This is a genomic window from Stenotrophomonas lactitubi (assembly GCF_002803515.1).
GTDB classification, from domain to species: Bacteria; Pseudomonadota; Gammaproteobacteria; order Xanthomonadales; family Xanthomonadaceae; genus Stenotrophomonas; species Stenotrophomonas lactitubi.
Genome location: NZ_PHQX01000001.1, coordinates 3,918,514 through 3,976,184 on the forward strand (window position 1 = coordinate 3,918,514; position 57,671 = coordinate 3,976,184).

The following is a 57,671-nucleotide window of genomic DNA, read 5'->3' on the forward strand; positions in this document are numbered from 1 at the left end:
TGTTGGGCGCTTGCGCTCTACCGCGGTACGCCGGGAAGGGGCAGCCTCCATTTCAGGATCGTATCTTCGCCAATGATCGGCAGCATGGCTCGCATGGGACTCGGGCGGTGAAGCTGCAACGCTCGGTGCATAGGGTGTTCATGCCCTGCACGGTACTTCGATCGTGGCATGGGCCAGCTCTTCACAAATGCTCAGGACATCCATGAAGTACTCGACAGGAACCGGAGACTCCGTAACCAGCAAGAGAAAGCGGACTTACTGATTACGGTCCAAGCTCCCCAAAAGAAGGCCGAAAGAGTCCTAAGTTGCTTGGTTTGCACCGACAGGAATGTAGAAAATTTGTCGGATTCTACATTCGTCAGTGCCCACAAGCTCCGCAGTGGTGAACCAATTCATCAACTGACGGCGGATCAATGGTCATGCTCTGCATGAGTTGCGGTTTTTTGTCTGTGAATGGTGGACAATGGGAGCCTCCGGATTCATCCCTTTCCCCCCCTCGTTCGATCCTATCGAGCTTTCTTGCCGTCATGTTCCGAGCACGTGTCCCAGCCGTAACGTTCATTGTTGCATTGCTCTTGGCAGTGTTTCTGATCGTGCCTTCGGTAGAAGCTGCGATTTGTGGCGATGACATGGGGGAGCATTCGATGCAGGGAGGCAAGGTGCTTTCTGGAGAGGGCGAGCCGAAGTTCTCCACTCACGGGCATTGTCATCACGGCAGCAGTTGCGTGCTGCCGGTACTGATGAGTCCAAACTTGGTTGACGCCTCATCGGCATCCCTGGCGCGAGCACCAGTTGTAGGTGTTCTGTGCCAGCATCCTGAAGGCCTGATTCGTCCCCCACGGGCCTGACCAGGACGAGTCCGTTCGCGTCGCGAGCGCTAGAACTCGGCCACTACTACTTCTGATTTGTCGCGTCCCCTCGACGCAGGCGCGGCGTGCGCGCGGTTCAGAAAATCTGGCCGTCCACTCTTCTCTTCAGAAGCCACACATCCTGTGCCGTAGTGGCAATGAGCTCCAACGTCCAGATCTACTACCAACATGACCCCGAACTCTGGCTGGGACGCTCGATGCGTCCTGAGGCTGGGTGTGTTCGCTTGGAACTGCACGGCAGGAATCTTGTCGAGTCGCCTGCGTTCCAGGCGTCACCCTTCACCATGGTTCGTCGTTCCTCCGTAAATGCTACTGAGTGACCTCATGAACAAAATTTCAAGTCGATTTAACTGGCGCCTCTGGCGGCCAGGTGCACTCCTGGTGAGACGCCCTGAAATCGGTGTCACCTGGATCATCATTGCGGCAGCGATCTACTTTGCCGCGCTTTTCAACACTGCATTTGTGCGGTTTGTTGCCAGTGCCACAGGTAAGCAGGGCGTCGATCTGGCACACCTGCTCGGCGTGGCACTGATCCTTGTGACCGGTCTCCACATCATCCTGCTTGGTCTCGTCGGTTGGAGATGGACAATCAAGCCGGTTTTGCTTGTTTTGCTCCCTGCTTCTGCGGCAGCTGCCTACTACTCCGAAAACTATGGGGTCTTCTTCGACGCGAGCATGATCCGCAACATTCTAAAGACGGATACCGCTGAGGCAGGGGAACTAATGACCCTCGGCTTTATAGGAACAGTGCTGCTGAAGAGCCTTCCGGCCATGCTGCTTCTAGCTTGGATCCGTATTAAACGCGATGGAGGAGTGGCCGCTGTGGCCTTGAAGCGTGTCGCTCTCCTGGTGATGGCTCTGGCGATATCTGCAGGTGCAGCGCTCACGCAGTTCGATGATCTTTCCTCGCTGATGAGGAACAACAAGTCTGCTCGGTATCTGATCACTCCTGGCAACTTCATAATTTCCAGCATTCGAGCGTTTGAGGAAGATCGGCGCGTTCCACGAGGACCTCTGCAGAAGGTGGCCGAGGATGCAATGCTTGCGGACCATCCACCAGGGTCCAAGCCGCACTTTCTGGTTGTGGTCGTCGGCGAGACCGTTCGTGCGCAGAATTGGGGGCTTAATGGTTATGGCCGACAGACCACGCCTCAGCTTGCGAAGCGAAACGTCATCAATTTCGTAGACGTCACTGCATGTGGCTCCAATACCGAGGTCTCGGTTCCCTGTATGTTCTCGCCCTACGGTAGAGGCAACTATGACAGGGATCGTATCAAAGGGTCTGAGTCTCTTCTGCACGTCCTAGAACGCGCGAGTGTGAAGACCCTGTGGCGGGACAATCAGTCTGGATGCAAAGGTGTATGTGCAGATCTAGCATTCGAGTCCTATAGGGCTCCTCCCAAGGATCCACTCTGTTCGGACCAAGCCTGCAAGGATGAGATCATGCTCAATGGGTTGCACGATGCCATTGATGACAATCCTGGTGACGTTGTCGTCGTTCTCCATCAGCTGGGTAATCACGGACCCGCGTACTTCAAGCGCTATGGCGAAGAGTTTCGAACTTTCACTCCAGACTGTCGCAATGCCGATCTAGGAAAGTGCAGCAGGCAGGAGATCGTCAATGCCTATGACAACGCGATCGTCGCGACGGACGACTTCCTGGCAAAAACCATAGACATGCTTGCGGCTGACGACACTCACGATACCGCCATGATCTACGTGTCTGACCATGGGGAGTCACTGGGAGAGGGAAATCTCTATCTTCATGGTCTGCCTTACGCGATTGCACCTGCCACCCAGATAAAGGTGCCAATGGTTGTGTGGCTGTCAGAAGGTCTCCAGCGAGATCGAGGGATCGATCAAGCCTGCGTTGAAAGGGAGGCTGGAAAGCCCATCAGTCACGACAACCTGTTCCACTCGGTGCTTGGCTTGATGCAAGTGGCCACCAAGGACAGGAAGGATGAGCTGAATATTTTCGGGCGTTGCGAAGGCACGTTAGAAAATACCGGTAGTTGATCCATGCGCAGCTTGTCGACCTGGCGCGCCCTTTAATAAAATTTGGAAGAGGTAGAGGAAATGGCTGACAGTTATGGACATCGTCCCCGCGGTCCGCTTGGGGTCTTTAGGGCCTTCCGCTGGTCAATGCTCGGAGTCCGGGCGGCTTGGCTGCACGAGTCGTCGTTCCGTCTAGAGGTGGTGCTTGCAGTCGTTCTAGCTCCACTTTCTCTGTGGGTAGGAGACAATGCACTGGAGAGAGCTCTGCTCGTTGGATCGCTCCTAATTGTGCTGGGGGCCGAACTTCTGAACTCGTCGATCGAAGCCGTGATTGAACGGTATGGCTCCGAACATCACGAACTGGCGGGGAGAGCAAAAGACATGGGGTCTGCCGCAGTGCTCATGACGCTGGCCAACGCCGGGGTACTTTGGAGTGCCTTGGCGTTTACGTGAGACCATTGCAGTACGCGAATTGAGCAGCAGGGTGGGGGCTTCCCTGTGAAGGCTTAGCCCTCATTCATTTAAGCTGTCAATTGTTATTGTATCCAAGCTCAAGCCATTGATAGTCTAGCCAAATGCGACATCTCTCCCGGAAAATTGGGTTCCTCCTCATGCTGCTCTTGGCGGTATTTGTGGTGGTGCCCGTTTCCGATGCGTTGGCATGCTCCATCGAGCCTCATTCTGCTGGCAGCACTCCTCACAGTGCTTCGAGCGATGAGGATCAGGGCGCTCGACCTGACCATGAGATCCCTGCCGCAGGTTGCAGTCATGGTCACTGTCATCACTCCAATGCGAGCTTGCCGTTGCAGGTGCCGGCGCCTTCTACCCTGCTTACTGCTTCCGTGTGGAGTGAGTTCTCTGGAAGTGACGCCTATTCCGTCACGCTAGATGGTTTGAGTCGCCCTCCCCAGCGGTGATCTGAGCTTGACCCGTCGAGTACGGGCTCTCGTTTCTACTCATCTCTGGAAATATCCAATGTCGACCACTCCACGTCGGCCGCTGAAAGCGGCCGGATTGTTCGTGGCTGTCTTGCTGGTGCTATCACCCGCAGGACAGGCACTCGCACAAGTTGCCCCCTCCTATGACGATCTGCTCGGCCGCATCGACCAGATGCCCGGCACGATCCAAGGTGCTGCACTGTCTGAAGCGGCGGATGCCCGTGTTCTTCAGGCACGAGCACTGAAGAACCCGACTGTCTCCTATGATCTTGAGAACGCCCAGGGCACAGGGGCCTATCGTGGCGCCAGTAACGCAGACTCGATCCTCACCCTCTCGCAGCCGTTAGAGATTTTCGGCCAGCGGGGTGCTCGCGTTCGGGCGGCCCAAGGGGAAGCCCAAGCTGCCGGCTTGAGAAGCGAACAGAGTCGCAGCGACGTGGCTGGCCTTCTTGCCGGCACGTACGCTCAAGCCGAGAGTGCTCTGCGCCGGTATGATCTCGCAGCAGAAGCCTTGGTGCTCACCCAAGAAGATGCCAGCGCCGTGGGAGCGATGGTGAGCCAAGGCCGAGAGCCACAGCTGCGTGCTGTCCAAGCACAGAGTGAGGTCTCGAATGCCAAGGCGGCCGTCGACGAGGCACAGGCACTGCGTGACGCAGCCCTCGCCCGTCTGGCAGGTGCCGCGCTCATCGATTCCCCGATTGACTCCGTTGGGGAGAGCCTGCTCGATCGATCCCCTCCCTTGCCTTCCGGTGAAACACACAAGTCATTGGCAGTTCGCATTGCGGAAGCAGAAGCTGTGACGGCAGGTCGGCTGGTTGATGTAGAGCGTAAAAGAGCTCTGCCAGATCTAAGCGCAACCGTCGCACAAACACGTTTCCGACAAGCGGGCGAACGGGCTTATAACGTCGGCATCAGCCTTTCCATTCCCTTGTTCGACCGTAATCGGGGTGGGATTCGTGCCGCTTCCGCCGAACAGAGCGCAGCAGAAGCTCGCCTTGAACAGCAGAAGCGCGAAAGTGAAGCCAACCGGCTATCTGCCGTCGCGTCGCTTCGGGCTTCCAACAGCCGAACCAGGGCGGCAGACGAAAGTGTTACTGCAAGTGAAGAGGCGTACCGGCTTGCTCGCATTGGCTTCGAGGCCGGTCGAATTTCCCAGCTTGAGCTCCGCAGCACCCGCTCGGCGCTGATCGCCGCCCGCTCCACCGCTGTAGACGCACGCCTGTCACGAGTCGCAGCCGAGATCGAACTTGCCCGTCTTGAAGGACGCGCTCCCTTTCAGGAGGAAAAATGAACATGTCCCGTAACAGCATTCTCGTAAGCGCTGCACTCCTGAGCTCACTTGTTCTGGGCGTAGGTTTGACTGCCTGCAGCGCTGATAAAGGCGCGACGACAGCCGCTGAGAGCACATCCGGAGAACCGAAGAAGCCCGCTGACGACGGTCATGGTCACGCTGAAGGAGAAGATGAGGGTGAAGCCAAAGCCAAGGGCTCAAATGCCAAGGAAAATGACCACGCTGGTGAAGAGCCTGGAGCTCACGCCGAGGAAGAGGCACCAGAAGGTTTAGTTCGACTGACTTCCGACCAGATCAAGGCATCGGGCATCAGCGTAGTAGCCGTCGGCCGGGGGGGCGGTGCGTCAACTCGCATTGCGGGTCGAGTGGAGCCCGCTATCGGTGCCCGCGCATCTGTCGCTGCAACCGTCACTGGTCGAGTAGAGCGTGTGTTGGTGGCTCCGGGCAGTCAAGTGAAAGCAAACCAGACACTGGCGGTCGTGGTAAGTGGCGAAGCCGCCACATTCCGTGCTGCTGCTGTGTCAGCTGGAGCAGAGGCTGAAGTGGCAAGGTTGGTGTATGGCCGTGACAAGGCCTTGGTCGACCAGGGCGTGGTGGCCCGCCAGGAGATGGAAACCTCCCGTGCACGTTCGATCGCAGCCGAAGCTGCCGCCGCCGCCGCGCGCGCGCAGGCGGCAGCGAACGGGTCGCCGGACAGCGCTGGCAGAGTGAGCATTACCAGCCCTGTCTCGGGGGTCGTTGGAAATGTGCAAGTAACCCCGGGCGGCGTGGTCTCCGCAGGTAGCGTCGTGGCCGACGTCTCTGACCCAGGCATGAACGAGCTGGTGTTCATGGCGCCGCCGGTCCTTGCATCTCAAGTGACCGCCGGGACCAAGCTGGAAGTAAGCACGAGTACGGGCGCCTTCCAAGCCGAGGTGACCGGTGTCGCTGCCGACATTCGTCAGCAAGGTGGTACCGCCATCATTCGAGCAAAGGCCGTCTCTTCTCAGCTGCCCCCCGCTGGCTCAACCATCTCTGCACTGGTGGTTACCGGTGGCAAGGCCGAGTCCCTTAATGTGCCGGCGGATGCTGTTCAGACCGTTGATGGGGCAAGCGTCGTGTTCGTCCAGACGGCCAATGGATTCAAGGCGACACCAGTCATGGCGGGCCGTCGTGCAGGCGACAGCATTGAGATCGTCAGTGGACTGAAGGGTGACGAGCGAATCGTTGGATCCAACGCCTTCCTCCTCAAGGCCGAACTGGCCAAGGGCGAAGCTGAGCACGGCCACTAAGGGATATCGAAATGTTCAATACCATCATTGATTCGGCGGTGCGCTTCCGCTGGTTGGTGGTGTTCCTTGCCGCCATGATCGCAAGCTGGGGCCTATTCCAGCTCAGCAAGCTTCCGATCGACGCCGTGCCGGACATCACCAACAAGCAGGTGCAGATAAACTCGATTGCTCCAGCGCTGACGCCGGAGCAGATCGAGCGACAAGTCACATATCCACTCGAGACAGCGCTGGCCGGCATCCCCGGCCTGAACACGACCCGATCACTGTCGCGGAATGGGTTCTCCCAAGTAACCGCAATCTTCTCCGATCAAACCGACATCTACTTCGCTCGACAGCAAGTGGCTGAGCGTATGAGGGAAGCGTCCGAGAGCTTGCCGGAGGGTGTGGCCCCGGTTCTCTCGCCCGTAACCACGGGGCTTGGCGAGGTCCTGATGTGGACTGTGGACTTCACAGACTACGACCCGAAGAACCTGGCGGCTGCTGGCCAGCCTGGTTGGCAGGAAGGAGAGGTCTATCTGACTCCTGAGGGCAATCGCCTTACGACTGCCGAAGAGCGGGCGACGTACCTACGGACGGTCCAAGACTGGATCATCGCTCCCCAAATGCGCTCGAGCCAGGGCCTCGCTGGTGTAGACACAATTGGTGGCTACGTTAAGGAGTATGGCGTACATCCTGACAGCGCTCGCTTGGCGGCTTATGGGCTGGGCCTTTCTGACCTGGTCCAAGCTCTCGAGCGCTCCAATGTGCAGGCTGGCGCTGGATTCGTGCAGCGTGCTGGCGAGGGCCTTGTCGTCCGGGCGGACGGTCTGGCACTGACAACAGCTGATCTGGCTCAGTCACCGGTAGCGACAAAAGCTGGGGTAGTCATTCGAGTGTCCGACGTCGCTGACGTCGAGCTTAGTCGTTCGCCACGCCTCGGCGCGGCCAGCCGAAACGGGCACGAGGCAGTGCTGGGCACTGCACTGATGATCGCAGGCGGCAATAGCCGTACTGTCGCCCAAGCTGCTGCCGAGAGACTGTTGGCAGTCAACAAGTCGCTGCCTCCCAACATCTTTGCGGTTCCAGTCTTGGATCGCAGCCAGTTGGTCAACTCGACTATCAAGACAGTTGCCAAAAACCTCACTGAAGGCGCGCTTCTTGTTGTGGTAATCCTGTTCCTGCTCCTGGGTAACCTGAGGGCAGCGACCATCACCGCCCTGGTGATCCCGTTGTCCTTCCTGTTCGCCGTGATTGGCATGAACAGGTTCGGGATCAGTGGCAATCTGATGAGCCTTGGTGCCCTGGACTTCGGCATCTTGGTTGACGGAGCTGTAATTGTCATTGAATCCACGCTTCTGATGCTGGGCCATAGGCGCGCAGAGCTTGGCAGGCCTCTCACGGCAATGGAGCGCCTGCAAGTTGCCACAGCGTCTGCCAAGAAGATGGCTCGCCCCGCAGCCTTCGGTCAGCTCATCATTCTGCTCGTCTTTGCGCCGATCATGACCTTGGAAGGTGTCGAGGGCAAAACGTTCCAGCCCATGGCCGCAACCTTCATGCTCGCGTTGATGGGGGCTTTCCTGTTCTCGTTCACTCTGGTGCCTGCGCTGACCGCACTGTGGGTGAAGGAGCCGAAGATCAAGCCGGGCGATGAGCTCCACAATGGTGAGCACGAAACCAAGCTGATCAAGGTCTTGCGCACCCGAATCGAGCCAGTCATCCAGCGAGCAGTGGGCAAGCCTCGCCTCGTGTTTGCAGGAGCGGCTCTGACTCTGGTCGCCGGCATCTCGTCATTCATGATGCTTGGCAGGGAGTTCATGCCAACGCTGGACGAGGGCAACATGGCGATGCAGGCGCTCCGTGTACCGTCGACCTCTCTGGAGCAGTCCCTGGCGATGCAACTCGCGCTAGAGAAGGTCATCGCCACAGAGCCTGAAGTCGAGACCGTCTTCTCTCGTACTGGTACGGCAGAGGCTGCCATCGATCCGATGCCCACTAACATCTCGGACAGCGTGATTGTTCTCAAGCCACGCAGTACTTGGCCGGACCCAAAGCTTCCTAAAGAGGAGCTTGTGTCGCGTTTCGAAGGTCTCGCGTCCAAGCAGCTAGGAAACAGTTTCGAGTTTAGCCAGCCGATCGAGCTGCGCTTTAACGAGCTGATCTCCGGCGTGCGCACTGATCTCGCGGTAATGATCTACGGAGATGACTTTGGTGAGCTTCAGAAAGTCGCCGACCAGGTCGCTCTAAAGCTGAGAGGTGTCCAAGGATCAGCTGACGTTCGCGTCGAGCAAATCTCGGGCTTGCCAACATTGAACGTGAAGATTGATCACGTCGCTGCCGCACAGTACGGGCTTACCGCGGCGGATGTCAGTGATGCACTTTCCACCGGCATCGGTGGCACCTCAGCCGGGAGGATCTTCGAGGGCGACCGTCGGTTCGACGTGGTTGTTCGGCTCAATGACGTAGCAAGAAGCGATCCTGACCAGCTCAGCTCGCTTCCCATTGCAACGCCATCTGGCACTGTGATTCCACTGTCTTCGGTAGCCCGAATCTCGATTAGCGAAGGGCCGAATCAGATCAGTCGCAACAATGGCAGTCGACGAGTGGTGGTTCAGGCCAATGTTCGAGGGCGCGACTTGGGTGGTTTCGTTGGTGAAGCTCAGACGGCGGTCGCAGATGTCAAGTTGCCTGCGGGAGCGTACCTCACTTGGGGCGGGCAGTTTGAGAACCTCCAGCGTGCCGAGAAGCGCCTGGCTGCAGTCGTGCCAGTCGTGTTCCTGCTCATCGGTGCGCTGCTCTTCATGGCCCTACGAAGCGTCAAGGAAGCGATCCTGGTGTTCAGCTGCGTCCCGCTTGCACTCGTTGGCGGAATCTTGGCTCTGCTCCTTCGTGGCATGCCGTTCTCCGTCTCAGCAGCTGTTGGCTTCATCGCGGTCTCCGGCGTTGCTACGCTCAATGGCTTGGTGCTGATGCAAGCGATTAGGGAGCGGCTGGAAATGGGTGATGCTCCTCTGATGGCTGCTATCAACGGCGCGTCCAGTCGTATCCGCGCAGTGCTCACCACAGCACTCGTCGCAATCGTCGGTTTCATCCCAATGGCCATTGCAAGCGGCTCCGGTGCCGAAGTCCAGAAGCCGTTGGCAACGGTGGTAATCGGTGGCCTGTTGACTGCGACCATTCTGACGTTGCTCGTTCTGCCGACGTTCGCGGGACGCATTGCGAAGAAGAATCTGCCCGCGGCGGATGCCGTCCACTGATGTGCTGAGTGTGGATTCCGGCAGAGCAGCTGCTCTGCCGGAACTCAACTTTCAGATCCAGCAGCTCGGAGAAATCACATGAGAATGATGATCGAAATTGACCTGCGCAATGTACTGCCTGGCATTCATGACGACGACATGTGTGTCAAGCGTTTGGTTGACTTGTTGCATAGCAGGGACGGGGTAGCTCTGGTTAGCGTCGAGGGTAGAGCCGGAGCTGGAAGCAGCACCATCTCCGTTGAGTATGACCCTCAGGTCATCTCAATCCAGCAAGTACGGGAGCTTGCATCCTCAATGGGTGTTGCTCTTAACGAAAGATACGGACACCTTCATTTCGAGACTGACGTGCCATCGAACTCACGGGCACATAGGCTGGTCGAGTCCCGTCTTCAGGAGGTAGAGGGAGTCGTCGAGGTGAGGGCGTCCGCGAGTGGCGGAGTCACAATCGAGTACGACAGGAGTGTCGTATCCGAAGATGAAGTGAGCAGTGCCATCATAGCCAGCGGTGTCAAGAGGACGGCACCGGCATTAAAGGAGGAAGGCAAGCATGAGGGTCACAACCACGCTGCCTCGTCCAGCACCAACGACAAGCATAGCGGTTGGCTCGGCAGAAATACGGAGCTCATCTTCGCGCTAGCTTGCGGAACGCTCCTGCTTCTCGGTTTCATTATCGAGAAGGTGGGCGTGGCCAGCCTCTCGTGGGTCCCCGCCACGCTGTATGTAGCCGCTTACGTTTTCGGAGCATGGTTCACACTCGGCGAAGCCATACAGAATATTAAGAGGAAGCGTTTTGAGATCGATACGCTCATGCTCGTGGCAGCCGCTGGCGCGGCGGCTCTTGGCGCGTGGGCCGAAGGTGCGCTCCTCCTCTTCCTCTTCAGTCTCGGCCACGCATTGGAGCACTACGCGATGGGTAGGGCGAGACGCGCTATCGAGGCTCTGGCAGAACTGGCACCAGAAACGGCAAGGGTCGTCAGGTACGGTGAACTCGTCGAGGTCAGGGTAGAAACACTCGTTCCTGGTGACGTGGTCATCGTCAGAGCAAATGACCGGATGCCAGTAGATGGGTTCGTTGTCAAAGGTACTAGCAGCGTCAACCAAGCTCCCGTTACCGGAGAAAGCATTCCAGTTGACAAGCGGCCCGTCGGAAATACTGAAGCTGCGCGATCCCGTCCCGATGCGGTCGAGATGGAGTCGAAGGTCTTCGCAGGAACGATCAATGGATCAGGCGCTCTTGAGGTCGAGGTCACACGTCGTTCGACGGAGTCAGCACTCGCTCGTGTCGTAAAAATGGTTAGCGAGGCGGAGACCAGGAAGTCACCCACACAACGCTTCACCGACAAGTTTGAGCGAATTTTCGTTCCATCCGTTCTAGTACTCGCCGGCCTTCTACTGTTCGCTTGGGTTTTCATTGACGAACCTTTCCGCGACAGCTTCTATCGATCCATGGCTGTGCTTGTTGCGGCAAGCCCGTGTGCCCTCGCTATCGCAACGCCGAGTGCAGTATTGGCCGGAATCGCCAGGGCCGCCCGCGGCGGCGTGCTGATAAAGGGGGGGGCGCCACTGGAGGAACTTGGAATGGTGCGGGCGATCGCCTTTGACAAGACAGGCACCCTCACGGAGGGGCGGCCGCGCGTCACTGATGTCAAAGTCATTGGTGGAGCATCGGAGAGAGAGCTCCTTGATGTAGCCGTAGCCGTAGAGTCACTAAGTGATCATCCTCTTGCCACTGCAATCGTCGCAGACGGCAAGTCGCGGTTGGGTACAACGTCTCTTCCTCTGGTAACCGACTTCGCCAATCTCGCAGGTAAGGGGGTCAGAGCGACTGTTCTGAAACAGAATGCGTGGATTGGCAAGGCTGAGATGTTCGGGGTGGAAGGGGTCCCTTCGCTCGGTGATGCCGCGAAGAAGGAAATTGATGAGCTTCGGCAACTCGGACGAACGACCATGGCAGTTCGGCTTGGCGATCGTGACTTGGGTGTCATCGGATTGATGGACACGCCTCGCCCTGAGGCACGTGAAGCACTGAGCCGTCTACGTAAGCTCGGCATTGAGCGGATGATCATGATTTCAGGTGATCACCAGTTGGTAGCTGAGGCGGTCGCAAGTGATGTTGGGGTTGACGAGGCCCAAGGCGGCCTCATGCCAGAGGATAAGGTAACTTCCATTCGCGAGCTTAGGAGCTCCGAGAGAGTGGCTATGGTCGGAGATGGCGTCAACGACGCTCCGGCGATGGCTAGCGCCAGCGTAGGCATTGCGATGGGAGCTGCATCCTCGGATGTAGCGCTAGAGACCGCTGATGTTGCGCTGATGTCTGAGGATCTACGGCAGGTTGCCTTCTCGGTCGCGCTGAGCCGAAGGACCAGGAGTGTGATTCGGCAGAATGTCTATGTGAGCTTGGGTGTGGTCGCATTGCTTGTACCGGCTACGATCATGGGACTGGGAATCGGGCCTGCAGTTGCAGTCCACGAGGGCTCAACAATTCTAGTCGTAGTTAATGCCTTGAGACTGCTCCGGTACAAGAGCAGTGACTTATGAAAATCCTAATTATCGATTGCGATCAAGCTACGGTGAGTAGTGTCTTCAACTACATGGAGCCGAGAGGGCATCTTCTGGATGTCGCAAGGGAAGGCACCACTGGCCTTCATCTCGCCACCTCCAACTATCATGATGCACTGATCATTGGTTGGGCTGATCCCCAGATCGATGGACCAGGGTTGGTCCGCACCATGCGCCAGAACTACTACATACCATCGCCGGCATTGATGCTGACAGAGCGTGCGGAGGTTTCCGACAAGGTCAGAGCTTTTCGATCAGGCGCAGATGACTATCTTACCAAGCCATTCGAACCGGCCGAGCTGGAGGTTCGACTCGAGGCGTTGGTCGCTCGATCGCGAGGAACGGTAGCTAGAAATCGTCTCGTAGTGGGCGACCTAACTCTGGATCTTTCCACGTTAGAGGTGTCTAGAGCGGGAAGGATGATCCATCTCTATCCTGCCTGCCGAAAGCTGCTTCACTTGTTGATGCTGGAGAGCCCTGCTGCAGTGTCAAGGGAGAGACTTGAGTATGCAGTGTGGGCCAGCGATCCGCCTGATCTGGATCTTCTGAGGTCCCAGATTTCCAGCCTGCGCCAAAGCATTGACAGGCCATTTGAAGAAAAATTGATTCAAACGGTGCCACGGTTTGGCTATCGCTTGGCTGCTGGTGGTAACTACCAGAACCACAGGCACCAGGCGACTGCCCTCAGTGAGGCGGGCGAGTCGGCCCCACGCTGACTAAACTTGGAGGTAGCCACTCGTGAGGAAGCTGAACCTGCTTGCACTTCCCGTATGCACCTTTCTCTCGTTCGCGTTGTGGGGATTCGCTGCACTGGTGCCATTCGCGCCGAAGTTGCATGAGGGAATTCTATGGGTTCCCTTGTGCATCATGTTGGCTAGCTTCTCTACAGCACTCGTCTCAATAGCCATTCAAGACAGAGTCAGCAGGTTGAGCGTTGCGGTCTCATCATTAGCTACGCTCCGTTGCAGCTGGTGCTTGCCAATTCTCATGCTGACAGCGATTTGCATTTCTGTGGTGTTGATCACAGGGGCCAGGCAATTGGACTACATAATCCTTTTTGCGAGCCTCGCCTTGGTTGCAGCATCAGCGGTCCTTGTGCTCTTCGAATACTGGTTCTACCAAGCGCGTGTGCTACCGACAGCTTGGGTGATTGCGCTTCATTGCGGATCAATTGCTCTTTCGGTTTTTCTCCATGGAAGGAGTCTTCTCCACAATTTGTCCATCGCAAGTAGCAGCTGGTTTGTTGCAGCAATTTTGATCCTGTCGCTATCGGTGATTATTGTAGGGAGATACTGGTCAGGTTTGCTCCGTGACCCTGCGGCGCGGTTCTCGCCATATCTCAGTAGATTGCTGAAATTACTGACACTGACTGGTGCTGTGAGGTTCACGCGAGGCCCGCAGCGATTGTTGGGCAAGGATTTTCAAGCGTCTGTCAAGGGCAGACGCAGCCATCCAAAGCGGAGAGCTAAGGGTGGCACGAAGCGGAGATGATAGTTGCAGAAGAGTGCCTCCTCAGCGCAGCACGCGACGTTCACGTCTGAGGTACATCTCGAATGAGGGTGAGTATGGCTGTCAGAAACAAGCGAGCTGAATCCGTTCTGGTAGAGAGATACAAAGACAGTTTCTTCCAAGACATAGCATTTAAGCGGGGGCTTGGCATTGCCTGGCCCGCCCTGCGGAGTGCCATAGTCGAAGAGGCCATGCACTCCCGCATGGGGAACTGCGCTGTAGCTCCGCTGACCGTCGCACAGGCGGCTGCAGTTCTTAACGTGGCGCCGAGAACTATGCTTGGGCTCGCGCGCCAGTACCCATTTGAGGAAGTACTGTTCATGCCTCCGAGAGGAAGCTTAGGGCTGGTGAGGAAGGGTACGGTTAGCCCGTGCCGCCTTCTGAGATGGGCTGCCGGCGTGCCTGGCATGCGCGAGTGGCGCACGAGGCGTGAGGATTTCTGGAGCTTGGGTGCGACTGCAAGTTCACAGGAGGTCGCAGACCAAGTCCAAGAAATGGAGAACATACCTGTCTCTGTTCAACTTTTGCTGTCCCGGGAGGTGCCCGAAGTTGTTGCACTACTTCCCGATCCAGCCGCCATTCCAATAGCAGTCGACGATCTCTTTAGGTGGCAGGAGATGCAGAGGGCTCAGGACTACTCGAAGTCCGCTGTTGTCTCGCAGACAATGACAATACCCGACGCGTTGGCACTTCCTTGGCACAGTCAGGGCCTTCGTCGCGTATGGTTTGAGCGATTTCGCGACACGCTGAAGCGATTGGACTACCTTTTGGAGCATCAAAGCATCGAGTCAAGCAGAGTTCTGATGCGAGCTCGAAAGGAAATTGGCTTCGCGGCTCTGGCACGGAGAAAGATACGAGCGGTGATCGCCCGCGCCCGATAGCGGTCACTAGCTTCGTACCCCTGGCTGGAGCTTGATGCATTCGGTGAAGGTCGGAGCAGCTTCCACTTACCCGGCAATCGCCAAGAAGCGCTTCAGCGTGGCATTGGGACGGGTCCGCCTTGTCGGTCGGGACTCAGATGATATTCAACTGTCCGATCTTGTTAGTGACTGCCCTGGCCCGTTCTAAGGAGAGGCCACAGACGACGGCCCCAAGGAGGGCGACGGTTTAATGCTTGTTGCACTTACACGGTTAAGCATCGGAAACAGGCTGCAGGGCTTCCAGCACCCTGCAATCGGCTACGCGGCCGCCCGGGCAATTGCCGATCATCCGCTCCAGCTCGCCCTGCAGCGCCTGCAGGTCTCGGATCCTGCGCGTGATGTCCGCGATGTGCGCTTTCACCACATCGTCCACCGAGCTGCACTCGTGCTCCCGCTGTTCACCAAAGGCAATCAACTCACGGATCTGCTCGATGGAGAAGCCAAGCTCGCGGGCGCGGCGCACGAACGACAGACGCCTCTGGTCCTGCGCGCCGTAGTAGCGGTAGTTCCCCTCCGAGCGCAACGGCGGCTGCAGCAGGCCGATCTTTTCGTAATAGCGGATGGTTTCGGCCTTGGTGCCGGTCTGGCGGGCCAGCTGGCCGATGGTGAGGTGGCTGGGCATGGGCTTGACCTTGTAGGGGCTACAGGGTTGATAACGACTCTCCAACCCTTTTTCAAGCCCAGCCACTGCCGGGCGGGAGACACCCATGGACCACTGCTGCGGCCACAAGCGCCAGGAACTGGAAGCGCTGGCCCTCCACAGTGCGCAGCGGCGCGTACTGGCGGCGGTACTCATCGTCAACCTGGCGATGTTCTTCATCGAGTTCGGCGCAGGCATCGTGGCGCACTCCAGTGCCCTGCAGGCCGACGCAGTGGACATGCTGGGCGACGCGATCGTGTACGGCCTTAGCCTGTGGGCGGTTAACCGGGGGGCGCGCTGGGAGGCCGGTGCAGCCCTCGCCAAGGGGCTGCTGATCCTGGCCTTCTTTGTCTTCATCGTGGTGGAAGTGTTCAGCAAGCTGATCCACGGCGTGCCGCCTTCCAGCGGCTTGATGCTGGGGTTTGGAGCCATCGCGCTGGTGGCCAATCTGGTGTGCCTGGCACTGCTGTGGCGGTTCCGGTCGCTCAACATCAACATGAAGAGCACCTTCGAGTGTTCCCGCAATGATGTCACCGCCAACATCGGTGTGCTGGTGGCTGCCGGTGGCGTTGCGCTGACCGGAAGCGGCTGGCCGGACATCGCAGCAGGCGCGGTGATCGCGCTGCTGTTCCTGAAATCCGCGCTGGGCGTGATCGGCGAGGCGTGGCCCGCGTGGCGTGCAGCGGTGAAGTATCTACGCAATTGAGGCGCGCGCGGGATACGGCTGTGCCGCGTAGATGTCGGCTACTGGCCGAAAGCGGTCGTTGACCGGCGCGGGAGGGCGTGGGGCGCTCTTCGTCTTTATCTGTGGGCTGGTTCAAGCACTAGGTGGCGTATCAACGGAAGTGACTGCCATTCAACGCGCCGGGGGCAGGATGCATAATCGTACCTATGGCTCCGTCTATCACGCAGGTAGGACTCAATGATTGACCCTCCATTGCCAGAGGACTGGCGCGAGCTTCAGCGAGGAGTTTGCCGTCTCTTCAACGAAATAGGCCTTACAGCTGACGTGGAGGTCACTCTCACTACGCCTCGCGGCGCCGTTACCGTAGACGTATTCGCCGTTGACAACCAGAGTGTAGACAAAATTCAGTACATCGTTGAATGCAAGAACTGGAGTTCAGCTATCCCTCAATCTGTGGTTCATTCCTTTACGACAGTGATGCACGAGACGGGCGCAAACATTGGATTCATCGTCTCAAAGCACGGACTGCAGGCCGGGGCTATTCAGTACACTGATAGCACCAACATCATTGGCCTAACCTATTACGATATTCAAAAGCGCTATTTCAGCGTTTGGTGGCAAAAGGTTTTCTGCTCAAAGGTCGCAGATGCAGCAGAGTACGTGAATCAGTACGTTGAGCCAATCAATAGCCGGCGGGAGCGATTCGTAAGTGACCTTCCTGCGCACCAGGTTGCGGAATTCCGTGAACTGCAGAGGCGATATGCGGCGTTCGGCATGTTGATGTGGCTGATGGACATAGGGAATGTGGTCGCGCAGTACAGGGGAAATCCGCCTCCTGACATCGATCACTACAAGAGCAACCTCCAGGATGCTCTCGGACTGGAGTTCGCTTTCCGCTCCGAGCTATTCAGGGATCTGCTTGCGGAGATGTGCCTAAAGCTTCAAGAGATCGAGCAGCAGTTCCATGCGTTCTTCGGTGAAAACATCTTTCTCCGCGAATTCTAACGCCTCGAAAAAGGACGAGTCACCGCCAGCCTGACATGCCAGCCTAGCGCCGCAACTGGCTCGCGACCAAGCCGGTCATGGCGAGAGAGACCAGCAGTACTTTCAATCGCTAATCAGCCTCTACTTTGAGACTCTGGAGATATGAGCGGCGACGATGTCGCAAGATAGTCCCTCAACTGGAAGGCCAAGGACGATCCCGATTCTATGAGTCTGTCCAGAACATCTAGAGTAGCCCTCCTGAGATTCACGTCCCGGAGGAGAGCTTGTCGATGATCGTGAACCGCTATCTGGCAGATGGTCTCGGCGTCCCAACTGACGTTCCCGTCGTTTAGAAAATCAGCCGGCATCTTGGCTATCGCATCTCTCAGTGACACTAGTGCGGACGGCACCGCCGATGCCCTTCCCACTCCAGCCATCAGTGCGATCAGATGCTTGAGAACATGCCAAGCGTCGCCTGCCTCCTCAAGGCAGTCGGCTACGAACCTGGGCCGGTCCCGGAGCAAGTTGAGGTCATGATAGGTTCTGAGCCATGGCCTGGTCTGAAAGAGCAGCACAGCTATTGGCTTCTCGTTCTTGCTGTAGGCATACCGCGAACTGTTACGCAGCGTGCCATCGGCAAGGACTGTCGAAGTGACTCTATCCCAGATTCTCCAAAAGGAATCTGCGCTAGCGCACTCCTCCTTCAAACTCGCGGAAAGCGTTGACTCCAGCAATCTCTCAGTGAGCTCCGGTCCGCGCTCGATGCAGTAGTCAAGCACCGCGAAGATCGGGGAGCTACTGGTGGGCTGAGCTAGCAGCTCCGCGCTCAGAAGGTCTCCCATTTCCTTGCGCGCCTCGAAGTCGACATAGCCGGGGTCGTACCGATCGACCCGCAATTTGCCTTCCTGCTGCACCATGCGCCGCGCAAGTGCCGTAAGCGCTTGGACTCTCCATGTGTCTGGCACTTCACTGCGCGCGGCATCGAGCGCGATTGTCCACTCCTTGACAGCGGCGAGACTTTTCGGGATTGGCCTGGCTGCCAGCACCCCGCCTTTCAGAGCGGCTACCAACCGCTTGCTAGTTGCATCCCTAGCTGCTTCAACGAAGTCGGGCCTGCGCTTTCGAGCAGCTCCGACTGTGATGTCGAGCTCCTCAGCGTAATGTGCCAATGCCGTCGTCAGCATATCGGCGAGCAGAGCTTGCTTGGGACGCAGAACCTCTGAAATGGCAATGGCCGCGGCTCTTCGAACAGTCCAGACGGGCTCCGTAATAGCGTTTGCGAGACACTGAGGCAGCTTCGGATGGCTCGGATCAACGCTTGCTAGCAAGATCAGTGTCGTTGCCCTCAACTCACCAGTTGCGGGTGCGCTTCGGATCCAACCGTCGCTGTCTAGCCGCACTTCAGCAACTGTGAGGACGTAGTCGCGGGCCCACTGGAGTGCCTCAGAATCATCTGTCGGCCAGCGGCGAATCAGCGCGCACGCCAAGTCGTGCTCGATCCCTAGCAGGAACGACATTTCCTGCTCCCCAACCTCACGACAGAGGTTTCGATACTCGTCGTACACATCAGATGCAGAGCGGAAACGGTCAACGGCGCCTGGGGACGAAGAATAAAGTGGCTGATTCACTGCGCCGACCCAGAGTCGAATGGCAGCGGATCTATTCAAGAGTTGACCTCTTAACTGTGCATCCTCGCTCACTCGTTTCAATTCAGGCTCTAGATTAGCAATCTCCAGGGAAACGTACTGCCCATCTCCAACTGGCTCCCCGAACCTCATCCCCCTTGCGTCCATGCGCTTGAGACTCATCCGCCATCCGTCAGGAATGTCCTGGGAAATTTTGAGCTCTTCTATGTGTTCATCGAGCATCGCATGAATGCCCTCTCGGAGATCCGGGCGAAGTATCTGCAGATGGAGGACGAGCATCTCCAGGTTCTGCTTTCTGTGCGGGAGCCGATTGCTGGCAATGCGCTCCTTCTGCCGTTCCTCGTCTAACCCGTCGTGCCCACCGTAAATCGCTAAGGTAGAGTCCTCTCCGGCGAATCGTGCCATGTCATCCATAAAGAATTCTGGGCATTTGAAGAGCGACAGCATCTTCTCAGTGACCAGCTCAGGATGTGCAACTAGTACGCCAGCCGCTAGGCCAGTAGTGAAGCTTGACTCGCCATGTTCCAAGATGAACTCAACGGCGTCCGATACGATCTTTGGCTGCGCTTTCGCCTCAATCAGCAGCCTCTGCTCCAGCGCCATGAGCGCGCAGTTCAGGACATAGCTGGATACGGAGTGGCCCCGATAAGCTCCCCAGAGTCGCGAAGCATGGATATGGTCACGTTCGTTGGGGCTATACCTTTTCGGAAGAACGATGACCTCCTCCGGATGTGACTTGGAGAACGACACAGCTGCGTGATTGCAAAGATCAACGACAAAGCGAACGCTTTTAGCAAACGAGTAAAGCAAGAGCCACTTGAAGGGCCCCTGCAACACGGATGGCGGGAAGAATACATGGGATGCTCTTTCACTGAGGCCCTTTGAGGCTTCCCAGCCAGGCATTCCGAATTCACGTTCCACGCGAGGAACAGGTTCAATATAGAGCGCCCAGAACGCAGTGCGCACCAAGTCTGGGCTGAAGTAGGCAGCCTCTCTACAGTGCTTGATGTTGGTGAGGAACTGCAGGCGCTCTTCAGCGTAGAAGTCCCGCCCATCTTGATCTCTAGAGGCACGCTCCAATAGGTGATCGATGAAAGCCTTGAACCTGGCTTGATCAGCTCCAGCGCAACGGCACAGAAGCTCATAGAACCGCTTCCCCACGGACTTCTCTCGATACCATTGATCACTGTCTCGCCAGCAAAAGTGCTCAGCCATGCTGAAAACATCGATCACTCGCTGGCTGGGCCGGTGCCAAGAGTCATCATGCGCAACCGCATCCTCTGCAAGCTGGACGACCCAAGAGTGGGACTGCGGTGGCATCGAAGGGAAAGCCTTTGCCACAAGGCCAATCACTACGTCCCAAGCCTTTCCTACTGGCGCAGCCATCCCGATCCGGGCAAGGATCTCTTTGTTTGTGGGATCAGCGGCCAAGTGAGAGTAGTCGACGGATGTCGGTCCCTTGCAGGCAATTCTTAGCAAGTGACTCAAACGCTGGAGGAGAGCCGTACCAGCGAATGCCCCGCTTTCTCCCAACCCTGAAATCAGTTCATCTACTCGCTCCGATCGAAGAAGCCCGATAGCGATCTCGTCACGCCAAAGCTGCGACATGCAGGGCACCGGTTGAAACGCAGCTTCCAACAGCGCGAAGGCATCATCATCACCCTCAGCCGATCGCTGTGCCGTCCACGAGCGTAGAGCCCTCCGCATGCCAGCGTGTGATCCGAGCTTCTCAAATAGCTTTGACCAGTCCCGCTCGGCAGATCGCACCTCACGCTCCACTCGGAAGAACAGCGACCAATCCTCCAGAACGTCGTGCGCCGGTGCCACCCGATCTACCTCGTCGACTACAAGTACGGAGTCCTGAAGGAGTGATGCGATAGCCTCAACGTCCCGCGGAGGTTCAACAAACTGCGCGAAGCGCTCGGTGCGCAGGTAGCAGACTTCATCGAAGGCTGCTTGGCGCCGTGTACGCATGGCGCTCGAAAGGCCTCGACTTGGAGCAATCCTCTCCGTCCAAAGCGACCGCCTAAGACTATTGCCTGCAGCAGTTGGCAGCGTCATCCCTGCCTCGGCATACTTGAGCGCAAGCTGTAGATAGTAGGGCGTACGCAGAACCTCTTTCACCTCCGAGTCTATGGATACAATTTCTTCGAGCGCGCTTGAGGCCACTGCAGCCTCAATCTCCGCGTCAGTTAGGAGAGGGACGTCTACGACTTGACTAGAAAGACTGCAGAGGAAGTTTGTGTACAGACCGTTGAGAGCATAGGAGCGCGTCGTGATACAAAGCCTGGAAGACTTGTTCTTGCGGACAAGTGCGATCAATTCCTCGAGTGCACCTGGATTCTGCGCCTCAAGAGCCTTCTCCAGCGAGTCGATGATCACAGTAGGTGCGCCGGTGCGCAGAAGCATGTCGATCCCTACCACAGGATCTGACATTCCGCTCAGTGACTGAACTGATGCCAAGCTTGGAACGTCAAGCTCGTCGGCCCTGAAGAAAAACAAAGGGCCTGATTCACGGAGCAAAGATGCAATTTCGGCAACGACCGCGGACTTTCCGACGCCCGGACCGCCGGTGATAATAACCAGCTGACGGTTGTCAAGGACTGACAAGATTTGAGCTAGGCACCCGCTCCGCGGTATGTGGGAACCATTGTGCAGGCGTGTGGAGACAAGTGAGAGCTGAAGTAGGGCACGCTCAGTTAGCCGCTCTGCAACGCCGCCCAGTCCAGCCCGGGCACTCAAACGGCTCACTGCCGCTCGCAGCCCTTCCTTTGCTGTCTGAGACCAAGTAGTGGGGGTAACCGTCCCCACTGTGACCCCCTGCTCCTGCACATAGGACACAAGTCCGTCCCATATCTGCTCTCCCGAGTCGTCTGAACCGGCCCTGGTGAGGAGTGCTTGGACGAGGCTCAATTCTTGTGTCGACTCAGCTCCCAAATCATGAACGTCAACACGAAGACGCTGGAGCAGTTGAAAGACCAGATCCTCAGTGTACTTTTCGCACAGCGTATCTTGCGAGATCGCCTTGAACGCATCCCAAGTTCTCTTGTGCTGCTTGTTCAGTAGCTTTGAATTCAACTTCTGCAGAAAGTCGGAAAAGTCTACTGAGGCACGCGATAGCTCGCACAGGCGCTTAGCCGCCTGATTAGCAGGGGTCGCTGGCGCGATGGTCGCGATAACCAAGACGTCACAGGCGCGATCAAAAGGGCTCCCATCTACACCGAGGAAGTCACGCCAAGCGCCGCGCAGTGCGTCAATAAAGTCTTTGTCTCCAGCTGTAGCGTTTAGGCCTCGCTTGCATTGAACTAGCTGCAGCCAACTTTCAGAGGATTTCCGTAGCCGACAGTAGATGTCGTCAGTGTGAGCGCCGGTATAGCGAGCTTCAGAACGAATCTCTTCAACCCGGACGCCATGCAGGCTGAAGGCTGTAGGCAGCCCCGTAAGCATATTGGCCAGATACAAGGCGCTGACACGAGCCTGAAAGAGTCCGCCACCTCCGCCGGTAGCGATAGTGCTCATGACTTGCGTGCCCTGAAGCGGACTGCGCTGGGTGTCTTCCTTCTCGCTCATCAGCTAATGCCTTCGCCGCTACGCGGCGCCTCCTGTAGGCAATCAAATAGAACTAGGACATGCGCAATCGAGAGCTAAAGCCGACCTGTGTAACCACGCAACGAGGAGCAGTTCGTCCTCAACCTCGCCCAGCTGAAGACCAGGCACAGCGCCGCGAGGGGTAGAACTGATCGCACCTTCAAGCGCATCTTCGGGATGCTTCTGGGCGAACAATCGGACCTCGCACCTCTTTCGACCATAGAACCTGAACTTGCTTAGCATCTAAGTATGATCCTTGACGCCACTCTAGCTTTGGCACTCGGTGAAAGGGTAGCCAGTTCACGCCTGGCAGCCCAGTCCAGCCATGCTTGCGCTCAAATGTGACCGAGAATCGTGGCGTTTGACAACCTCCTATTGACAAGCGCTAAGTGCCGGAGTGGAACCGCAGTGCGCTGGAAACCCTGCGCGAGCCGCTGGAATCAGGCCACATCCGCATTTCCCGCGCAGCGCGCAGCGTGGTCTATCCCGCGCGCTTCCAACTGGTGGCAGCGATGAACCCGTGTCCCTGTGGCTGGGCCGGCGACCGCAGCAACCGTTGCCTGTGCAGCGACGAGCGCATCACCCGCTACCGCGCACGGGTCTCGGGCCCGCTGCTGGACCGCATCGACCTGCACATCAACGTGAGCCGCATGGATGCGGTGGAGCTGCGCGAGAGCACACCGCTGGGCGAGCCCAGCGCCAGCGTGCGTTCACGGGTGGAAGCGGCGCACGCGCGGCAGCAGGCGCGTGGCGGCCTCAACGCGCACCTGCCGCCTGCCGCCCTGCGTGCGTGCACGCGCTTGAACGAAGCCGATCAGGACCTGCTGGAACAGGCCATCGAACGCCTGCAACTGTCAGCGCGGGCCATGCATCGCATCCTGCGCGTGGCACGCACCATTGCCGATCTTGCCGAAAGAGAGACCATCCAGACCGCGCACTTGGCCGAGGCCATCGGCTACCGGCAGCTGGATCGGGGCAAGCCAGGCACCTAGCACGCTGCTGCTGCATGCACGAAGGAATCAGATTCATCTGATATCTGCCATGCCACCTGCGCCCTGACCATTTCCGCGAGCCCATACACAAGGAGATGCGGTTTGCTCAGGATGCTCATCATGGGCGGGCAGGAGGCCGCCCGTCAGCGGATATCACGGACGATAGGACGGCGCGGCCTGATCCGCATGGAATCGATCTACAGCGTGGACAGCGGCCTGTCGGTGCTGGAGTGGCGCAACTACGATCTGGTGGGAACGTTCCTGGCGGCCGGTCTTGGCACGCGTCTGCAGGAATCGTTCGTGATGCGCGATGCGAAGGTGCAGCTGGTGCTGTTCGGCATGGGGCTGAGCGAAGAGGTGGCCAGCATTCGCCTGCGTCTGCGCGCGCAGGGCCTGCCGTCGCCGATTCTGGTCAGGACGGACTTTGACAGCTACGACGAGTCGCTGTTCTGGCGATCGCTGACGGCACACATGATCCTGCCGTCGGTACAGGAGGCCGCTGGCCCCCTCCCCGCCACGGGCGACGCGTGCGACCATGCAGGGCCCAGTCCCTAGCGGTGCCTGCCTCGCCAGGTGCCCGCCCAGCCATACATGAGCACTCCCCAGCCGCCGCACCTGCCGACCTCCGATGCATCCACCCCGCTGACACCTTCGGCGACCGGCGGCGGATCGGTGGGTGAAACGAAGATGCGCGAAATCGCGGTGCGGATCTCGCAGTACTTCCGCGATTTCCTTGAGTCCGATTTCAAGCGCGCGCAGGCCCCCCGGCGCCGCATCGTGCTCACCAGCGATTCCGGCTTCCGCGCGGGCATGCGCACGGCGCCCTACCCGGCGCTGGACAAGGAACTGTGGAAGCTGCTCAGCCGGCCCTCCGGTGAGGAGCTTTCCTTCACCATCGGCCCGCGCAGCTATACGCGGCCGATCAGCGCGACGCTGCGCCGGATTGTCGAAGAGCAGGTGAACGCCATCAGCGAGACCGCCATCGCCACGGTGCGCGTGGCGGTGCTCGACACGTCGCGTGCCAGCATGGCCGGCGCACTGGAAGACCCGGAAGCCTGGGTGGAATCGGTGCAGGGCACCTTGGTGGATGCGATGTGCGTGCAGGTGGTGCGGCCGCTGATCGCGCATCTGGCCGGCCCGCTGCAGGGCCAGGCGTACTGGGTGATGGATTCGCTGCATGCGGCGGAATCGGACCTGGTCACCCGTTCCGTTGTCGATCTGTACCAGACGCTGCCGGAGGTGCTGGCGCGCCTGCTGGCCACCGGCGACGAGCTGCCGCTGCAGCTGGCCTGTGAGCACCAGCTGACCCGCGACGGCACGATCAGCGCGCTGATGACCTTCTTCGAGAACTTCGTGGCGGCCGATGCCTTCCATGAATTCCGCGACCTGGAAACCTATGTCGCCACCGGCGATGGCCTGCAGCTGTATCTCTACGTTGGCACGCTCAAGTACGCGGGCGTGCAGTACCCGGTGTTCTACCTGCCGCTGGACGTGCTGCGGGCCAAGGATGGGTCCGGCTATACCCTGACCCTCAGCAACCGCCTGTTCGCCAACCGCCGCGCGATCGACTTCGTGCTGCAGGAGCTGGCCGTGGGCATGGCGCGCGAGTGGGTGTCGCCGATCCAGGAGCGCATTCAGTACCTCGATCCGGCACAGAGCCTGTTTGAAGTGGCCGCGTCGCTGTTCCGGCAGGTGGCCAACGCGGTGGATCTGGGCGGCGAGGTCTCGCTGTCCTCGTCCGCCAGCGAGGCGTCCACCGCCACCGTCGCGCTGTCGCCTGCGCTGCACCTGGCTGCGTTCGAGCGCGCCGACGAGGCGCTGCTGAACGATTTCGAAGAGATCATCGATCAGGCCCGCAATGGTGGGTCGAAGCTGGTGGATCTGTTCCACGGCATGGTGGAAGGCGTGCTGATGCGCAACCCCGAGCCCATCGGGGAACGCGTGGAATCGGCCTGGGATGCGCTGCCGCTGGTGGAGCGCATGGTGTTCGATTCGCCCATTCCGTTGAATGAAGAGCAGCGCAAGATTCTGCTGGCCGTGCGCGAGCCGCAGGGGCGGATCGTGGTGGTCGAAGGGCCGCCAGGCACCGGCAAGTCGCACACCATCACCGCCATTGCCGCCGACTGTGCCTTCAACAAGAAGAGCTGCCTGGTGCTGTCGGACAAGACCGAAGCGCTGGACGTGGTGTACGACAAGCTATCCGATGCGATGAGCCGGGTTCGCCACGATCGTGATTTCCCCAACCCGATCCTGCGGCTGGGCCAGCAGGCAGCCAACTTCAAACGCCTGACTTCCACCGGCACCATCAGCCAGATCTCGGCCTTCGCCAAGGCCATGAAGGCCAACCAGCCCGCCCTTGAGAGCGAGCGCCAGGACACGGCGCAGACCCTGCGGCAGGCCATCTCCAGCACCGTGCAGACGCTGGGGCGTGTCTCGCTTGCCGCCGTGAAGACCATGCACGAGCAGGAAGCGGAGCTGGGCGAGCGCGCGCCTGCGGTGCTACAGCAGGTGCACGCGGTGATGGATGCCAACGTGCTGGCCGAGCTGGAAACGGTGGCTGCGCAGGCGGACGTGCTTGAAACCTATCTTGCCGATCTGTTCGGCAGTACCGATTACACCCCGGCGTCGCTGGACGAGCGCATCCGCCGCGATGCGGTGACAACGGCCTTCCTTGCCGACCGACCGGTTGACGGCTGGGACCTGTTCGAATCGCTGGATGCCGACCAGGTACGGCTGCTGGGCACGCTCCTGCTGCAGTACCAGCAGCTGAAGATGCCGCTGTTGGGCTATCTGTTGCGCGGCAATGCCGTGCGCGGGCTGGAACTACAGCTCAACCAGCTGGGCACCACCCGGCCGCTGCTGCTCAAGCACGATGCAACAGCGCTGCAGGCCATCGTGCAGGGCGCAAACGCGCTGCGCATGAAGCTGGACGCCGAAGGCCTGGGCACGCAGCTGCCGGCCAGCTACCGGCAGATCGCCCACGGCGCCGCGCCGGGACCGGGTGCGGCGGTTGCACGGCAGGCGATGACCCTGCTGGCTCGGCTCAACCCGGCCATCGTCGAGACCCTGCTGGCCGAGCCGAAGGACGACCCCGCGCTGTGGGCGCTGACCCTGCGCTTCCTGCAGGGCTGGATGGCCACGCGCAAGGCCTTCGTCGACGCACCGCAGTACGACTATGTCGGCACCAAGACCAAGCTGGAACGCCTGAACACCTCGGTGATGAATGCCCATGTGGATGGGCGCCTGATCAGCTTCATGGATCATCACCGCGCCGATGCGCGGGCGCTGGCGGGTGTGATCGCCAACCGGCAGAAATTCCCGGTGGACAAGTTCGAGAGCGTGCGCGAGTCGTTCCCGGTGATGATCGCCAGCATCCGCGAGTTCGGCGAGTACATGCCGCTGGCGCCGGACCTGTTCGACGTGCTGGTGATCGATGAAGGCTCGCAGGTATCGGTGGCACAGGCGCTGCCGGCGCTGCTGCGTGCGCGCAAGGTGGTGGTGCTGGGTGACTCCAAGCAGTTCTCCAACGTCAAGGCGGCCAACGCCAGCATCGCGCTGAACGACAAGTACCGCTCGGACCTGGTCAACTACTTCCGCGCCAACGTCAGCCAGCAGGCCGACGTGCTGGAACGCCTGGCCATGTTCGATGTGAAGCGCTCGGTGCTGGAGTTCTGCTCGCTCTCGGCCTCGTACTCGGTGATGCTGCGCAAGCATTTCCGCAGCTATGCGGAACTGATCGGGTTCTCGTCCTCCACCTTCTACAACCACCAGCTGCAGGCACTGAAGATCCGCAGCCGGCCGCTGCAGGAAGTGATCCGCTTCAGCCAGGTCGATGCCAGCGGGCACCGCACCAGCCGCAGCACCAACGAAGCCGAAGCGGCCTTCATCGCCGAGCGCCTGGTTGAACTGCTGGATACGGAGTCGCCGCCCACGGTGGGCATCATCACGCCGTTCCGCGAGCAGCAGACGCTGTTGTCCAAGGCGTTGTTCAACCATCCGCGCGGCCGCGAGTTCGAAGAGCGGCTTCGCCTGAAGGTGATGACGGTCGACTCCTGCCAGGGCGAAGAACGCGGGCTGATCTTCTATTCGATGGTGGCGACCGCCGGCCAGGACGCGCTGAACTACATCTTCCCGGTCAGCCTGAGTGGCGCGGTGGATGCAGTGGAGGACAAGCTGAAGGTGCAGCGCCTGAATGTCGGCTTCTCCCGTGCGCAGGAGGCGATCTGGTTCGTCCATTCGATGCCGGTCGATGCGTTCCGCGGCGCCATCGGCAATGCGCTGCGTTACTACGCCAGCCAGTTGGACCGCCCCGCGCCCGACGCCGCGCAGACCGACGCGCGCAGCCCGATGGAATCGAAGGTGCTGCAGTGGCTGCAGCAGACGCCCTTCGTGTTGGAACATGGCGATGCGGTCGAGATCATTCCGCAGTTCCCGGTGGGCGACTACCTGCGCCAGCTCGACCCGACCTACCAGCACCCGGCGTGGCGCGTGGACTTCCTGGTGACCGTGCAGACCGTGCGCGGCGCGCTGCAGATCGTGATCGAGTACGACGGCTTCGAGTTCCATTTCCGCCGCGACAAGCCGGTGCATGTGGGCAACCACGAGCGCTATCTGGTCGAGGCCGATGTCGAGCGCCAGCTGACGCTGGAGAGCTACGGCTATCGCTTCCTGCGCATCAACCGCTTCAACCTCGGCAGCGACCCGGTGCAGACCCTGTCCGACCGCCTCTATCGCCTGATTGAAGTGGCCGGCACGGAAATCCGCTCGGCAGCGGTCGATCAGGTGATCGAGCAGGTGCAGGGACTGGAGTCGAAGGAAAAGAAGGTCTGCAGCCGCTGCGGACAGATCCGCAGCCAGGAGGAATTCTTCGACCCTGACCTGCGCGCCGGTGCCGGCGGGGTGGGACGGATCTGCATGCCCTGCAAGGTCAGCTGACGGGGGCGGTGGCGCGCGTGGTGGGTGATGCGGGACGGATCAGGGCGCCACCTTGCGGAACGAATCCTGGCCGCGTACCGCCACCGCCGCCAGCCGGCGGCTGACCAGCCCATACAGCTCCTCCAGCTCGGCGGCGCGGTCGGCGGTCATGTTCGCGCCAAACAGCACGCGTGACAGCGCGAGCTTGTGGGTGTCGTCGGGATAGCGCGCCCGCGCCCGGTACACGGTCTGCAGCACCAGCCAGGCCAGGCGGAACCCGCCCCCGGGCAGGGGGCGGACCACGCGGTCATAGACCTGCCAGAACTGGTACTCGGCCTCCAGGTCGACCGTCGGTGCGGCGAACGGCACCGGACGCGCACGTCCATGGGCGCGTCTGCGGACCGGAGGAAAACGGGGGTTCTGCTGTGCCATGCCTACAGGATGACCCAGCAACATTGTGGGAACCTTGCGTTGGTGCCACGAAATCAGTGCAGATCGTGCAAACAGCGGATGGGGTCGGAGCCCTTTGCGTGGCAGAGGGATCCGACCCCGCTCATGGCAGCCGCCGAGGAGCCGCAAGTGCATCCACGCATGGCGTGGATCTACGGGCAGAGGATCAGAACGACATCGACGTGCTGAACATCACCTGCCGCGGTGCGCTGCGCTGCAGGGTCTGGTAATCCCCCGAGAACGACGAACCGGCGATGGTGGCGGTGCCGATGTTGTTGCGATTGAACAGGTTGCTGACGTCCAGCCGCAGCTCCAGCCCCGGCAGCAGGCCGTCCGGCCCCAGCTTGTAGGCCGTGTACGCGTTGACCTGCCAGAACGTCGGCACGCGGATGTCGTTTTCATAGGTGAAGGGCTGGCGCAGGTACGAGGTGCTGGTGGCACCGAAACGCCAGCCGCCGAAGTGCGCGGACAGGTCACTGACCAGCGACAGCTGCGGATAGCCCGGCTGTGCGTTGCCCTTGATCGGGTACACGGTATCGCCCACCACGAAATCGCTGTCGTAGTACGAGCGCGCCAGCGCGATGCCCTGGTAGAACTGCAGGTGGTCGGTCAGGTCGGCGGTGATGCCGAGATCGGCTCCGATCACGTGCATCTTCGGCATCAACCGCACCGTATTGATCTGTGCGAACTGGGTGCCGATCGCCGCCGACAGCAGCCGGTTGCGGATGTCGTTGTAGAACACGTCCGCCGTCACCGTCAGCCGGTCGAAGCGATGGCTGGCACCGACGGTCAGGTTCCAGTTTTTCTCCGGCCGCAGGGTGCCGGCCACGCGGTCGAACTCTTCCTGGTCGGTGATGGTCCAGGCCGATGCGGTGTAGCCGATGTTGCCGCGCTGGGCCACGCGATAGCCGTTCATGGTGTTGGCCAGGTCGATGAAGGCATCGGTCCGGTCGGTCGGGCTCCAGTACAGCGACACATGCGGCAGGAAGTTGCTCTTGGCACGCAGCGTGCCTGACACCGGGCGCTCCGGTGCATCGCCGATGCCACCCCCGGTGGTGCTGAAGTCCACCGCCTTGAAGCCCAGCCCCAGCACCAGCGTGTCGGTGACAGCGTAGTTGTCATGCAGGTAGAACTGCCGTGAACGGGTCACCCAGCTCGATACGTTGTCGGTCTGGAACGCCGGCCCGTACACATCGAACGGCCCGGTGGCCTTCAGTGGCTTGCCTTCGCCCAGCAGCGGCTGCTGGTACCACTCGGTCTTGGCGGCCGCCTTGCTCTTCTCCTGCCAGAAGCCGGTGGTGATGGTGTGCGCACCGGTCTCGAACTGCAGGTTGAACATGCCACCCAAGCGGTTGAGCCGTGGCGTCTGCACCTGTTCGGAGAAGGGCGCGCCGTTCGGTGACGGCACGGTCGGGTCGGTCAGGGTGGCCTGGGTGTGGCTGTTGGCGTTGTACAGCTGCACGTTGCCGCTGAGCGCGGGCGTGATCTGGAAGCGGTGGTTGATAGACGCGACGCGGTCGCGGGTCACCTGGCCGGTGTCGTACGGAATCAGTTCGGACAGCTCACCGCAGGTGTAGGCGCCGCAGGATTTGTCGGCGTTCTCCGGCGAGGCCACGTAGTACGCCCACGCATAGTCTGGATAGAAGCTGTCGGCCTTCCAGCCGAGCTTGCGGATCATGTCGAAGGAGATGTTGTTGTAGCCCCACACCGCGGCCTTGCTGTCGGACAGGAACACGGTGAAGTCACCCCACGCCACATCCTGCTGCGCCTTCAGGTCGCCGCGCAGGAACTTCTGCGTGCCCGCGCCCTGGTACTTGTCGGCCGACACGCGCTGCAGGTCGACCAGCAGCTTCGGGCCGTGCTCGCCGAGCTGGCCGCTCTGGCCCGAGACCGTGGTGACCAGCGTGTTGTTGCTGCCTAAGCCCTGCTTGACGCGCAGGCTGGGGGTGTCCTGCAGCTCCGCCAGACGGTACTCGAGGCTGCCGCCATTGACGCTGCTGGAGAACACGCTGACCGGCGCACCGCCCGGGCTGACCGTGATCGAGCCGATGCCATCGGGCACGCCGACGTTGACCACGCTGGTGCCGGTGAGCGAGAGGAAGCCGTTGTCGTTCAGCGGCACGCCTTCGAAGGTGATGCCCATTTCATTCATGCGGAAACCGCGCACGAACAGGCTGGTGGCGGAGATGTCCAGGCCGAGACCGTCGGTGGCGGTGTAGCTCGCGCCCGGCACGTTCTTCAGCATCGACAGGCCGTTGTTGCCCGACACCATCGCATCCAGGTCGGTGGCGTTGATGACGTAGCGGTTCGGGCCGACCACCTGGGTGGGGGCAACAGCGGCACCGCGCGGCGTGGCGATGACCTGCAGCGCGTTCAGGGTGGTGGGGCTGTCGTGGGCGGCGTCGGTCGACTCGGCAGCGTGCAGTGGTGCAACGAGAGCGGTGCCGATCGCCAGGGCAAGTAGCGTAGGTGGAGTGTTCATGGCCAGATCCAGGGTGCAGGGGAAAGGTGGCGCAGGCGCACGCCCAGCGCGATGCAGCGCCGGTGTGCGGCGCGCTGGCTGGCGGCGGTTGCGATGAAGGAATGACGGCGCCGTGCGCGCCGGTCAGCAGCGGATGGAAGCGGTGATCTTCCGGGTGATGCGGCGGGATGATTTCGACGAGCGGAATTCTTGCACTGGATTCCCGCCTTCGCCATCGCGCGGTGGTACATCACATATGGCATCGGGCATATCGAACGTATACCCATGTATAGATTCGGCTCCAAGCCGCCTCAAGTTGCGCCCGCCCCGGCCGATAGCCCCATGCAGGGCTGCACGTCATGGGAAGTCAAATTCGACGGCAGTGCGTCAATCATCAAAACGCAGCACTGGCGAGGGTCACGGAATGACAACGATCGTATTTGTAGCAAGCCATCTACGCGCCAATCTCGGCGGCATCAACGTGCTGAATGCCGAGCTTCTTTCAGCACTTTCCCCTACGGCAGGACTGCATCTGCTCTGCCTTGTTCCAAGTGGTGCATGCGTTGACCCAGACTTGGCATCGACTGCCACGGCGGTTGCGCTGAGAAGCTCGGGTGAGGAATTCCTTGGAATCGCCGATGACGCAGATCTTGCGGTTGGAAAGCTGGCGGCCCATGGACAGGTGGATGCAGTGGTTGGGCATGATGTCGTGACCGGTGAACTTGCCTTGGAGATTGGAAAGCGGATCGGAGCAAGAACCATCCTGCTGCATCACATGGCATATGGAAGGTACAGCGCATTGATGCGCGACTCGCAGAACGCTCTTGGCAAAGAGAATCGACAGAATGATCTCTTTCCAAAGGCTGATCAGTGCTTCGGCATTGGCCCGATACTTGTGGACAGCCTGAAAGACATGCAGCGGGCATCGTCTTCGATGAAGCCACCCAAGTTGTTGCTGCCACCGCTTCTATCGATTGAACCGGCTGCCAATGCTCGAACCGCACCTCGAATTCTGTACTCCGGCCGGATTGAGGATGGCAACGACGCGGTCAAGCAGGCAGCGTTGGCTGCAAGGGCCATCGGACGCGCGCTTCGCGCCCCCGGTGCGCGCATGCGTGACGCCACTGTTGACATGTACGGCTTCGATCGCAACTCGCCCCAGATCGGCGAGTTCAAGACGATGATCAATGAGGAGGCGGGCTACGAGGTTCCGGTCAAATGCCTCGAGTTCGTCGATTCTCGCCGGCAGATGCTGTCGGTCGTCAAGAATGCGAGCCTGGTTCTCATGCCTTCGGTCCATGAGGGTTTCGGCCTCGTGGCGTGGGAGGCGATGTGCTGCTGCGTGCCGCTGATCGTTGCGGAGAACTCGGGCTTTTATCGATTCGTGCAAGAGTCAGGGCAGATCTCCAACCTTGAATCGCTTTCTTTCCTGGGCCATACCAGCGAAGCTGCCGTCCAAGAACAAGTAGCTGCCTTCGCGCGCTTGATTCGCAGCCTTGTCGAGCATCCGGAAGAAGCTCACGCCCGGGCGGTACGACTGCTCGCAGGCGTCCGCGAGCGCGGCGCAGTGGAAGCCTCTCATCTCGACTTCCTCAAGGCATGTGGCCATGTTGAGGGACGTAAAGGCAGCACAGCCTCGCAACCGGCTCCGCAGCCCCAGCACCTGAAAGCCACGCTGAGCGTCCACGTTGATATCGGTCTGGATAGCAATGATCAGGTCGAGTACCGTTGTAATACCAGCTTGCATGGCATCAGAAACGCGCTCCTGGCATTGCGTAGCGGCGCAGGAGACGTTGATTTTTCCATCGTATCCTCGTATCTGGACCGCCTTTCGGAGATGGCCGAGACGCATCCCGACAAGGATATGCGGGACGATGCCGCGATTCGCTTCGGGGCAGATAAGCCGAAAGTTGAAAGAACAGGCGAGCTTCTTGAACACGCGCTTGCCGTTCTTGCATCCGAGGAATTTTCCTTCCCTGGATTCCTTTCGGAAAACGACAGGGCGGATGCGTTCATCAAGCTGGTGGATAGCTATAACCTGAACTATCGACCAGAAGAAACCGTCCATCTCGACGCCGTGCGCTCAGATCCTGATTGTCATTTCAGCTTCCGGGTTCCGCTGGATTACATGGAAAACAAGGATTTCTACCACCCGCTTTTCACTGTGAACGACGGGGCCACACTGCTGGATGTATGGTTTGGTGACAGCAGTGGCATCGCATCGGCGTACCTGGCCGCAGGCCTGAAAAGGCAAGCAGACTACTCCGAGCCTTTGCAGCCACTGGGTTCACTCCACGAGTGGCGCATCGGCGCGCATTGACGCTGCAAACGTATGCAACCGGAGGGCGCTCCTGCAGGGAGCGTCCGTTGCGGATGGCCCTGGGTCATGCAAGCACATGCCGCTCAATCGCCTTGGCCACCCCTTCATCGGCGTTGGTCGCGGTCTCGAAACGCGCGGTCGCCTTCACTGCATCGATGGCATTGCCCATCGCCACGCTGGTGCCGGCGTACTGCAACATGGTCAGGTCGTTTTCCTGGTCGCCGATGGCCATCACGTTGGCGCGGTCGATGCCCAGGTGCTCGGCCAGCTTCTGCAGGCTCGGCCCCTTGCCGGCGCGGCGGTCGAACACTTCCAGGAAGAACGGCGCACTCTTCAGCACCGCGAAGCGCTCGGTGAGCGTGGTTGGCAGGCGCGCGATGGCGGCGTCCAGTACGTCCGGTTCGTCGATCATCATCAGCTTGATGAAGGACATGCCCGGGTCCATGTCGGCCACGCGGCGGTACGACAGTGGCATGCGCGAAAGATGCGAGTCGGCCACGGTGTAGATGCTGATGTCCTGGTTGGGCGTGTACATGCGCTGCGCGTCCAGTGCCTGGAAATGCACGCCGATCTCGCGGGCGACCTGTTCGCAGTACACGAAGTCGTCGAAGCTGAGCGGGTACTCGACCACTGTCTCGCGCGGGCCGATGCGCTGCACCAGGCCACCGTTGCAGGCGATGCAGTAGTCATCGTCGCCATCGATGCCAAGTTCCTGCAGGAACGGCGCCAGCCCCGGCACCGGGCGGCCACTGGTCAACACGATATGCACGCCCAGCGCGCGCGCCTCGGCGATGGCCTGCTTCACCCGCGGAGTGAGCTTGTGGGCGGGATCCAGCAGGGTGCCATCCATATCGATGGCGACCAGTTCGATGGTCGATTGCCTGCGACCCATGTCCATCATCTTCAACCAGTGCGGGGGACGCCCATTTTAGGCCAGGCTGCGTGGCACTGCCGGCCTCATGCCCGGTTCACCTCCGCGCCGCGCCGGCCGGAGATACTCATGGGGCCTGTGCGTCCCCCACCGCAGGACGGCCCTATCGACCGCCCTTCCCTGGACACTTCTTCGACGCATGACCTACCAAGCGCCCGACGCCAACGACACTGCCCCGCTTGCCCAGCAGATTGAAGACCTGATCGACGGCCTGCCCGGCGACCACATCCGTGTCGGCACGCTGCTGCATGCGCTGGGCGACGAGGGCCTGATGCTGGTGGTGATCCTGCTGTCGGCGATCTTCCTGATTCCGGTGTCGATTCCCGGGCTGAGCACGGTATTCGGTGCGTCCATCCTGCTGATCGGCCTGAGCCGCGTGCGCGATCGCCCGTTGTGGGTGCCGCAGCGGTTGGCCGACAAACAGATCGCCACCGACAAGCTGAACGCCAACCTGGGCCGTGCCCTGAAGTGGGTGCACCGGATGGAGCGGCTGTCGCGGCCGATGCGGCTGGCAGCGATGGTGCGCTCGAAGAAGATGATGCGCTTGAACAACCTGGCGCTGGTGTTCGCCACGATCCTGCTGATGCTGCCGGCCGGGCCGATTCCCTTCAGCAACACATTGCCGGCGCTGGCGTTGATGTCATTTGCGATCGGCTTCATCCAGCGCGATGGCGCCGCGGTGGCGGCCGGCTATGGCTTCGTGGTGGCGTCGGTGGTGTACTTCGGCGTACTGCTGGGCGGTGTGGGCTTTGCAGCCGAATCGGTGTTCAGTGGGATGCGTACCGGGTCGTCAGCGCTGTAGAGCCGAGCATCGGCTCGGCTCTACAGAACGCCTGCGATGCGCGGGTGGCCGGTTACTTCGCCGACACCCGCCACACCACGTCGCCCACATCGTCAGCGACCAGCAACGCACCCTCCGAATCGATGGCCATGCCTACCGGCGCGCCCATCAGCGTTTTCTCATCCTTGGACGCGAACCCGCTCACCACCGCTTCCGGGCGGCCGGCTGGCTTGCCGTCCTTGAACGGCACGTACACCACTTCGTAACCGCTCAGCGGCGAGCGGTCCCAGCTGCCGTGCTCGCCGATGAAGGCACCGCCGTGGTACTTCGCCGGCAATGCCTGGCCGGTGTAGAACAGCAGGCCCAGCGGTGCCACGTGCGAGCCGATGGCAAAGTCCGGGCGGATCGCTTTGGCCACCAGGTCCGGCCGCTGTGGCTGCACGCGCTCGTCCACATGCTGGCCGTAGTAGCTGTAGGGCCAGCCGTAGAAGCCATGCTCCTGCACCGAGGTGAGGTAATCCGGTACCAGGTCGGCACCGATCTCGTCGCGCTCGTTCACCACCGCCCACAGCTTGCCGGTGCTCGGCTCCCAGTCCAGGCCGGTGGGGTTGCGCAGGCCCGAGGCGTAGATGCGGCTGCCGCTGGTGGCCACGTCCACTTCCAGCACCACCGCACGGCGGTACTCGACGGCCAGGCCGTTCTCGGTGATGTTGCTGTTGGAGCCCACGCCCACATACAGCTTGCTGCCATCGCGGCTGGCCAGCAGTTCCTTGGTCCAGTGGTGGTTGATGGTGCTTGGTAGGTCGGTGAACTCGCTGCCCTTGTCGGACATGCGGGTTTCGCCGGGCACGTAGTGGTACTTCATGATGTTGCCGGTGTTGGCCACATACAGCGTGTCACCGATCAGCTGGATGCCGAACGGCGAGTGCAGGTTCTCGATGTACACATGCTGGGTCCAGGCGTTGGTACCCGGCGTGCGCCGCAGCAGGGTGACCCGGTTGCCGCCCTTGCCGGCCTTGCCCGAGCGCGCCTTCACCTTGCCGGCGATCCATTGCTTGGGCGTGGTGACCGGCTCTTCACCGGGGCCGTTGCCCTCCACTACCAGCACGTCGCCATTGGGCAGCGACAGCAGCCGGCGCGGATGCTGCAGGTTGGCGGCGATGCGCTCGATCTTCAGGCCGTCGGCCACCGACGGTGCCTGGCCCTCGGCCCAGCCCACGCCCTTGGGCACCTGCATCGGCGGCATCAGGTAGTTCTGCGGCGCGGGCAGCGGAGGTTGCGCACCGGACTGATCGGCCGGGTGGTACTCGGCCTTGCCGGCACACGCGGCCAACGCCAATGCCAGCGAGAGCACGCCCACGGCGGGCAGGATGCGCTTAGCCATGACGGGCTCCTTGCAGCACCGGCTGCTGCAGCGAAAGCAGGATGAAGCCGAGCGCGATCAGTGCCACCGTCAGCGCGGAAAGGAGGGTGCCCGGTACGGCCGCCGCATAGGCGTCGCGGCTGTGCACGAAGGCGTTCCATATGGCCAGCACGATGGCGACCAGGTTGAGCAGGAAATCGAGGCGGTCGGTGCCGGTGGCGGTGCCGTTGCGGCGCCAGACCGCGAACAGGTTGATCAGCCGCGGCAGGATCGCGATCAGCAGGCCGAAGGTGATCAGCCATGCCGCCGACTTGCCCCACATCACTTCAGCGGTGTTGAGGTAGAGGATGTCGAAGATGAGGCCGGCCACGAAGAAGCCGAACGGTATCGGGTTCAACAGGCTGAAGAGTGTAGTGCCGAGGCCGCGGTGGGCCTGGGCGACAGGGTTGACCATGGTCGTGCTCCGTACGGGGAAGGGCTGCACGGGCTGTAGTAGCACAGGGGAGCGGGAGGGGGTGCGATGATCCGGGCATCGGGTGGCCTCGACACTATGGCGATGTCCAATGCGAAGTCCGCACGACATGGCCAGTGCCATCCAGCTCCACCGACCACGCTTCGATATGGGGCAGGAATGGATTTTCGTACCACAGCCGTTCCACGCAGATGCCGCTGCATGGCGCGCTGGCATAGCGGGAAAACGGTTGTCCACGCGGCTCGGTGACATCGGGTGCGCCCAGCGCATCGATGACCGCCTCTCGGCGGTCCCCAGGCTGCAGGGAAGCGATGCCGCGCTCGGTCAGGATGGAAGTGGCCGAGCATCCCCCCACGTAAAGCACGGTTGCCAGCGCCAACAGCCACGCCAGGGTCTTCACGTCTGCGCCTCCGCATCTGGCTGCATGGCAGCGTCGCGTATCTCATGGAACGGCAGCATGGTCTCAAAGCCAAATTCATGTTCCATGCTGATGCGGACCAGGCCGCCAATCGCGTACCAGCTGGTGTTGGCGTGTACATCAATGCCACGCCAGCCGCCCTCGGCCAGCAGGTCCAGCGTCTGTGCCCGTGGCATCTTCGCCCTCTCCTCCCGCAGCAGCGCACGGCGGTGCCGTTTCATCAGCAGGCGCAGCTGCTTCACCGTGGTGATGTTGAATGCGCTGAGCTCCGGCAGCAGCTCGGCGATGTCGGCGTCGGTCCAGTAGTCGTGGCGGCGGTGATACATCGACAGCACCACCTTGCGGATGGTGGCCACGGTGAGCGGGGCCAGATCGGCACGAGCGCGGGCATTGGGGCGTGTCATCCGCTGTCCTCAGGGGGCTGCAGGCATGGTGGCATGGCGGGGGTGTGCCAACCAAGGTTGGCATCTACCGAAACTCAGGCCAGAGCGGCGCAGTCGTGATTACCAGGCGGCATAAGTGTTTGTGACGCATTTGGCACATCAGCACATTGGCTGCGTGAAGAGGTAGGGGGTTGTTCGTTGTGTCGCGTTTGGCTCGTTGCGATGGGGCAGATCCGCCCCGCCGTCCTGCCATGCCGATTCACAACAGAAGGATTCGTGTATGAAGCGACACACGCAACGCTCCGCGCCACCGCGCTCTGCGCGCCTGGCCCTGGCCACTGCCTTGGTACTGGGCAGCCTGGCCCTTACCGCCCAGGCGCAACAGGCTGATCCGCTGGCCGGGCGGCAGTGGCACCTGCTCAACACCGGGCAAGCGGTGCTGGGCGATACCCTGCCCGTGGCCGGCAACGATCTCAACGTGGATGGTCTGTTCCGCAATGGCATCCGCGGTCAGGGCGTCACCATCGCGATCGTCGATGACGGCCTGCAGATCGCCCACCCGGACCTGGCAGCCAACGTCGCGGCAATCGCGGGCAAGAACTTCGCCAACGGCAGCAACAACCCTTCGCCGTCCGACCCCAACAGGGACAACCACGGCACGATGGTCGGCGGCATCGCCGGCGCGGTCGGTGCCAACGGCGTGGGCGTCCGCGGCGTTGCGCCCGCCGCCACGCTGAAGGGCTTCAACGTGCTGGCCTCGGATGCAGGGGGTAACCAGCTGAGCAATATCGAGTACTCGTGGTGGGATGGTGCCGAGTCGGCCGATGTGCAGGTGTTCAACAACAGCTGGGGCGCCGGTCCCAGCAACCCCAACCTGCCGTTCGCCTTCAGCCAGAACGACGTGGCATCCAATGAGCAGGCCCTGTCCGGCACGCGTGGCGGCCGCGGCGGCATCTACGTAAAGGCGGCGGGCAACAACTTCGACAACGCCGCGATCAACCAGTTCCAGGACGTCTGCACCGCCGACACCAGGAACCGCAGAACCGGCTGCGTGCCGGCCGGCCGCGATCCACGCAACAACCTGTTCAACGTGATCACCGTGGCGGCAGTACGCGCCGACGGCGTGCGTTCGTCGTACTCGTCCACCGGTTCGGCGCTTTGGGTGTCCGGCTTTGGTGGCGAGAACGGCTGGCAGCGGCAGTACGTGCCGAACCAGTTGGCGGTTCGCTACGATCCGGCCATCCTCACCACCGACGTGACCGGCTGCGCGCAGGGCAGCAACACCAATGCCCAGCGTTACAACGCGCTGGACAGCAACCTGTCGGCCCTCGACAGCACCTGCAACTACACCGGCAGGATGAACGGTACCTCGGCAGCGACGCCGATGGTGTCGGGCGTGGCGGCGCTGGTGCTGGAAGCGAATCCGAACCTGTCCTACCGCGATGTGAAATACATCCTGGCCACTACCGCCACGCGCAATCATCCCAACCAGCCGGCGGTGACGCTGGCCGACGGGCGCACGCTGGTGCCGGGCTGGACGGTGAACGCCGCCAACCGCGCGTACAGCAACTGGTACGGCTTCGGTGTGGTCAATGCGGCGCGTGCCGTGCAGGTAGCGGAGAACTTCCAGTCGCTGGGCCCGCTGGTCGACACCGGCTGGCGCACTACCACGCGCACCGTCGCCATCGGCAACACCACCAACGCGGCTGCGCGGCTGACCTTCCAGGTAGCCAATGGTGCACGCAACATCGAATCGGTGCAGCTGGGCTTCCGGGTGAACCACAGCAACACCCGCCAGCTGCAGTTCGTGCTGGTTTCGCCCAGTGGCACGCGTAGCGTGGTGCAGCCGGCGTTTACCGCCATCGGCTCGGGTACGGGGGGCGTGCAGCGCAACTTCACCAACTGGGATCTGCTGTCCAGCAATGCCTTCCTGGATGAGAACGCCACCGGCACCTGGACGCTGGAAGTAACCGACATGGGGCAGGCCGCAAACGCTGCATCGCGCGGCAACCTCGAATTCTTCAAGATCCGCGTTCTGGGGCACTGATGATGAAGACGACCATTCTGTTGAGCACGCTCGCCTTCGCGGCGATGACCTCCCCTGCCTGGGCACAGAGCTCGGGGCAGACCCCACCGGCCCGGAGCCTGTCCACCGTGGATGCGCAGGAACTGAAAGCTTCCGCTACCGGCCGTTCGTTCGATGTGGGCGGCGCGCGTTTCCAGCTGTCTCCTTCGACCACCGTGAAGCAGGCCGCAGGCGGTCAGTTCACGATCACCCCGCAGGCGGCGGCGACCACGACCAGCGCGCGCAGCAAGCGTTCGCTGGATGGTGCAGCAGCAGGCGGCGCTGATGCCGGTGCCGGCAAGTTCGCGGCGGCGGTATCCAATGATGGTGCGCCGGTGGTGGCGACCTCACGGGTGAAGGTGTTCTTCACCGATGCGGCCTCGGCCCAGCGCGCGGCCACTGCCACAGGCGGCACCGTGGTGAAGGTGTCCAAGGCCTCCGGCCGTGCGATCGTCGAGTACCCCTCGGTGAACGCGGCGCTGGATGCGACCACCAAGCTGCTGTCGACCGCCGGCATCAAGGCTGCCGAGCCGGACGTGGTGCAGTGGGAAGAAACCAAGTAAGGCGTTGAGTGGTGCCCCTGGCCGGTTGGCTCTCTTGGCCGGCCGGGGGATTGGCGCATGTGTGATCGTGTCGACCAAGGTCGACACCCACCGGAGCGGGCATCACCCACCGGAGCGGACGCGTCGCTCAGCGGGCGGCGAGGCTGGTATTGTGCGGCAGCTTGCACGCGGCCAGTGCTTCGCTGCCGGCGGCCGGATGTTCCGGCTCCAGCAACAGCCGCTGCACGTCCGAGAACAGCTGTTCCACCGGCATGCCATAGGGGGCGAACAGGCGCAGGCGGCCCTGTCGGTCGAACACGTAGCCGCCGGCGATGTGGCTCATCGTGTAGGTGTCCGGCAGCTGGCCGGGCTCCTTCTCATAGAACGCCTTGAAGTCACTGGCCATCGCCGAGAGCTGCGCCTCATCGCCCACCAGCGCGATCGCCTTCGGATCGAACGCGTGCACGTAGGTGTGTGCGACTTCGGGGGTGTCGCGCGCCGGGTCCACGCTGACGAACACCACCTGCAGCTGGTCGGCATCCTTGCCCATCAGGTGCTTGACCTGGCTCAGTTCGACCATGGTGGTCGGGCACACGTCGGGGCAGCTGGTGAAGCCGAAGAACAGGTAGGTCACCTGCCCCTGCAGGTCCTTCGGGCCACGCAGGGTGCCGGCGCTGTCGGGCATGGTCCAGTGCTGGCCCAGCTCCTCGCAGGCGATGTCCTTGGAATAGAAATCCATGCGCGACTGCGCGCTGCAGCCGGCCAGCAGGCCGAGTGCCAGGCCTGCGGCAAGCAGCGGCAGGCGAAGGGAACGAACAACGGAAGCAACACGCATCACGGGTACCACCAACACGAGGTGGGCGCGGTCTCGGTCAGGCCTGCCCTGGGGGAGAGAGGGCTGAGGTGCCAGGGCGATCGTGCATTCCATGCCGATCGCCCCGGCCACGGTCAGTTGATCATCATGTGGTAGTGCATGCTCCAGATGATCCAGATCGACAATGCGACCACGATGAACAGGATCACCAGGGTGAACACGAAGCTGGCGAGGTTCCAGCCACCTTCGGACTTGCGGTCCATGTGCAGGAAGTACACCAGCTGCACCAGGATCTGCGCGACGGCGAATCCGACCAGCAGGAACAGCGTGACCGGCCGCGACAGCACCGGGTTCATCACCAGCGCGAACGGCACCACCGTCAGCAGCGCGCACAGCACGAAGCCGATCAGGTAGGACTTGGTGGAACCGTGCGCATTGCCGGCGCGCGAGGTTTCGACGTGGGCCATGTCAGAAGGCTCCGATCAGGTAGACGAAGGTGAAGACGCAGATCCACACCAGGTCCAGGAAGTGCCAGAACAGGCTCAGGCAGGACACGCGGGTGATGTTGGTCGGGGTCAGGCCACGGCGATACACCTGGTGCATCACCACCGCCATCCAGATCAGGCCGCTGGCCACGTGCAGGCCGTGGGTAGCGACCAGGGCGAAGAACGCCGACAGGTAGGCACTGGTGCTCGGGCCCGCACCTTCGTGGATCAGGTGCGAGAACTCGTAGATCTCCATGCCGATGAACGAAGCACCGAGCACGAAGGTCACGCCCAGCCAGCGCAGCACCGCCGCCTTGTCCAGGCGGTGCATGGCCAGCACGGCCTGGCCGTAGGTGATGCTGGACACCAGCAGGATGAAGGTCTCGGCCATCACGAACGGCAGCGAGAACAGCTCCTTGCCGGTGGGGCCGCCTGCGTAGGCGGTGCTGAGCACCGCGTACGAGGCGAACAGCGAGCCGAACAGCACCAGGTCGGACATGAGGTACACCCACATGCCGAACACTTTCATGCCGCCCTGTTCGTGGGCGTGGTCGTGCTCATGGTGTTCGTCGTGGACCAGCGCATCGCTGTCCAGCTGCGGACGGGTCAACAGGTTCATGCACGCACCTCCTGCAGCTTGGCATGGTTGGCCGCTTCGGTACGCGCCACCTCCTCGGAGCTGACGTAGTAATCCACGTCCTCGTTGTAGGAGCGCGCGATCAGGGTGACGATCATCGCGATGAAGCTGGCACCGGCCATCCACCAGATGTGCCAGACCAGGGCGAAGCACAGCACCAGGATCCAGACGTTGAGGATCAACGGCACGCCGGTGTTCTTCGGCATGTGGATCGGCGCGTACTTCTTCGGCGGCGGTGGCAGGCCGCGCTTCTTCGCTTCGTGGAAGGCGTCCAGCTCATCGGCCTTGGGCACCACAGCGAAGTTGTAGAACGGCGGCGGCGACGGCGTGGCCCATTCCAGCGTGCGTGCATTCCACGGGTCGCCGGTGAGGTCGAGGTTGCGCTTGCGGTCGCGCACGCTGACGTAGATCTGCACCAGCATCAGGATGATGCCTGCGAACACGAACAGCGCACCAATGAACGCAGCGATCAGGTACGGCGTCCACGCCGGGTTGTCGTACTGGTTCATGCGTCGGGTCATGCCCATGAAGCCGAGCATGTACAGCGGCATGAAAGCCAGGTAGAAGCCGATCACCCAGCAGGCAAAGGACCACTTGCCCAGACGCTCGTTGAGAGTGAAACCGAACACCTTCGGGAACCAGTAGACGAAGCCGGCCAGGTAGCCGAACAGCGCGCCGCCGATGATGGTGTTGTGGAAGTGGGCGACCAGGAACAGGCTGTTGTGCAGCAGGAAGTCCGCGCCCGGGATGGCCAGCAGCACGCCGGTCATGCCACCGATGGTGAAGGTGACCAGGAAGGCGATGGTCCACAGCATCGGCACGCTGAACTCCACGCGGCCGCCGTACATGGTGAACAGCCAGGTAAAGATCTTCACGCCGGTGGGGATGGCGATGATCATCGTCATGATGCCGAAGAAGGCATTGACGCTGGCGCCGGAACCCATGGTGAAGAAGTGGTGCAGCCAGACGATGAAGGACAGGATGCCGATCGCCAGGGTAGCGCCGACCATCGACTTGTAGCCGAACAGCTTCTTGCGCGAGAACGTAGCGGTCACTTCAGAGAAGATGCCGAACGCCGGCAGCACCAGGATGTACACCTCCGGGTGGCCCCAGGCCCACACCAGGTTCACGTACATCATCGGGTTGCCACCCAACGTGTTGGTGTAGAAGTTGAAGTCCAGGTAGCGGTCCAAGGTGAGTGCACCCAGGGCCACGGTCAGGATCGGGAAGGCGGCGATGATGATCACGCTGGTGACCAGCACGGTCCAGGTGAACACCGGCATCTTCATCAACGTCATGCCCGGCGCACGCATGCGCAGGATGGTGATGAACAGGTTGACGCCGGTCAGCAACGTACCGATGCCGGACGCCTGCAACGCCCAGATGTAGTAATCGACACCCACGCCTGGACTGAACTCGATGCCCGACAGCGGCGGATAGGCGACCCAGCCGGTCATGGCGAATTCGCCAACGCCCAGCGAGATCATCATCAGCGCAGCGCCGACCACGAAGATCCAGAAGCTGAAGGCGTTGAGGAACGGGAACGCCATGTCGCGCGCGCCGATCTGCAGCGGCACGATGATGTTCATCAGGCCGACCACGAACGGGGTGGCCACGAAGAAGATCATGATCACGCCGTGCGCGGTGAAGATCTGGTCGTAGTGCTCCGGTGGCAGGAAGCCATCACTGCCCGGCCCGGCGGCCGCCAGCTGTGCACGCATCATCAGCGCATCGGCGAAGCCGCGCACCAGCATGACCAGAGCGACGACCACGTACATGATGCCGATCTTCTTGTGGTCCACGGTGGTGAACCAGTCGCGCCACAGCACGCCCCACAGCTTGAAGTACGTCACCGCGCCGAGCAGCGCGAGGCCACCCAGCACCATGGCCGCCAGCGTGACCACCACGATCGGCTCGTGCAGCGGCACGGCCTCCCACGTCAATTTACCCAACATGTTCGTTACTCCTGGGAAACCTGGGCACCGGCGGCCGTACCGGCCGGGGCCGCAGCAGCGGTGTTCTCACCGACGCCGATGAACTGGTCGATGACTTTCTTGAACAGCAGCGGTTCAACGCTGGAGAAGTGCTGCACCGGCGCATTCTTCGACGGTGCGGCCAGCGCCTTGAACTGTTCGAAGCTGAGCGCATCCGGCGCGCTGCGCACCTCGGCCACCCAGCGATCGAAGTCTTCGTTGCTGCTGGCGGTGGCGATGAACTTCATGTTCGAGAAACCATGGCCGCTGTAGTTGCCGGACATGCCACGGAACTGGCCGGGCTCGTTGGCGATCAGGTGCAGCTGCGTGCGCATGCCGGCCATCGCGTAGATCTGCCCACCCAGCTGCGGGATGAAGAAGGTGTTCATCGTCGAGTTGGAGGTGATGTTGAACGCCAGCGCGCGGTTGGCCGGGAAGTTGAGCTGGTTGACCGTGGCGATGCCCAGGTCCGGGTATACGAACACCCACTTCCAGTCGGTGGCGATCACGTCCACGTGCAGTGGCTCGCCGGCCACGTCCAGCGGCTTGTACGGATCCAGCTCGTGGGTGGACTGCCACACGATCACCGCCAGCACCGCGATGATGATCAACGGCACGCCCCAGACCACCACTTCCACCTTGGTGGAGTGCGACCAGTCCGGCGTGTACTTCGCTTTGGTATTACCGGCGCGGAAGCGCCAGGCGAACACGAAGGTCAGCACGATGGCCGGCACGACGACGATCAGCATCAGGCCGATGCAGATCAGGATCAGGTCGCGTTGGGCGATCCCGACCATGCCTTTCGAATCCAGCAGCACCCAATCGCAGCCCGTCAGGGCGATGCAGGCCAGGGCGACCAGCGCCAGGCGGATGCGGTTCCAGCAGATATTCATTGGAGGTCAACCCTGTTGAAGATGCGCGCTTGACCGGCTCGCCTGCGCGCAGCGCCCGGGCGTGGAGCGGCTACACTGTGGGTACGAGGTCGCCTACAAGCAGGCGAACCACTCCAATCAAGCCCATACAAGATACAGCATTGTATGGACTTGTGCATCTGCACGTATGGAAAACTCCGACCGATGACGCCTCCTGCTGCCGGCCGCCGCCTGAAACACCCCAACCGGACCTGGGTTCGCCCCTTCCGTGAGGGCGCAGGACCGCTGTACCTGCAGATCGCCCAGCAGGTGCGCGAGGCGGTGGACGATGGCGTGCTGCGCCCGGGCGACCGCCTGCCACCGCAGCGCGATCTGGCCCAGCAGGTGGGCGTGGACCTGACCACGGTCACCCGCGCCTTCGCCGAACTGCGCCAGGCCGGGCTGCTGGATGCACAGGGGGCCGGCGGCACCTTCATCGCGATGTCCGCGGGCAACCGCAGCACCTCGGTCGACCTGAGCATGAACATCCCGCCGCTGCTGGGCAGCGCGCCGTTCGCACAGGGCATGGAGGCCGGTTTCCAGCACCTGGGCCAGCAACTGGGCCAGGGCGAGCTGATGAGCTACCACGTCGGCGCCGGCAGCCGCGACGACCGCGCTGCGGCCGTGCAATGGCTGGCGCCGATCCTCGGCCCGGTGGGCGCCGAGCGGGTGGTGATCTGCCCCGGTGCGCAGACCGCGCTGTGCGCGCTGATCCTGGCCCGCACCCAGCCGGGCGAACTGATCGCCGCCGAACAGCTGACCTACCCGGGCCTGCTGGCCGCCGCGCGGGTGCTGCAGCGGGGCGTGGTGCCGGTGGCGATGGATGCCGAGGGCATGCTGCCCGATGCGCTGGAAGAGGCCTGCCAGCTGCGCCGGCCGCGCCTGCTGTATCTGGTGCCGACCATCCAGAACCCGACCACGGCGACGATGTCGGCGCAGCGCCGGCAGGCCCTGCTGGCAGTCGCGCGGCGGCACGAACTGACCGTGGTCGAGGACGATCCCTATTGGCTGCTGGCCGGTGATGCCGCGCCGCCACTGGCCGCGTTGGCCGACGGTGGCTGCCCGGTCTACTACATCTCCACCCTGTCCAAGTGCCTGGCTCCCGGCCTGCGCACGGCCTACCTGGTGGTGCCGGCCGGCCAGCCGATGGAGCCGGTGCTGGACGCCCTGCGCGCGATCGCGCTGATGCCGACCCAGTCGATGGTGGCCGTGGCCTCGCACTGGATCCGCACCGGCCAGGCGCAGGCGATGGTGCAGCGCTTCCAGCAGGAACTGCGCGAGCGCCAGGCCATCGCTGCGCGCTATCTGCCCGCGCGCCGCCAGGCCCACCCGGCCGGCCTGCATGTGTGGCTGCCGTTGCCGCCGCGGCTGGACCAGTACCGCTTGATCCAGGCCGCGCAGGAACAGGGCCTGGGCATCGCCAGCTCCGACGCCTTCAGCGTGGAAGAACCGCCACCGGGCAACGCCATCCGCCTGTCGCTGGGCGGGGCCGTGGACCAGGAGGCCTTGGCCGGGGCGCTGGCCAAGCTGAACGAGATCCTGTCCGAGGCGCCCGACGCGCGGCATTCGGCGATCGTCTGAGCCACCCCGTGAGCCATAACCATACAAAATGATATCTTGTATGTAATGTATGGATCGAGGGACGTGCCGCCGATGGCCGCCGACAAATTGAAGTTCCACCTGGTGATGGTCGGCTGCGGCGGCTTCGTCGTGCTGATGCTGGCCGCCCTGGCCTGGGTCTGCCTGCAACCGCAGACCGTGGATGTGCAGGCCGCCGAGCGCCACGCCATCGAACAGTGCCTGCAACGCAGCGAGGACGCGGCGCGCAGCGAGATCCAGCGCCGCGCCCAGGCCGATTCCTGCCGCGAGATGCGTAAGCAGTACGTGCACAAGTTCGGCGAGGACGGCTCCTGATGGGCGCAACCGCGCCGCGCCCACGCCGTTCGATGCTGCCCGTGATGATCGCTCTCGCCTGCCTGTTCATGGCCGGCGTGGCGGCGGCCCTGTGGCAGTACTTCGGCTATGGCGAGCAGTCCTCGTTCGCCGAACAGGCCATCGTCTTCGATGACTCGCAGCTGCGGTTGCCGGCGGAGCTGGCCGGCGACACCGGCCGCATCCGCGTGGTGCATTTCTGGGACCCGGCCTGCGGCGTGTGCAACCGCGAAACCGGTGCGCACCTCAGCTACCTGATCAGCATGTACCGCCGCGCCGGCATCGACTTCTATGCGATCCGCCGCCCCGGCACCGCAGGCGAACTGCCCGAGCCGCTGCGCAACAAGGTCATCAACCTGCCAACCATCGACGGCATCGAGAACATTCCGGCCAGCCCGGCGGTGGCGATCTGGGACCGCCAGGGCCACCTGGCCTATGCCGGCCCGTACAGCATCGGCATGGTCTGCAATTCGGCCAACAGCTTCGTCGAACCGCTGCTGGACAAACTGGTGCGCGGGGAAACCGTGCGCCCGAAAGGACTGCTTGCCGTGGGCTGCTACTGCCCGTGGCAGGCCAAGCGCTGAGGACGCGCGATGACATCACCGACGCTGGCCGGCGCAGCCGCCGCAAACAACAACGGCGGTCACCTGTCCGAACCGACCGATGGTTATGGACAGGCTCCCGCCGTTGGAAGCAACGATACGCCCCGACATCCTCCGTACATGCCGCGACCCGATGTCGCAGGGCCTGGCGTCGCAGGGCTGGGCTGGGTGCAGGACGTGCACGTGCACAGCGGCCCGATCTACCTGCGCATCGTCAACACACTGGAACGCACCATCAATCGCGGCGGCCTGGCCCCCGGGCAACGGCTGCCCTCGCAGCGTGCACTGGCACAGCAGCTGGGTGTGGATCTGACCACGGTGACCCGTGCGTTCGATGAAGCACGCAAGCGTGGTCTGATCGAAGCACGTGGTCCGCAAGGCAGCTTCATCGCACCGCCCAAGGCCGGTTTTGATCAGGCCGTCGATCTCAGCATGAACGTGCCGCCGGTCCCCGACGCCGATGCACTGGCGGACATGCTGCGTCGAGGCGCAGCGGCGGTACTGGCGCGCAGCAATGCGCCGAACCTGATGACCTATCACCTGGGCGGTGGCAACCCGACCGATCGCCACGCGGCGGCGCGCTGGCTGCAGCCGATGCTGGGCACGGTGGACGATGCACGCCTGCTGCTGACCGAAGGCGCGCAGGTGGCGCTGGCGGCAATCCTGGTCAGCCAGGGGCGCGAGGGCGATGCGATCCTCTGCGACCGCTTGGTGTATCCGGGCCTGCTGCAGGCGGCTGCGGCACTGGGGCGGCGGCTGGTCACGGTGGAGGGCGACGAACAGGGCATGTGCCCGGAGGCGCTGGCACGCCAGGCGCGGGAGTGTGGCGCGCGCCTGGTCTACCTCAACCCCACCTGCCAGAACCCGACGGCGCTGACCGTGCCCACCCCGCGACGCGAGGCGCTGGCGCGGGTGCTGGAGCGCGAAGGCCTGCTGGCGATCGAAGACGATCCGTACTGGCATCTGGCCGTCACCGCGCCGATTGCGCTGGCGACGCTGGCACCTCGACATGTGTTCCATGTAGCCACGCTGTCGAAGGTGATCAGCCCCGGCCTGCGTACCGCGTTCGTGCAATGCCCAAGCGCCGCCCATGCCGAGGCGATGGCTGCCGCACTGCGTGCCACGCGGTTGATGGGCCATCCGCTGGTATCCGCGCTGGCCAGCCAGCTGCTGCTGGATGGTTCGGCGCAGGCGCTGCTGGTGCAGGTGCGCGAGGAAGCGCGCGAGCGCACGCGGATGGCACGGTATCTGCTGGCGCCTTCATTGCTGGAGCGCGCCGATGGGCTGCATGCGTGGTGCCGGGTGCCCGCACCCTGGACCGATGCCACGCTGGTGCGTACGGCACAGCTGCAGGGCCTGGCGATCGCACCTTCATCGGCATTCTGTCCGCCGGGCGCAGCGTTCGCGAGCGGAGTGCGGCTGTCGTTGGGATTGGCTGCGGACCGGCGGCAACTGGAAAACGCGCTGCGGCGGATCGATCGGTTGTTGTTGTCCGATGCGTTGCCGGCGATCGAGCGGTAGGCGGAGAGCATCCACGCATGGCGTGGATCTACTGGGTCTGTTTCGGTAGATGCCAACCTTGGTTGGCAATGCCCGTCCACGCCATGCGTGGATGCGGTGCCAACCAAGGTTGGCATCTACCAAAGCGGTGGGATTTCAGGCCAGCGCGGCCAGCGCCTGCACCAGCGCATCCATCTGCGCGGGGCGGGTGAACACCGACGGCGTCACCCGCACACAGGCACCGGAGTCCAGACCATCGCGATGCGTGGTGAATATCCGGTGCTCCTCCAGCAGCCGTTTCTGCAGCGCCAGGTTGTCTTCCACCGAGGTATGGCCACGCAGGCGGAAGCTGGCCAATGCACTGGCCAACGCCGGATCCGCCGACGACAGCACGTCGATATGCGCCATCTGCCGCGCTGGCACCGTCCACCGCTCGCGCAGGTAACGCAGGCGCGCCTGCTTGTTGGCTGCGCCGATGCGCTGGTGCAACGCGATGGCCTCGGGCAGCGCCAGATAGGCAGCGAAGTTGACCGTGCCGGTATGCACGCGGCTGCCCACGCGACCATCGTCGGTCTCGCCCATGTACGGATCCAGGTCGGCCACGCGCCCTTTGCGTACGTACATCGCGCCCACGCCCACCGGTGCGCCGATCCACTTGTGCAGGTTGATGCCAACGAAATCGGCCCTCAGCTGCGGCACCGCGTAGTCGATCTGGCCGAAGCCATGTGCGGCATCGACAATCACATCGATGCCGCGCGCACGCGCACGCTCGGCGATCTCAGCCACTGGCAGCACCAGCCCATGGCGGTGGCTGACCTGGGTCAGCAACACCAGCTTCAGGCGCGGCAGGCGCGCGAACGCGTCATCGTAGGCCTGCAGGATCTGCTGATGGGTTGGCACCGCCGGCAGTGCGATGCGCTCGACCTGCACGCCACGATGCTGCTGCAGCCAGCGCATGGCGTTGATCATGCTGTCGTAGTCGACGTCGGCGTACAGCACCTGGTCGCCGGGCTGCAGGCGGTTGTAGCCGCCGATCAACGCCAGCATCGCCTCGGTGGCGCCGCGGGTCAGCGCGATCTCGTCCGCACCGACACCGAGCATGTCAGCCACCTGCCGATGCACCGCCATGTACTGCGCCGGGAACGCGCGGCGGCCGTACCAGGCGTTTCCACGATTCACTTCGGCGGTGTGCCGCTGGTAGCTGGCCAGCGTCTCGCGGCCCATCGCGCCCCAGTAGCCATTCTCCAGGTGGTTCACTTCATCGGTGATGTCGAAGTGGCTGGCCACGGTTGCCCAGTAGCCTTCGTCGCGGGCCAGCACGTCCGGCGCCACGGTCGTTGCGGGAATCTGCATGGGCCCAGCGTAACGCGCGGCGCCTGCGGCAGGCAGTGAAGACAACGCCGCAGCGGCCGGCAACAGCGCACCCGCACGCAGCAGGGAACGACGGCGGCTGTCCATCAGAAGGTCAGCCGGTACTGCGCGTACACATTGGCGCCGTCGGTGTCATACGGCGCGTTGCGCGAATAGATCAGGCCACGGCTGGCCTGGAAGGTGGCTTCATCCGGGTAGCGGTCGAACACGTTGTCGGCACCCACGCGCAGGCTGTGGTGTTCGTTGATGCGATAGCCCACCGCCAGGTCCAGGAAGGTCATCGCACCGAACTGCTGGTAGATATCGCCCGCTGCGTTGCCGGTGGAGTCGGTCCACTTGCCGTAGTAGCGCACGCGCGCCATCAACGACCACGCGCCGACGTCCCAGTTGCCGGTGAAGCTGCCCTTGTGCTCGGGCAGGCGGTCTTCGAACAGCACGCGCTGGGTCTCGTTGGTCGCCACCGAGGTGCTGCCGTTGTCGACGCGGGTCTGGTTGTAGTTGTAAGCCAGGGTCAGCGTCATGCGCCCGGCGCCGAGATCGCGCAGGTAGTTGCCGACCACGTCCACGCCGGTGGTGGTGGTGTCGAAATCGTTGGTGAAGTAGTTCACCGAGGTATAGCCCAGCGGGTTGGGCGTGCCGGCCGGAATGGCGAAGCTGGCCGACTGGCTGAAGCGGTCGCTGAGCTGGATGCGGTAGACATCCACCGAACCGGACAGGCCCATGTCGGTGCGCCAGGTCAGGCCCAGCGAGGCAGTGCGCGATTCTTCCGGGGTCAGCGGCTTGGCGCCCAGCAGCTGCGCCAACGGATCGCTGGGCGACAGGCGGCCGCTGGTAAAGATCTGCAGCGTGCGCGTATCCAGCCCCTGGGTGGTGCTGGTGGTGTTGAGCTGGGCCGGGGTGGGCGCGCGGAAGCCGGTGGACAGGGTGCCACGCAGGGCCACGTCCGGGGTGATCGCAAAGCGCGCCGACAACTTGCCGTCCACCGTGCTGCCGAAGCTGGAGAAGTCTTCATAGCGACCGGCCGCGCCGATGCTCCAGCGCTCGCCCAGCGGCACTTCCATGTCCACGTAGGCGGCCTTGCTGCGCTGGCTCCACTGCCCGGCCTGGCTGGCCGAAAAACCCGGCGCGCCGTTGGAATTCGCTTCCAGACCCGCCGCCGCACCACGGCCCACCGCATACGAGGCAGGGTCACCGGCGCGCACCTGGTAGGTTTCCTGGCGGAACTCGGCACCGAAGGCGACATTGATCGGCTTCGACAGCGCGGCCACGTCCCATTCGTAGTTGAAGTCCGCATTGGCATTCTTCTCGGTCTGGGTCAGGCGACCGAGATCGAATGCGGTCGGACTGTTGGGACCCAGCGATGCGTTGATCGAATTCTTCAGGCTGTAGTCGATTGCGTTGCGGCCATACGAGGCGCTCAGGTCCCAGCGCAGCTTGGGGGTGATCTCACCGCGCAGGCCAGCGACCAGCTGCAGGTCGTTCTGCGTGTTGCCGTACTGCGGGCTGAAGCCTACCGGATACAGCGAGCGCAGGTTCCAGCCCGGGAAGATGCTGGTCGTACGGTACGCGCCAGTGGTGGTATCCGGGTTGCGCCAATTGAAATCGCTGACGCCATCGCTGTGGCTGTACAGGCCGAAGGCATACAGCTCCAGGGTGTCGCTGGCATTGGCCTTCAGGTTGAAGCCCACGCGGCGGCTTTCCAGCTCCGGCTGGCCCCAGCGCTGCACCGGATTGGGCACGTCCAGCTCCGGATGCGCGGCCTGGAAGGCAATGGCGTCGGGACGCTGGCGGGTGCGCGAGGTGGCGTCGGAGTTGGACGGTTCGGCGAACAGGGCCAGGCTGCCGTAGTCCCCCAACGCCCAGCCGGTGCGCGCACTGAAGTCACGCGAGGCACCATCGCCTTGGGCGTACTGCGAATAGCCGGCGGTGATCTCGGTGCCCGGGCTGTCTTCCAGAATGATGTTGATGACGCCGGCGATGGCATCCGAACCGTACTGCGCCGACGCACCATCGCGCAGCACTTCGATGCGCTTGATGGCACTGGTCGGGATCTGCGCCAGGTCGGCGGCCTGTGCGCCGCGGTTGCCGAGCAGCGCACTGCGATGGAAGCGGCGGCCGTTGACCAGCACCAGCGTCTGGTCCGGCGACAGGCCACGCAGCGTGGCCGGGCGCACGAACACCTGGCCATCGGCCATCGGCAGGCGCTGCACCACGAACGACGGCACCAGCTGCGCCAGCACGTCCTTCAGGTCGGTGGAGTCGACCGACTGGATGTCCTGCTTGGTGAACACGTCCACCGGCGCCAGGGTTTCAAACTGGGTGCGGTTGGAGGCCCGGGTACCGGTGACCAGCATCGCGTCGAGCTGGGTAGGCGCGGTGTGGCTGCCGCTGCTGCTGGTGTCCGCCGTTCCGGCATCTGCCGCGATCGCGCCTCCTGCGCTGACCAGACCAAGGGCGAGGAGGATGGAACGCGACAGCTTCGAACGATGCACGGCGGAACTCCGGGAAGGCACGACAGGGCCAGGTGGGACCTGGACAAGGCGCGCAGTCTCGGGCTGCGATGTGAAGCAGCGATGACGTGGAGACGACAGTTGCAGCGGTTACGGTGCGGGTGCCGCCCGTACCGGGCTTGTGCTACCCGGCAGCGTCGTCGTCGAAGCCGAAGCTGGCTGGCCGCGCCGTCCGCAACGGGATGAACAGTGCGAGCGCGAAGACCACCAGGAAGGGGGCGGGGAGAGCTGCCGCTACCACGGCAAACGCAAAGCCCCGCCACCGCAAGAACTGCTAAGCGCCCCACCCCGTCGATCCGTTACGCTGCCCGGCATTCGAACAAGGAACAGCGCGATGAGCGCGGCAGGCAAAGCGTTGTGGTACATCGAAAGCCATGCTGACAAGCCGCTGGCGCTGGCCGACATCGCGGCAGCCGCCGGGCTGTCGCCGTTCCACCTGTCGCGCCTGTTCCAGGCCCGCACCGGTACGTCGGTGGTGCGCTACCTGCGTGGACGCCGCCTGACCGCTGCTGCACAGCAGCTGGCCAACGGTGCCGGCGACATCCTGCAGGTAGCGCTGGCGGCGGGCTACAGCACGCATGCCGCGTTCACCCGTGCCTTCTGCGAGCAGTTCGGGCAGACCCCGGAGCGCGTGCGCGAGCAGGGCCTGCAGGAACTGGTACTGGTGCACGCGATCCGCCTCGACGATGCACCACAGGCCTGCAGCGAAGTGCCCAGGCTGATCGACTGCACGCCCTTCCGGGTAGCCGGCATCGGCATGCGCCACACCCGCAACAGTGGCGGTGCGATTCCCGGGCAATGGGCGCAGCTCAATCGCGAATGGCCAACGCCGGCACCGGTCAGTTTCGGTGTGTGCTGCAACAGTGACGACGATGGCGGCTTCGACTACATCGCAGCGCTGCCGGTGAACGCACTGCCATCGGTACCGGCACACTGGCAGCGGGTGGATGTGCCTGCGCGCCGTTACCTGGTGGCGTGGCATGGCGGCCATATCTCCACCATCCGCTCGACCTGGTTCTGGCTGCTGGACCAGTATCTGCCCGCCAACCACCTCAACCTGGCCAACGCGCCGGACCTTGAACGCTACGACACCCGCTTCGACGAGCACAGCGGCCACGGTGGCGTGGAAATCTGGCTGCCGGTCGATCAACGCACTGCCTGACCCGGAGAGACTGACGATGCATGCGACGCGATGGATCCTGGCCCTGCTGTTGGCTTCGCTGGCGCCGATGGCGATGGCGGCGACTCCCCTCATCGCCGGTGAACGCCACGGTGTGACAACGCTGGAAAGCGCGGCGATACGCGATGGCGTGCACCGCGATGTGCTGCGCTTCACCCTGTGGTACCCAGCAAGCCCAGGCAGCGACGAGACGCCGCTCACCATCGGGCCAGCGGATGCGCCACTGTTCGAAGTGGGGCGCGCCGCCAAGGACGCCCCCATTGCCGGCGCGCGCCTGCCGACCCTGTTGCTGTCGCATGGCAATGGCGGCACCGCGCGCATGATGGGGTGGCTGGGCACCGCGCTGGCACGCGCCGGCTACCTGGTGATCGCCGTGGACCACCCGGGCAACAACGGCGCCGATGAGATGACGCTGGCCGGCAGCGTGCTGACCTGGCTGCGCGCCGACGACCTGAAGGCCGCGCTGGCCGCGGTAAAAGCCGACCCGCAACTGGGGCCACACATTGATGCGTCGCGGCTGGGCGTGATCGGCTATTCCGCCGGTGGCTTCACCGCACTGCTGAGCGCTGGCGCACGGCCGGACATGACGCGGCTGCTGGCGTTCTGCCGGGCGCACCCGGACGACGGCGTGTGCAGACCGCAGCAGGAAGCGGCCACACATACGATGGAGGCGCGTCTTGCTGCAGCAGCATCGCCGCAACTGCAGCCCTACGTGCAACACGCACAGGATGATCGTTCGATTCCCGGTGTCCGCGCCGTGTTCGTGCTGGCGCCGGCCATCGTGCAGGCATTCACACCGGAGCAGCTGAAGGCGCTGCAGCAGCCGGTGGCGATCGTGCTGGGCTCTGCCGACGAGGTGGCGCCACCAGCGACCAACGGTGATGTGGCGGCGGCGCTGATTCCGAAAGCAACACTGCACGCGTTGCCAGGTGTCGGCCACTACGATTTCCTGTCCGGGTGCACGCCGCTGGCGAAGAAGCGGCTGCAGGCGCTGTGTGTGACTGCGGTACCGAAGGAACAGACGCATGCCGTGGTGGTGGAAGACGCGGTGCGCTTCTTCGGTGAGGCACTGCGGTAGAAGCTGTCGAGCACGGCTCGACGCTGCGGCTGGCAGTAACGATTCGTTGCGCAGGTGATGACGCGACGCGAAGGTGCGCGGGACTACACTGCACCCAGCGTTACACGGAGGATCGACCATGCGCCTGCTGCACCTCACCCTGCCGGTATCCGACGTCACCCGCGTTGCCGCCTGGTTCCGCGACGTGCTGCAACTGGAGGTGGCCGGTGACCAGGTCCGCATCGGCTGGAGCACGATCCAGCTGCAACCTGCGGGCGACCACGCGGTCGGCGGCGTGCACCTGGCCTTCAATGTGCCGGACAACCGCTTCGCCGATGCCATGACCTGGCTGCGTGTACGCACGCCCTTTCAACGCAACCCCGAAGGCCTCGATTACTTCGCTCTGGAAAGCAGCTGGCAATCGCAGTCGGTGTATTTCACCGGTCCAGATGGCCTGATCCTGGAACTGATCGGCCGCAGGCGCTTGCCGGCCAGTGACCGCAGCGGTGCCTTCCATGGCAGCGAACTGACCTGCCTGAGCGAGGTCGGCCTGCCCAGCCACGATGTCGATGCGGTGCGCGAACAGTCCAGCCAGTGCTTCGGCCTGCAACCGATCAGCCCGCCGTCGCCACAGTTCGCGCCGATGGGCGATGACGAGGGGCTGCTGATCGTGGTTGCCGCTGATCGCCGTTGGTTCCCCGAACAGAAGGACCTGCCCAACGCGCAGGGACTGCAGCTGCAGGTGAGCGAAGTGAGCGGCAGCGGCGAACTGCACGATGCCGCGCTGGGCTGGCGGGTGCAGGCGGCCTGAGCTACCAGCTGCCCGAGGCGCCTCCGCCGCCGCTGCGGCCACCACCACCGGACCAGTCGCTGGAACTGCTCGAGGACGAACTGGACGACGAAGTGCTGGAGGAGGAACGGTAGCCTCGGGACGAACCGCGGCCGCCGCGGGCTTTCTCGCCGGGCAGCAGGGTGAACACCCAGATGAAGTACAGGAACAGCGTGCCCACGCTGGACACGATCGTCGCCAGCACGCGGGCGTTCTCGTCGCCGGCACGGTCGATGGCCAGCAGTGCGCCCAGCGCATATCCAGCGGTCAGCAGCACCAGCACCACCAAACGGATGGCGAAGCTGTTGCGGTTCTTCCGCCAGCGCGCGCGACCGGCCTGCACCAGGAAGAACACCAGCATGGCAACGATACCGACCGCCAGGTTCAGCAGCGTGTGCAGCGCAAGGCTGGGTGGCAACTGGCCACGCACCAGCATCACCGCGAAGAAGCCGGTGCTGACGGCGAGCATGCCGTACAGCACGATGCGCACGCCACGGCTGCGTCGCCAGCACCAACCCAGCAGGGTCGCCACCAGTACAGCGGGCACCGTCACGAAGAACAGCGCCGGCAGCACGTGGCGCGGCAACAGCAGCGTCGCAGACAGCAGCCCCGCAGTAATCACCGCCGTCACCAGCAGCGGCCGGCCCCAGGCAGGCAATGTCGGCCACGTCGGCCTGGGCACCGCCGCATTGGCTGCCAGTGCCTTGCGCCGCCGCTCGCGGCGGTTACCGGTGAACTCGGCTTCGGTCCTGGTCGCCAGCAGACGCGGTGGCGATCGCCATAGACCGGCGAGGAAGCCCGCCAGCAACGTCAGGGCAACAACCGAATCCCCGGTGCGCCAATCTGGCGGCAACACGTTGCGTGCCAATGAATCGTCCCAGGGTGGCAGTTCCTCACCATCGACCAGCGCCACCAGCACCGCGGTGCCGTCCAGCACGCCCTGGTCCAGGTCTCCCTCGCGCAGGCGCGGCACGATCGCCTTGTCGATGATGCGCGCGGCATAGGCATCGGGGATGGTGCCTTCCAGGCCATAACCGGTCTGGATGCGTACGCGACGATCCTGCACCGCCACCAGCAGCAGCACGCCATCATCGATACCGGCGCGGCCCAGCTGCCATTGGTCGAAGACGCGCTGCGCATAGGCTTCGATACCTTCCTCGCCAACGCTGGGTACCACCAGCACCTGCAGCTGCGCGCCCTTGCGTGCCTGCAGCTGCAAGGCCTGCTCACGCAGCGTGGTGCGGGCGCTGGCCGACAGTGCATCTGCGGTGTCCACCACCGGGTCATTCAACGCAGGGATCGGGGCTGCCGCCAACGCCAGCAGCGGCAGCAGGCAGAGCAGCAGCGCAAGCCACGCCCTCGGCCTGGCAACGTGCGCCTGCTGTACGCGGCTCATGTGCCCTGTCCTGCCTCGATCTGCGCATACAGCGCCTGCAGCCGGGCAGCGTTCTGTGCGAACACCTGCAGATCGGCGTCGACCAGTGCCGGCCAGTCCGGTGCATGACCCAGCAACTGCGCCACCTGTTCCTGCGGTGCGCGGTCAAAGCCCTCACCCAGTACGGTCAGATAGCGCTGGCGGAAGCCCTCCGGATCCTGCTGGTCCTGCACATACAGCTGCACCGCCAGCAATCCGGCATAGAGATAATTGAC

The 57,671-nt window shown here is 62.5% G+C and carries 40 protein-coding genes and 1 pseudogene (1 of these 41 running past the window's edge); 23 read left to right on the forward strand and 18 right to left on the reverse strand.

The annotated features are described in order from the left end of the window. Window positions 1-1,193: 1,193 nt before the first annotated feature. The 7 genes from CR156_RS18430 (at window position 1,194) to CR156_RS18460 (ending at window position 12,872) form a co-directional block, all read left to right on the forward strand. Complete coding sequence (locus CR156_RS18430) at window positions 1,194-2,885, forward strand: phosphoethanolamine transferase (protein WP_243381911.1); 1,692 nt, start codon at window positions 1,194-1,196, stop codon at window positions 2,883-2,885. Window positions 2,886-2,945: 60 nt separating this feature from the next. Continuing rightward, a complete protein-coding gene (locus CR156_RS18435) occupies window positions 2,946-3,317 on the forward strand; it encodes a diacylglycerol kinase (protein ID WP_100553872.1) in 372 nt (123 codons plus the stop codon). Window positions 3,318-3,839: 522 nt separating this feature from the next. Then, the gene (locus CR156_RS18440; RefSeq protein ID WP_100553873.1) at window positions 3,840-5,093 is read left to right on the forward strand and encodes a TolC family protein; all 1,254 of its coding nucleotides are present in this window, start codon (window positions 3,840-3,842) and stop codon (window positions 5,091-5,093) included. Further along, complete coding sequence (locus CR156_RS18445) at window positions 5,090-6,364, forward strand: efflux RND transporter periplasmic adaptor subunit (protein ID WP_100553874.1); 1,275 nt, start codon at window positions 5,090-5,092, stop codon at window positions 6,362-6,364. Before CR156_RS18440 ends, CR156_RS18445 begins: the two co-directional genes overlap by 4 nt. Window positions 6,365-6,375: 11 nt before the next feature. Then, window positions 6,376-9,597: an efflux RND transporter permease subunit gene (locus CR156_RS18450; protein ID WP_100553875.1), complete on the forward strand. Its 3,222-nt coding sequence runs from the start codon at window positions 6,376-6,378 to the stop codon at window positions 9,595-9,597. A gap of 78 nt (window positions 9,598-9,675) precedes the next feature. Continuing rightward, complete coding sequence (locus CR156_RS18455; protein WP_100553876.1) at window positions 9,676-12,135, forward strand: heavy metal translocating P-type ATPase; 2,460 nt, start codon at window positions 9,676-9,678, stop codon at window positions 12,133-12,135. Further along, window positions 12,132-12,872, forward strand: coding sequence for a response regulator transcription factor (locus tag CR156_RS18460; RefSeq protein WP_100553877.1), 741 nt, complete (start codon window positions 12,132-12,134; stop codon window positions 12,870-12,872). The genes CR156_RS18455 and CR156_RS18460 overlap by 4 nt, the downstream gene beginning before the upstream one ends. 1,924 nt (window positions 12,873-14,796) lie before the next feature. Here CR156_RS18460 and CR156_RS18470 read toward each other — a convergent pair. Next, a complete protein-coding gene (locus CR156_RS18470; protein WP_243381914.1) occupies window positions 14,797-15,294 on the reverse strand; it encodes a MerR family transcriptional regulator in 498 nt (165 codons plus the stop codon). Here CR156_RS18470 and CR156_RS18475 point away from each other — a divergent pair. Both CR156_RS18475 and CR156_RS18480 read left to right on the forward strand, forming a co-directional pair. Next, window positions 15,293-15,931 (forward strand): cation transporter, encoded by a 639-nt coding sequence (locus CR156_RS18475; RefSeq protein WP_100553880.1) that lies wholly within the window; start codon window positions 15,293-15,295, stop codon window positions 15,929-15,931. The two genes, CR156_RS18470 and CR156_RS18475, sit on opposite strands and share 2 nt — an antisense overlap. A gap of 216 nt (window positions 15,932-16,147) precedes the next feature. After that, window positions 16,148-16,915: a restriction endonuclease gene (locus CR156_RS18480; protein WP_100553881.1), complete on the forward strand. Its 768-nt coding sequence runs from the start codon at window positions 16,148-16,150 to the stop codon at window positions 16,913-16,915. A 113-nt stretch (window positions 16,916-17,028) separates the two neighbouring features. Here the strand turns inward: CR156_RS18480 and CR156_RS18485 are convergent, their stop codons facing one another. After that, window positions 17,029-21,150, reverse strand: coding sequence for an ATP-binding protein (locus CR156_RS18485; RefSeq protein ID WP_207764212.1), 4,122 nt, complete (start codon window positions 21,148-21,150; stop codon window positions 17,029-17,031). 1,367 nt (window positions 21,151-22,517) lie between these two features. On the opposite strand from CR156_RS18485, the pseudogene CR156_RS18490 reads away from it, so the two are divergent. From CR156_RS18490 to CR156_RS18500, 3 genes and pseudogenes are all read left to right on the forward strand, one after another. Continuing rightward, window positions 22,518-23,120, forward strand: a pseudogene (locus CR156_RS18490) (ATP-binding protein); the annotation flags it as partial. Between the two features lie 111 nt (window positions 23,121-23,231). Beyond that, a complete protein-coding gene (locus tag CR156_RS18495; RefSeq protein ID WP_133120113.1) occupies window positions 23,232-23,675 on the forward strand; it encodes a hypothetical protein in 444 nt (147 codons plus the stop codon). A gap of 36 nt (window positions 23,676-23,711) precedes the next feature. After that, window positions 23,712-28,055 (forward strand): AAA domain-containing protein, encoded by a 4,344-nt coding sequence (locus tag CR156_RS18500; RefSeq protein ID WP_100553884.1) that lies wholly within the window; start codon window positions 23,712-23,714, stop codon window positions 28,053-28,055. 39 nt (window positions 28,056-28,094) lie between these two features. On the opposite strand, the gene CR156_RS18505 is transcribed toward CR156_RS18500, so the two are convergent. Together CR156_RS18505 and CR156_RS18510 are read right to left on the reverse strand one after the other, a co-directional pair. After that, a complete protein-coding gene (locus CR156_RS18505) occupies window positions 28,095-28,490 on the reverse strand; it encodes a hypothetical protein (RefSeq protein ID WP_100553885.1) in 396 nt (131 codons plus the stop codon). Window positions 28,491-28,650: 160 nt separating this feature from the next. Beyond that, window positions 28,651-30,966 (reverse strand): TonB-dependent receptor, encoded by a 2,316-nt coding sequence (locus CR156_RS18510; RefSeq protein WP_100553886.1) that lies wholly within the window; start codon window positions 30,964-30,966, stop codon window positions 28,651-28,653. A 403-nt stretch (window positions 30,967-31,369) separates the two neighbouring features. On the opposite strand from CR156_RS18510, the gene CR156_RS18515 reads away from it, so the two are divergent. Continuing rightward, window positions 31,370-33,265: a glycosyltransferase gene (locus CR156_RS18515; RefSeq protein WP_165781010.1), complete on the forward strand. Its 1,896-nt coding sequence runs from the start codon at window positions 31,370-31,372 to the stop codon at window positions 33,263-33,265. A gap of 64 nt (window positions 33,266-33,329) precedes the next feature. Here the strand turns inward: CR156_RS18515 and yidA are convergent, their stop codons facing one another. After that, a complete protein-coding gene (gene yidA / locus CR156_RS18520) occupies window positions 33,330-34,163 on the reverse strand; it encodes a sugar-phosphatase (protein WP_100553888.1) in 834 nt (277 codons plus the stop codon). A 172-nt stretch (window positions 34,164-34,335) separates the two neighbouring features. On the opposite strand from yidA, the gene CR156_RS18525 reads away from it, so the two are divergent. Continuing rightward, a complete protein-coding gene (locus CR156_RS18525; protein WP_100553889.1) occupies window positions 34,336-34,998 on the forward strand; it encodes an exopolysaccharide biosynthesis protein in 663 nt (220 codons plus the stop codon). A gap of 52 nt (window positions 34,999-35,050) precedes the next feature. Here the strand turns inward: CR156_RS18525 and CR156_RS18530 are convergent, their stop codons facing one another. The 4 genes from CR156_RS18530 to CR156_RS18545 form a co-directional block, all read right to left on the reverse strand. Further along, window positions 35,051-36,361 (reverse strand): PQQ-dependent sugar dehydrogenase, encoded by a 1,311-nt coding sequence (locus CR156_RS18530; RefSeq protein ID WP_100553890.1) that lies wholly within the window; start codon window positions 36,359-36,361, stop codon window positions 35,051-35,053. After that, window positions 36,354-36,794 carry a DUF2231 domain-containing protein gene (locus tag CR156_RS18535; RefSeq protein WP_089237509.1) on the reverse strand — a complete coding sequence of 147 codons (441 nt, stop codon included), beginning with the start codon at window positions 36,792-36,794 and terminating at the stop codon, window positions 36,354-36,356. Before CR156_RS18535 ends, CR156_RS18530 begins: the two co-directional genes overlap by 8 nt. A gap of 94 nt (window positions 36,795-36,888) precedes the next feature. Further along, complete coding sequence (locus tag CR156_RS18540) at window positions 36,889-37,212, reverse strand: hypothetical protein (protein ID WP_100553891.1); 324 nt, start codon at window positions 37,210-37,212, stop codon at window positions 36,889-36,891. After that, complete coding sequence (locus CR156_RS18545) at window positions 37,209-37,634, reverse strand: hypothetical protein (protein WP_100553892.1); 426 nt, start codon at window positions 37,632-37,634, stop codon at window positions 37,209-37,211. Before CR156_RS18545 ends, CR156_RS18540 begins: the two co-directional genes overlap by 4 nt. Before the next feature lie 259 nt (window positions 37,635-37,893). Between CR156_RS18545 and CR156_RS18550 the strand changes: the two genes are divergently transcribed. Together CR156_RS18550 and CR156_RS18555 are read left to right on the forward strand one after the other, a co-directional pair. Continuing rightward, window positions 37,894-39,660 (forward strand): S8 family serine peptidase, encoded by a 1,767-nt coding sequence (locus tag CR156_RS18550; RefSeq protein WP_100553893.1) that lies wholly within the window; start codon window positions 37,894-37,896, stop codon window positions 39,658-39,660. Then, window positions 39,660-40,241, forward strand: coding sequence for a S8 family serine peptidase (locus CR156_RS18555; RefSeq protein ID WP_100553894.1), 582 nt, complete (start codon window positions 39,660-39,662; stop codon window positions 40,239-40,241). The genes CR156_RS18550 and CR156_RS18555 overlap by 1 nt, the downstream gene beginning before the upstream one ends. Before the next feature lie 127 nt (window positions 40,242-40,368). Here the strand turns inward: CR156_RS18555 and CR156_RS18560 are convergent, their stop codons facing one another. The 5 genes from CR156_RS18560 to cyoA all read right to left on the reverse strand — a co-directional run bounded on the left by CR156_RS18560 (window position 40,369) and on the right by cyoA (window position 45,022). After that, on the reverse strand, window positions 40,369-41,055 hold the full coding sequence (locus tag CR156_RS18560) for an SCO family protein (RefSeq protein WP_100553895.1): 687 nt from the start codon (window positions 41,053-41,055) through the stop codon (window positions 40,369-40,371). Between the two features lie 113 nt (window positions 41,056-41,168). Then, window positions 41,169-41,501, reverse strand: coding sequence for a cytochrome o ubiquinol oxidase subunit IV (cyoD, locus tag CR156_RS18565; RefSeq protein WP_025877422.1), 333 nt, complete (start codon window positions 41,499-41,501; stop codon window positions 41,169-41,171). A 1-nt stretch (window position 41,502) separates the two neighbouring features. Further along, window positions 41,503-42,138 carry a cytochrome o ubiquinol oxidase subunit III gene (gene cyoC, locus CR156_RS18570; protein ID WP_100553896.1) on the reverse strand — a complete coding sequence of 212 codons (636 nt, stop codon included), beginning with the start codon at window positions 42,136-42,138 and terminating at the stop codon, window positions 41,503-41,505. Further along, on the reverse strand, window positions 42,135-44,111 hold the full coding sequence (gene cyoB / locus CR156_RS18575) for a cytochrome o ubiquinol oxidase subunit I (protein WP_100553897.1): 1,977 nt from the start codon (window positions 44,109-44,111) through the stop codon (window positions 42,135-42,137). The genes cyoC and cyoB overlap by 4 nt, the downstream gene beginning before the upstream one ends. Before the next feature lie 5 nt (window positions 44,112-44,116). After that, a complete protein-coding gene (gene cyoA / locus CR156_RS18580; protein ID WP_100553898.1) occupies window positions 44,117-45,022 on the reverse strand; it encodes a ubiquinol oxidase subunit II in 906 nt (301 codons plus the stop codon). A 183-nt stretch (window positions 45,023-45,205) separates the two neighbouring features. Here cyoA and CR156_RS18585 point away from each other — a divergent pair, with 183 nt between their 5' ends. The 4 genes from CR156_RS18585 to CR156_RS18600 all read left to right on the forward strand — a co-directional run bounded on the left by CR156_RS18585 (window position 45,206) and on the right by CR156_RS18600 (window position 49,095). Next, entirely contained in the window at window positions 45,206-46,621 is a 1,416-nt protein-coding gene (locus tag CR156_RS18585) for an aminotransferase-like domain-containing protein (protein WP_089237525.1), read from the forward strand. Window positions 46,622-46,693: 72 nt separating this feature from the next. Then, a complete protein-coding gene (locus tag CR156_RS18590; RefSeq protein ID WP_089238161.1) occupies window positions 46,694-46,954 on the forward strand; it encodes a hypothetical protein in 261 nt (86 codons plus the stop codon). Next, window positions 46,954-47,556: a DUF6436 domain-containing protein gene (locus CR156_RS18595; RefSeq protein ID WP_100553899.1), complete on the forward strand. Its 603-nt coding sequence runs from the start codon at window positions 46,954-46,956 to the stop codon at window positions 47,554-47,556. Before CR156_RS18590 ends, CR156_RS18595 begins: the two co-directional genes overlap by 1 nt. Window positions 47,557-47,565: 9 nt before the next feature. Further along, a complete protein-coding gene (locus CR156_RS18600; protein WP_100553900.1) occupies window positions 47,566-49,095 on the forward strand; it encodes an aminotransferase-like domain-containing protein in 1,530 nt (509 codons plus the stop codon). A gap of 135 nt (window positions 49,096-49,230) precedes the next feature. On the opposite strand, the gene CR156_RS18605 is transcribed toward CR156_RS18600, so the two are convergent. Both CR156_RS18605 and CR156_RS18610 read right to left on the reverse strand, forming a co-directional pair. Next, a complete protein-coding gene (locus CR156_RS18605; protein ID WP_100553901.1) occupies window positions 49,231-50,532 on the reverse strand; it encodes an aminotransferase class V-fold PLP-dependent enzyme in 1,302 nt (433 codons plus the stop codon). Continuing rightward, the gene (locus tag CR156_RS18610; RefSeq protein ID WP_100553902.1) at window positions 50,532-52,937 is read right to left on the reverse strand and encodes a TonB-dependent receptor plug domain-containing protein; all 2,406 of its coding nucleotides are present in this window, start codon (window positions 52,935-52,937) and stop codon (window positions 50,532-50,534) included. Before CR156_RS18610 ends, CR156_RS18605 begins: the two co-directional genes overlap by 1 nt. 352 nt (window positions 52,938-53,289) lie before the next feature. Here CR156_RS18610 and CR156_RS18615 point away from each other — a divergent pair, with 352 nt between their 5' ends. From CR156_RS18615 to CR156_RS18625, 3 genes are all read left to right on the forward strand, one after another. Next, the gene (locus CR156_RS18615; RefSeq protein ID WP_100553903.1) at window positions 53,290-54,117 is read left to right on the forward strand and encodes an AraC family transcriptional regulator; all 828 of its coding nucleotides are present in this window, start codon (window positions 53,290-53,292) and stop codon (window positions 54,115-54,117) included. 67 nt (window positions 54,118-54,184) lie between these two features. Then, window positions 54,185-55,213 (forward strand): alpha/beta hydrolase family protein, encoded by a 1,029-nt coding sequence (locus tag CR156_RS18620; RefSeq protein ID WP_409349574.1) that lies wholly within the window; start codon window positions 54,185-54,187, stop codon window positions 55,211-55,213. 118 nt (window positions 55,214-55,331) lie between these two features. Next, entirely contained in the window at window positions 55,332-56,003 is a 672-nt protein-coding gene (locus CR156_RS18625; protein WP_100553905.1) for a VOC family protein, read from the forward strand. Between the two features lies 1 nt (window position 56,004). Here CR156_RS18625 and CR156_RS18630 read toward each other — a convergent pair whose 3' ends face one another. Then, window positions 56,005-57,417, reverse strand: a complete 1,413-nt coding sequence (locus tag CR156_RS18630) for a TPM domain-containing protein (protein WP_100553906.1) — start codon at window positions 57,415-57,417, stop codon at window positions 56,005-56,007. Further along, a protein-coding gene (locus CR156_RS18635; protein ID WP_100553907.1) for a M3 family metallopeptidase crosses the window boundary here: on the reverse strand, window positions 57,414-57,671 show its final stretch. It continues 1,581 nt past the right edge of the window; the window shows 258 of its 1,839 coding nt (coding positions 1,582-1,839); the start codon falls outside the window, past its right edge; it ends in the stop codon at window positions 57,414-57,416. The genes CR156_RS18630 and CR156_RS18635 overlap by 4 nt, the downstream gene beginning before the upstream one ends.

Bases quoted from the DNA above. Each gene is read 5' to 3' on its own strand.
- CR156_RS18430 (WP_243381911.1), top strand. From the start codon at position 1,194: ATGAACAAAATTTCAAGTCGATTTAACTGGCGCCTCTGGCGGCCAGGT.
- CR156_RS18435 (WP_100553872.1), top strand. From the start codon at position 2,946: ATGGCTGACAGTTATGGACATCGTCCCCGCGGTCCGCTTGGGGTCTTT.
- CR156_RS18440 (WP_100553873.1), top strand. From the start codon at position 3,840: ATGTCGACCACTCCACGTCGGCCGCTGAAAGCGGCCGGATTGTTCGTG.
- CR156_RS18445 (WP_100553874.1), top strand. From the start codon at position 5,090: ATGAACATGTCCCGTAACAGCATTCTCGTAAGCGCTGCACTCCTGAGC.
- CR156_RS18450 (WP_100553875.1), top strand. From the start codon at position 6,376: ATGTTCAATACCATCATTGATTCGGCGGTGCGCTTCCGCTGGTTGGTG.
- CR156_RS18455 (WP_100553876.1), top strand. From the start codon at position 9,676: ATGAGAATGATGATCGAAATTGACCTGCGCAATGTACTGCCTGGCATT.
- CR156_RS18460 (WP_100553877.1), top strand. From the start codon at position 12,132: ATGAAAATCCTAATTATCGATTGCGATCAAGCTACGGTGAGTAGTGTC.
- CR156_RS18475 (WP_100553880.1), top strand. From the start codon at position 15,293: ATGGACCACTGCTGCGGCCACAAGCGCCAGGAACTGGAAGCGCTGGCC.
- CR156_RS18470 (WP_243381914.1), bottom strand. From the start codon at position 15,294: ATGGGTGTCTCCCGCCCGGCAGTGGCTGGGCTTGAAAAAGGGTTGGAG.
- CR156_RS18480 (WP_100553881.1), top strand. From the start codon at position 16,148: ATGATTGACCCTCCATTGCCAGAGGACTGGCGCGAGCTTCAGCGAGGA.
- CR156_RS18495 (WP_133120113.1), top strand. From the start codon at position 23,232: ATGCTCATCATGGGCGGGCAGGAGGCCGCCCGTCAGCGGATATCACGG.
- CR156_RS18500 (WP_100553884.1), top strand. From the start codon at position 23,712: ATGAGCACTCCCCAGCCGCCGCACCTGCCGACCTCCGATGCATCCACC.
- CR156_RS18505 (WP_100553885.1), bottom strand. From the start codon at position 28,490: ATGTTGCTGGGTCATCCTGTAGGCATGGCACAGCAGAACCCCCGTTTT.
- CR156_RS18510 (WP_100553886.1), bottom strand. From the start codon at position 30,966: ATGAACACTCCACCTACGCTACTTGCCCTGGCGATCGGCACCGCTCTC.
- CR156_RS18515 (WP_165781010.1), top strand. From the start codon at position 31,370: ATGACAACGATCGTATTTGTAGCAAGCCATCTACGCGCCAATCTCGGC.
- yidA (WP_100553888.1), bottom strand. From the start codon at position 34,163: ATGGACATGGGTCGCAGGCAATCGACCATCGAACTGGTCGCCATCGAT.
- CR156_RS18525 (WP_100553889.1), top strand. From the start codon at position 34,336: ATGACCTACCAAGCGCCCGACGCCAACGACACTGCCCCGCTTGCCCAG.
- CR156_RS18530 (WP_100553890.1), bottom strand. From the start codon at position 36,361: ATGGCTAAGCGCATCCTGCCCGCCGTGGGCGTGCTCTCGCTGGCATTG.
- CR156_RS18535 (WP_089237509.1), bottom strand. From the start codon at position 36,794: ATGGTCAACCCTGTCGCCCAGGCCCACCGCGGCCTCGGCACTACACTC.
- CR156_RS18545 (WP_100553892.1), bottom strand. From the start codon at position 37,634: ATGACACGCCCCAATGCCCGCGCTCGTGCCGATCTGGCCCCGCTCACC.
- CR156_RS18550 (WP_100553893.1), top strand. From the start codon at position 37,894: ATGAAGCGACACACGCAACGCTCCGCGCCACCGCGCTCTGCGCGCCTG.
- CR156_RS18555 (WP_100553894.1), top strand. From the start codon at position 39,660: ATGATGAAGACGACCATTCTGTTGAGCACGCTCGCCTTCGCGGCGATG.
- CR156_RS18560 (WP_100553895.1), bottom strand. From the start codon at position 41,055: ATGCGTGTTGCTTCCGTTGTTCGTTCCCTTCGCCTGCCGCTGCTTGCC.
- cyoD (WP_025877422.1), bottom strand. From the start codon at position 41,501: ATGGCCCACGTCGAAACCTCGCGCGCCGGCAATGCGCACGGTTCCACC.
- cyoC (WP_100553896.1), bottom strand. From the start codon at position 42,138: ATGAACCTGTTGACCCGTCCGCAGCTGGACAGCGATGCGCTGGTCCAC.
- cyoB (WP_100553897.1), bottom strand. From the start codon at position 44,111: ATGTTGGGTAAATTGACGTGGGAGGCCGTGCCGCTGCACGAGCCGATC.
- cyoA (WP_100553898.1), bottom strand. From the start codon at position 45,022: ATGAATATCTGCTGGAACCGCATCCGCCTGGCGCTGGTCGCCCTGGCC.
- CR156_RS18585 (WP_089237525.1), top strand. From the start codon at position 45,206: ATGACGCCTCCTGCTGCCGGCCGCCGCCTGAAACACCCCAACCGGACC.
- CR156_RS18590 (WP_089238161.1), top strand. From the start codon at position 46,694: ATGGCCGCCGACAAATTGAAGTTCCACCTGGTGATGGTCGGCTGCGGC.
- CR156_RS18595 (WP_100553899.1), top strand. From the start codon at position 46,954: ATGGGCGCAACCGCGCCGCGCCCACGCCGTTCGATGCTGCCCGTGATG.
- CR156_RS18600 (WP_100553900.1), top strand. From the start codon at position 47,566: ATGACATCACCGACGCTGGCCGGCGCAGCCGCCGCAAACAACAACGGC.
- CR156_RS18605 (WP_100553901.1), bottom strand. From the start codon at position 50,532: ATGGACAGCCGCCGTCGTTCCCTGCTGCGTGCGGGTGCGCTGTTGCCG.
- CR156_RS18615 (WP_100553903.1), top strand. From the start codon at position 53,290: ATGAGCGCGGCAGGCAAAGCGTTGTGGTACATCGAAAGCCATGCTGAC.
- CR156_RS18620 (WP_409349574.1), top strand. From the start codon at position 54,185: ATGGCGATGGCGGCGACTCCCCTCATCGCCGGTGAACGCCACGGTGTG.
- CR156_RS18625 (WP_100553905.1), top strand. From the start codon at position 55,332: ATGCGCCTGCTGCACCTCACCCTGCCGGTATCCGACGTCACCCGCGTT.
- CR156_RS18630 (WP_100553906.1), bottom strand. From the start codon at position 57,417: ATGAGCCGCGTACAGCAGGCGCACGTTGCCAGGCCGAGGGCGTGGCTT.